Annotated in this window: 35 protein-coding genes and 1 pseudogene (1 of these 36 cut by a window edge); 24 read left to right on the top strand and 12 right to left on the bottom strand. The window is 71.2% G+C overall.

The annotated features are described in order from the left end of the window. Nucleotides 1-664: pseudogene (locus tag AB0A95_RS02400) on the top strand (cell division protein DivIVA); the annotation flags it as partial. 86 nt (nt 665-750) lie between these two features. Here AB0A95_RS02400 and AB0A95_RS02395 read toward each other — a convergent pair. Continuing rightward, nucleotides 751-972: a DUF2631 domain-containing protein gene (locus AB0A95_RS02395; RefSeq protein WP_357553784.1), complete on the bottom strand. Its 222-nt coding sequence runs from the start codon at nt 970-972 to the stop codon at nt 751-753. A 327-nt stretch (nt 973-1,299) separates the two neighbouring features. Between AB0A95_RS02395 and AB0A95_RS02390 the strand changes: the two genes are divergently transcribed. Then, nucleotides 1,300-2,880 carry a Rieske 2Fe-2S domain-containing protein gene (locus tag AB0A95_RS02390; protein WP_357553783.1) on the top strand — a complete coding sequence of 527 codons (1,581 nt, stop codon included), beginning with the start codon at nt 1,300-1,302 and terminating at the stop codon, nt 2,878-2,880. 133 nt (nt 2,881-3,013) lie between these two features. Here AB0A95_RS02390 and AB0A95_RS02385 read toward each other — a convergent pair whose 3' ends face one another. Genes AB0A95_RS02385 through AB0A95_RS02375 form a run of 3 tightly spaced genes read right to left on the bottom strand, consistent with a single transcriptional unit; the run spans nt 3,014 to nt 7,190 of the window. Then, complete coding sequence (locus AB0A95_RS02385; protein WP_357553782.1) at nt 3,014-4,609, bottom strand: NAD(P)/FAD-dependent oxidoreductase; 1,596 nt, start codon at nt 4,607-4,609, stop codon at nt 3,014-3,016. A gap of 33 nt (nt 4,610-4,642) precedes the next feature. Further along, nucleotides 4,643-6,499 (bottom strand): HAMP domain-containing sensor histidine kinase, encoded by a 1,857-nt coding sequence (locus AB0A95_RS02380; RefSeq protein WP_357553781.1) that lies wholly within the window; start codon nt 6,497-6,499, stop codon nt 4,643-4,645. Beyond that, nucleotides 6,489-7,190, bottom strand: a complete 702-nt coding sequence (locus tag AB0A95_RS02375; RefSeq protein WP_357553780.1) for a response regulator transcription factor — start codon at nt 7,188-7,190, stop codon at nt 6,489-6,491. Before AB0A95_RS02375 ends, AB0A95_RS02380 begins: the two co-directional genes overlap by 11 nt. A gap of 112 nt (nt 7,191-7,302) precedes the next feature. Here AB0A95_RS02375 and AB0A95_RS02370 point away from each other — a divergent pair, with 112 nt between their 5' ends. The 4 genes from AB0A95_RS02370 to AB0A95_RS02355 all read left to right on the top strand — a co-directional run bounded on the left by AB0A95_RS02370 (nt 7,303) and on the right by AB0A95_RS02355 (nt 10,919). Next, nucleotides 7,303-7,917, top strand: coding sequence for a hypothetical protein (locus AB0A95_RS02370; RefSeq protein WP_357553779.1), 615 nt, complete (start codon nt 7,303-7,305; stop codon nt 7,915-7,917). After that, nucleotides 7,904-9,037, top strand: a complete 1,134-nt coding sequence (locus AB0A95_RS02365; RefSeq protein ID WP_357553778.1) for a peptidoglycan-binding domain-containing protein — start codon at nt 7,904-7,906, stop codon at nt 9,035-9,037. The genes AB0A95_RS02370 and AB0A95_RS02365 overlap by 14 nt, the downstream gene beginning before the upstream one ends. Nucleotides 9,038-9,042: 5 nt before the next feature. Then, nucleotides 9,043-9,732: an ABC transporter ATP-binding protein gene (locus AB0A95_RS02360; RefSeq protein ID WP_357553912.1), complete on the top strand. Its 690-nt coding sequence runs from the start codon at nt 9,043-9,045 to the stop codon at nt 9,730-9,732. A gap of 65 nt (nt 9,733-9,797) precedes the next feature. Beyond that, on the top strand, nt 9,798-10,919 hold the full coding sequence (locus AB0A95_RS02355; RefSeq protein WP_357553911.1) for an ABC transporter permease: 1,122 nt from the start codon (nt 9,798-9,800) through the stop codon (nt 10,917-10,919). 124 nt (nt 10,920-11,043) lie between these two features. Here the strand turns inward: AB0A95_RS02355 and AB0A95_RS02350 are convergent, their stop codons facing one another. After that, on the bottom strand, nt 11,044-11,868 hold the full coding sequence (locus tag AB0A95_RS02350; RefSeq protein ID WP_357553777.1) for a YhjD/YihY/BrkB family envelope integrity protein: 825 nt from the start codon (nt 11,866-11,868) through the stop codon (nt 11,044-11,046). Between the two features lie 51 nt (nt 11,869-11,919). Here AB0A95_RS02350 and AB0A95_RS02345 point away from each other — a divergent pair, with 51 nt between their 5' ends. Further along, nucleotides 11,920-12,471: a GNAT family N-acetyltransferase gene (locus AB0A95_RS02345; RefSeq protein WP_357553776.1), complete on the top strand. Its 552-nt coding sequence runs from the start codon at nt 11,920-11,922 to the stop codon at nt 12,469-12,471. Nucleotides 12,472-12,844: 373 nt separating this feature from the next. Further along, complete coding sequence (locus tag AB0A95_RS02340) at nt 12,845-16,549, top strand: CARDB domain-containing protein (RefSeq protein ID WP_357553775.1); 3,705 nt, start codon at nt 12,845-12,847, stop codon at nt 16,547-16,549. Here AB0A95_RS02340 and AB0A95_RS02335 read toward each other — a convergent pair. Beyond that, nucleotides 16,539-16,856: a hypothetical protein gene (locus AB0A95_RS02335; protein ID WP_357553774.1), complete on the bottom strand. Its 318-nt coding sequence runs from the start codon at nt 16,854-16,856 to the stop codon at nt 16,539-16,541. The genes AB0A95_RS02340 and AB0A95_RS02335 overlap by 11 nt on opposite strands. Before the next feature lie 40 nt (nt 16,857-16,896). After that, nucleotides 16,897-17,151, bottom strand: coding sequence for a hypothetical protein (locus AB0A95_RS02330; protein ID WP_357553773.1), 255 nt, complete (start codon nt 17,149-17,151; stop codon nt 16,897-16,899). Nucleotides 17,152-17,286: 135 nt separating this feature from the next. Between AB0A95_RS02330 and AB0A95_RS02325 the strand changes: the two genes are divergently transcribed. The 6 genes from AB0A95_RS02325 to ispG all read left to right on the top strand — a co-directional run bounded on the left by AB0A95_RS02325 (nt 17,287) and on the right by ispG (nt 22,911). Then, on the top strand, nt 17,287-18,168 hold the full coding sequence (locus tag AB0A95_RS02325) for a helix-turn-helix transcriptional regulator (RefSeq protein ID WP_357553772.1): 882 nt from the start codon (nt 17,287-17,289) through the stop codon (nt 18,166-18,168). Then, a complete protein-coding gene (locus AB0A95_RS02320; protein ID WP_357553771.1) occupies nt 18,158-18,355 on the top strand; it encodes a DUF397 domain-containing protein in 198 nt (65 codons plus the stop codon). The genes AB0A95_RS02325 and AB0A95_RS02320 overlap by 11 nt, the downstream gene beginning before the upstream one ends. Before the next feature lie 236 nt (nt 18,356-18,591). Next, the gene (locus AB0A95_RS02315; RefSeq protein WP_357553770.1) at nt 18,592-19,224 is read left to right on the top strand and encodes a Uma2 family endonuclease; all 633 of its coding nucleotides are present in this window, start codon (nt 18,592-18,594) and stop codon (nt 19,222-19,224) included. Nucleotides 19,225-19,267: 43 nt separating this feature from the next. Continuing rightward, complete coding sequence (gene dxr / locus AB0A95_RS02310) at nt 19,268-20,479, top strand: 1-deoxy-D-xylulose-5-phosphate reductoisomerase (protein ID WP_357553769.1); 1,212 nt, start codon at nt 19,268-19,270, stop codon at nt 20,477-20,479. Continuing rightward, nucleotides 20,479-21,729, top strand: a complete 1,251-nt coding sequence (locus AB0A95_RS02305) for a site-2 protease family protein (protein ID WP_357553768.1) — start codon at nt 20,479-20,481, stop codon at nt 21,727-21,729. The genes dxr and AB0A95_RS02305 overlap by 1 nt, the downstream gene beginning before the upstream one ends. Before the next feature lie 9 nt (nt 21,730-21,738). Beyond that, nucleotides 21,739-22,911: a flavodoxin-dependent (E)-4-hydroxy-3-methylbut-2-enyl-diphosphate synthase gene (ispG, locus tag AB0A95_RS02300; RefSeq protein WP_357073235.1), complete on the top strand. Its 1,173-nt coding sequence runs from the start codon at nt 21,739-21,741 to the stop codon at nt 22,909-22,911. Between the two features lie 136 nt (nt 22,912-23,047). Here ispG and AB0A95_RS02295 read toward each other — a convergent pair whose 3' ends face one another. Beyond that, nucleotides 23,048-23,629 carry a PadR family transcriptional regulator gene (locus AB0A95_RS02295; RefSeq protein ID WP_357553767.1) on the bottom strand — a complete coding sequence of 194 codons (582 nt, stop codon included), beginning with the start codon at nt 23,627-23,629 and terminating at the stop codon, nt 23,048-23,050. Between the two features lie 246 nt (nt 23,630-23,875). On the opposite strand from AB0A95_RS02295, the gene AB0A95_RS02290 reads away from it, so the two are divergent. From AB0A95_RS02290 to AB0A95_RS02280, 3 genes are all read left to right on the top strand, one after another. Then, nucleotides 23,876-24,715 carry a GNAT family N-acetyltransferase gene (locus AB0A95_RS02290; RefSeq protein WP_357553766.1) on the top strand — a complete coding sequence of 280 codons (840 nt, stop codon included), beginning with the start codon at nt 23,876-23,878 and terminating at the stop codon, nt 24,713-24,715. A 488-nt stretch (nt 24,716-25,203) separates the two neighbouring features. Continuing rightward, nucleotides 25,204-26,403, top strand: a complete 1,200-nt coding sequence (locus AB0A95_RS02285) for an IS110 family transposase (RefSeq protein WP_357553910.1) — start codon at nt 25,204-25,206, stop codon at nt 26,401-26,403. Nucleotides 26,404-26,750: 347 nt separating this feature from the next. After that, nucleotides 26,751-30,332, top strand: coding sequence for an ABC transporter ATP-binding protein (locus AB0A95_RS02280; protein WP_357553765.1), 3,582 nt, complete (start codon nt 26,751-26,753; stop codon nt 30,330-30,332). A gap of 76 nt (nt 30,333-30,408) precedes the next feature. Here the strand turns inward: AB0A95_RS02280 and AB0A95_RS02275 are convergent, their stop codons facing one another. The 4 genes from AB0A95_RS02275 to AB0A95_RS02260 form a co-directional block, all read right to left on the bottom strand. After that, on the bottom strand, nt 30,409-31,473 hold the full coding sequence (locus AB0A95_RS02275; protein WP_357553764.1) for an NADH:flavin oxidoreductase/NADH oxidase: 1,065 nt from the start codon (nt 31,471-31,473) through the stop codon (nt 30,409-30,411). Between the two features lie 70 nt (nt 31,474-31,543). Continuing rightward, entirely contained in the window at nt 31,544-32,836 is a 1,293-nt protein-coding gene (locus AB0A95_RS02270) for a dicarboxylate/amino acid:cation symporter (RefSeq protein WP_357553909.1), read from the bottom strand. A gap of 196 nt (nt 32,837-33,032) precedes the next feature. Then, nucleotides 33,033-33,707, bottom strand: a complete 675-nt coding sequence (locus AB0A95_RS02265) for a DUF998 domain-containing protein (RefSeq protein WP_357553763.1) — start codon at nt 33,705-33,707, stop codon at nt 33,033-33,035. Beyond that, a complete protein-coding gene (locus AB0A95_RS02260) occupies nt 33,700-34,665 on the bottom strand; it encodes a glutathione S-transferase C-terminal domain-containing protein (RefSeq protein WP_357553762.1) in 966 nt (321 codons plus the stop codon). The genes AB0A95_RS02265 and AB0A95_RS02260 overlap by 8 nt, the downstream gene beginning before the upstream one ends. 105 nt (nt 34,666-34,770) lie before the next feature. On the opposite strand from AB0A95_RS02260, the gene pcaF reads away from it, so the two are divergent. The 7 genes from pcaF to AB0A95_RS02225 all read left to right on the top strand — a co-directional run. Beyond that, nucleotides 34,771-35,976, top strand: coding sequence for a 3-oxoadipyl-CoA thiolase (pcaF, locus tag AB0A95_RS02255; protein WP_357553761.1), 1,206 nt, complete (start codon nt 34,771-34,773; stop codon nt 35,974-35,976). 101 nt (nt 35,977-36,077) lie between these two features. Next, the gene (locus AB0A95_RS02250; protein ID WP_357553760.1) at nt 36,078-36,890 is read left to right on the top strand and encodes an SAM-dependent methyltransferase; all 813 of its coding nucleotides are present in this window, start codon (nt 36,078-36,080) and stop codon (nt 36,888-36,890) included. 5 nt (nt 36,891-36,895) lie between these two features. Further along, nucleotides 36,896-39,085: an EAL domain-containing protein gene (locus tag AB0A95_RS02245; protein WP_357553759.1), complete on the top strand. Its 2,190-nt coding sequence runs from the start codon at nt 36,896-36,898 to the stop codon at nt 39,083-39,085. Further along, on the top strand, nt 39,082-39,216 hold the full coding sequence (locus AB0A95_RS02240; protein WP_357553758.1) for a hypothetical protein: 135 nt from the start codon (nt 39,082-39,084) through the stop codon (nt 39,214-39,216). The genes AB0A95_RS02245 and AB0A95_RS02240 overlap by 4 nt, the downstream gene beginning before the upstream one ends. Continuing rightward, nucleotides 39,207-39,707: a DUF456 domain-containing protein gene (locus AB0A95_RS02235; protein WP_357553757.1), complete on the top strand. Its 501-nt coding sequence runs from the start codon at nt 39,207-39,209 to the stop codon at nt 39,705-39,707. Before AB0A95_RS02240 ends, AB0A95_RS02235 begins: the two co-directional genes overlap by 10 nt. Before the next feature lie 357 nt (nt 39,708-40,064). Beyond that, complete coding sequence (locus AB0A95_RS02230) at nt 40,065-41,651, top strand: amino acid permease (RefSeq protein ID WP_357553756.1); 1,587 nt, start codon at nt 40,065-40,067, stop codon at nt 41,649-41,651. A gap of 116 nt (nt 41,652-41,767) precedes the next feature. Beyond that, on the top strand, nt 41,768-42,002 hold the 5' end (the start) of the coding sequence (locus tag AB0A95_RS02225; RefSeq protein WP_357553755.1) for a glutamine synthetase family protein. 1,130 nt of this gene lie beyond the right edge of the window; only the first 235 of its 1,365 coding nucleotides appear in the window; its start codon is at nt 41,768-41,770; its stop codon lies beyond the right edge, outside the window.

Here is a 42,002-nt window from a genome sequence, read left to right as displayed (position 1 = left end):
GGGCGGTTACGGTCCGGACGACCAGCGTGGGCCGGGCGGTTACGGTCCGGACGACCAGCGTGGGCCGGGCGGTTACGGTCCGGACGACCAGCGTGGGCCGGGCGGTTACGGTCCGGACGACCAGCGTGGCCCCGGCGGGTACGGCCCGGACGACAAGCGTTCGCCCGGCGGCTACCCGCCGGAGGAGCCGCGCTTCGACGGCTTCGAGGCGGGGCGGCACGGCCGCACCGACATGACCGCCGAGATCCGGATGCCGGAGCGGGACCTGCGCGACCTGCGCCGAGGCCCGGCCGGTCCGCCTCCAATGCAGCAGCAGGGCATCGGTGGTCCGCCGATGGCCGGCCCGCCCGCCGTGGCCGGCCCTCCGATGGGTGGTCCTCCGATGGGTGGCCCGCCGATGGCTGGCCCGCCCGGCAGCGACCTCTACCGGGTCGACCAGATCCGCCGCAGTTTCCAGGTGCGCCGGTTCGGCAGCGGGTACGACCCCGACCAGGTGGACCGGTTCTTCGACACCCTGCTCGGCGGCATGCAGCGCCGCAACCCGATGCCTGTCGACCCGAAGGACCTGGACACGCTCCGGTTCGGCCTGGTTCCCGGTGGTTACTTCGAGGCTGAGGTCGACGCCGCGCTCAAGGACGTGCAGGACATCCTCTTCGGGCGCTGACGTCCGACACGTACGGACGAGGGCCCGTCCCCGGGTGGGGGCGGGCCCTCGGCGTATGGTGGCCGGTCGTCCGGCGGTGGGTCGGGTCAGGAACGCAGACCGTTGCGCCGCAGCACGACGTCGCCGATCACGATGATCAGCAGCAGCACGGCCAGGCCGACCAGCCAGATGTCCTCGACCTTGCCCTCGTGGTTGCCGCAGATCATCGCCAGCAGCGCCAGCGCGGACAGCACCGCGCCAATTCGCCCGAGCTTCCGGTGCCCGGGCTTGTGCTGGTCTGGCGACGTTACCGGCTCGCTTCCTGCCACTGTCGGTCCTTCCCTCGCGATCGGATCTTTGGTTAGTCTGGCACGCCTCGTGCCGGCCCCGGCGCAGGGTCCGACCAGTTGAGGGGTCGGCATGACGCGCGAGGAGGATCGCGAACTGCCGAAGGCGGCCCACGAGGCGTGCTGTCCGGCCGCGCCGGCACGGCGGAGCCGGACGTCTCCGACCGCCTGCTGACCGGCGGTCGAGCAGGTCGCCCCACCCCGCTGGGGGTGGGTGGAACGGCACTACCGGCGTCGCGGGGCAACGGTCAGACCCGCTCCGGTAGCGTTTGGCGTACACCTGATTGTCTGTTTGAGGGGGACTGTGCGGTGCGAGTGACCGGAACCGGGCACGCCAGCATGCGGATCGACACGGCCGCGGGCAGCATCCTGTGCGACCCGTGGGTCAATCCGGCCTACTTCGCCTCGTGGTTTCCGTTCCCGGACAACTCTCTGCTGGACTGGGAGAGCCTGGGTCAGGTCGACTACCTGTACGTGTCCCACCTGCACCGGGACCACTTCGACGCGAAGCACCTGCGCGACTTCGTCTCGAAGGACGCCACGGTCCTGCTCCCCGAGTTCCCGACCTCGGAGATGGAGGACGAGTTCCGGGCGCTGGGCTTCACGAAGTTCCTGAAGACCCCCAACGAGCAGGTGGTGGAGCTACCTGGCGGCCTGAAGATCATGATTCAGGCGTTGACCAGCCCGACCGACGGGCCGATCGGCGACTCGTCGCTGTGGGTCGAGTACGACGGGGTGCGGCTGCTCAACCAGAACGACGCCCGCCCCACCGACCTGAGCGTGTTCGCCGAGCTGGGGCACGTGCACGCGCACCTGCTCCAGTTCTCCGGCGCGATCTGGTATCCGATGGTCTACGAGCTGCCGCAGGCGGCGAAGACCGCGTTCGGCAAGCAGAAGCGCGACCGGCAGTTCGACCGGACGTGGCGCTACATCGACGACCTGAAGGCGTCGCACGTCTTCCCGATCGCCGGCCCGCCGTGCTTCCTCGACGACGCCCTGTGGCAGTTCAACGACATCCACGGCGACGAGGGCAACATCTTCCCCGACCAGTCCGTCTTCCTGTCGGAGTACGCGAAGGTCGGCGGCACCAACGGCATCGTGCTGCTGCCGGGCAGCGTCACCGAGGTCACCACCGAGGGCGCGAGCACCACGCACCCGGTGCCGGTGGACGAGTTCTTCGCGAACAAGGTCGCCCACCTGGAGGAGATGCGGGAGCGCAAGCGCCCGATCATCGAGGCGGAGAAGGCGTCCTGGCGGCACCCCGAGGTGAACGTCCTCGGCGAGATGAAGCGCCGCATCGAGCCGCTGCTCGACGAGTCGATCTACCTGGCCAAGGGCGTGGGCGGGCCGGTCCGCTTCGACCTGGTCGGCTACGACGGCGAGAGCGTCGAGTCGATCGTTGTGGACTTCCCCGGCAAGGAGGTCCGGCCGTACGCGGACGAGAAGGTGCGTTACCGGTTCCGGACCGAGCGGTCGCTGATCGAGCACCTGCTCTTCATCGACGAGGTTGACTGGGTCAACTCGCTCTTCCTGTCCTGCCGGTTCTCGGCTGCCCGCATCGGCCAGTACAACGAGTTCGTCTACGCGTTCTTCAAGTGCCTCTCCGAGGAGCGACTCCAGTACGCGGAGGGCTGGTACGACGAGCACGAGCGCAGCACCGACGCCGAGGACATCACGCTTGGCGACTGGGTGGTGCAGAGGCGCTGCCCGCACCTGAAGGCGGACCTGACCCGCTTCGGCATCGTCGAGGGCGACCAGTTGACCTGCCAGCTACACGGCTGGAAGTTCGACCTCCCCAGCGGCCGCTGCCTAACAAGCGTAGGCCACAAGGTGCGAGCCCACCGAGTAGACGCAGAAACCCCAGCCCCAGCAGGCAAAGCCGCAATCTAACCCACCCCACCCCACCCCCACCCCTCCGTGTTGATCATGGAGTTATAGTCGGCCGCCGCGGCGTGTCGTGACAATAACCTCATGATCAACCGCCTCGGGCGGGGGTCGGGCGGGGGTGGGGGTGGGGGTGGGGTTAGGGCGTTAGGTCGGACAGGATTCGGCGGGCTGCGTTGTGGCCGGCTGCTCCGATGACGCTGCCGGCTGGGTGGCAGCCGGCGCTGCCGGCGTAGACGCCGTCGATGCCTGTGGCGTAGGGCATCCGGTCGGTGAACGAGACGGTGTTGTCGACATGGTGGATGTGGCCGCCGGTGATGCCGAAGTGCGCCTCGATGCCGGGCGGGGGCAGCGGCACCGCGTCGGCGATCAGGTCACCGGTGCCGGGCGCGTACCGTTCGACGATCTCGACGAGCCGGTCGACGTAGCCGGGCAGCGCCGCGTCCCAGGTGGTGCCGGCCAGCTCGTAGGGGACCGACTGGACGAAGAGCGCCGACGAGTGGTGTCCGGCGTCGTCGGAGAGCGACGGGTCGACTGTGGTGTGCAGGTACCACTCGATTGTCGGCTCGGCCGGCAGCCGCCCGGCCCGCACGTCCGCCCACATGTCGCGCAGCGCGGTCATCGGTGAGGTGGCGTCCCCGCCGACCAGCGAGGCCGAGCCGGGCAGCAGGTGGATCGTCGAGCCGAACGGGCTCGGCGTGCCGGGCGGCAGGCAGGAGAACCGCGGCAGGCCGGCGAGCGCCAGGTTGAGTTTCAGGGTGGTGCCGGGGCGGCGGACCGCCGCCATCCGATCGCCGAGTCGCGCCGGGAGCGCGCCGTCGGGCAACAGGTCCATCAGCCGGTACGGGTCACACGCGCCGAGCACCACCCGCGCGGCGACCTGTCGTCCGTCGGCCAGCACCACGCCGCTGGCCGCGCCGCCGTCCACTGTCACCGCGCTGACCGGCGTACCCGTCCGGATCGTCGCCCCGGCGGCCCGAGCGGCCTCGGCGAACGTCCGCGAGACGGTGCCCATGCCGCCCTCGGCGATCATCCAGGTGCCGCCGGAGCCGGGCAGTCGGCACATGTTGTGTATCAGGAAGTTGTGGCCGGTGCCGGGGTCGTCCGGGCCGGCGTTGAGCCCGGACAGCCCGTCGGTGACCGCGTACATGCTGACCAGCAGCTCGGAGCGGAACTCGAACCGGGCCAGGTAGTCCGCGACCGAGCCCTGCACGAGGTCGACGAAGACCTGCCGCAGCCCCGGGCGGACGTGCCGCTCGGCGGTCTCCTCGACGGTCAGCGGCTCGGCCAGCCAGGCCGGGGCGAGGTCCTCGCGCAGCGCGGCCAACTCGGCCTGCATGGCGTCGTCGGCGGCCACGTCGGCGGGGGAGAAGAACTCGGCGAGCTGGGCCCGGGTGGCGGCGGTGTCGCTGCCGAAGAGCAGGTACGGCGAGCCGAGGCCACCGGGCGTGGGCAGGAAGTAGTGCGGGTCGCGGCGCAGCACCGGGATCCGGACGTCGAGCGTGGCGAGCAGCTCCGGTGGCATGAGCCCGAGCAGGTACGACCCGGTGGAGTGCCGCAGCCCCGGCACCTTCGAAAACGGGGTCTCGGTGCGGGCCGCGCCGCCGATCACGTCGGCGGCCTCCAGCACCAGGACGTCCAGGCCGGCGCGGGCCAGCAGGACGGCGGAGACCAGGCCGTTGTGCCCGGCACCGACGATCACGACGTCAGCGCGAGCCGGAACCCCATCGCTCATGCCGCCCCACCCTAGTCCGCCCCGCCAGACCGGTCACCCCTCCCGCGCGCGGAGGCGGGTGGGTAGGTGGAGGGTGAAGGTGGAGCCCTGGGCTGGCGTGCTGGTGGCGCTGACCGTGCCGCCGTGGGCCTCGGTGAGCTTACGCACGATGGCGAGGCCCAGGCCGCTGCCGCCGGTCTGCCGACTCCGGGACTTCTCGGCCCGCCAGAAGCGGTCGAAGATCCGGGGCAGGTCCTCGGCGCTGATCCCGCTGCCGGTGTCGGCCACGGAGACGATGACCCCGTCGTCGGTCGTGCTGGCGCTGATCGTCACGCGCCCGCCCGACAGGGTGTGTCGTACCGCGTTGGCGACCAGGTTGCCGACGGCCTGGCGGAGCCGCACCGGGTCGGCGTCCACCTGCGGGTCGGCCTCGGTGCGTACCGTGATGCTGACGCCGACCCGGTCGGCCTGGGCCCGGTGCGCCTCCGCGACCTGGGCGAGCAGGTCGGTGAGGTAGACCTGTTCGCGGTGCAGCCGCAGCGCGCCCGCGTCGGCCTCGGCCAGGTCCTGCAAATCGGTGATCACGTGCTGGAGCAGTGTCGCCTCTTCCAGCAGTGAGGAGAGCAGTCTGCGGTCGGGGGCGGCGACGCCGTCCTCGACAGCTTCGAGCCAGCCCCGGATGTTGCTCACCGGCGTCCGCATCTCGTGGGCGATGTCGCTGACCATGGCGCGGCGTAGCTGCTCCAGCCGTTCCCGCCGTTCGGCCATGTCGTTGAAGACCTCGGCCAGCCGGGCGATCTCGTCGCGGCCGGTCACCCGGACCCGGGCGGCGCCGTCGCCGTCGCGCATCCGCTGGGCCGCCCCGGTCAGGGCGTGCAGCGGGCGGGTCAGCCGGATGCCGGCGAGGACGGTGAAGCCGATCGTCACCAGCAGGACGAGGCCGGCGACCGCGACGATCCGGGTCTGGTTGGCCCGGGAGAGGTCGAAGGTGGTGGAGGGGCGACCGCCCGGGTCGGTGACGAAGAGGGTCGCGGCCGGGGCGACGTACGGGAGGAGTTGCTCGCGTCGACTGGTGCCGACGCAGGCGCTTATCGCACGGTTGTGCTCCTGGTCGAGGCCGGCCGCGCTCCGGGAGTCGGGTGCGCTGGCCGCCGGCTGCCTCGTCCAGGTCCAGTTGAGGTCCACCTGCACGGCGGGCAGGCGTCGCCGCGCCAGGCAGGTGTTCACCAGGGCGTTGAGCTGGGCGAGCGCCTTGCCCTCGGTGGGCGTGCGCGTCGCGAGGTCCGCTCTCGGCTGGATGCACAGGCCGGTGTCGGCGAGGTCGGTGCCGGGGGTCTCGATGCGTGGTCGGCCGGTGGGGCCGTCCACGACAGTGGCCTCGATCTGCCCCCGACCCCGCAGGCACTGCACCGCCTGGGCCGCCCGGGACCGCAGCGCCGCGCGCTCCTCGGCCGGGAGCAGGTACGGTCCGGTGGTACGCGGGTCGATGCGGCCGGTGCCGCCGTCACCGCCGCTCGGCGGGGTGGTCCCGGACATCAGGGCGGTGTCGACGGCGAGCGCGTCGACTGTCGCGGACGACGTCGTCGGCAACGGGCCCGCGCCGGGTGCCGAGTCCGCGATCGGCGCACCCGTGTCGGTGGTCAACGCGATCCGCCGGCCGACGTCCTGCGCGAGCGGCCGCACGACCGCGTCGACCCCGTCCCAGGTCGGGTGGGTCGCCGCGTACGCGAGCAGGGTGTCGTAGATGCGCGTGTCGTCGGCGAGCGCCTGGCCCTGCTCCTGCCGGATCGCTCCGGTGGTGGTGCGCACGGCCAGCCACGCGGTCGCCGCGATCGAGCCGACGGCGATGAGGACGGCAAGCGCCAGCAGCCGGAGCAGCAGGCTGCGGCGCAGCGGCACCTCACGCGACATGGGGTGACTCTTCGACCAGCTTGTATCCGACGCCGTACACGGTCACCAGCCGGGCCGGCTTGCGCGGGTTCGGCTCGATCTTCCGGCGGAGGTTCATGACGTGCATGTCGACGGTCCGGCTGGTGATGTACCTGTCGAACCCGTGCAGATAACCCAGGAGCTGATCGCGGGTGAACGCTCGGGCGGGCTGGGCGGCCATCGCCTGGAGCAGTTGGAACTCGCCAGGCGTGCAGTCGACGAGGCGTCCGTCGCTGCGTACCTCGTGGCGCACCGGGTCGACGTGCACGGCGCCGACCCGCAGCACCGGGTCCGCCTGCCGCTGCGTCCGTTGGCCCCGGCGTAACAGGCTGCGGGCCCGGGCAACCAGCTCACGCGGGCTGTACGGCTTCGTCATGTAGTCGTCGGCGCCCAGGTCGAGGCCGAGCAGCAGGTCGTCCTCGGTCGACCGGGCGGTCAGCATGAGCACCGGCAGGTCGGACTCCCGGCGCAGGATGCGACAGACGTCCAGGCCGTCGACCTTCGGCATCATCACGTCGAGGACCAGCAGGGCCGGCGGTCGTTGTCGGATCTGCTCCAGCGCGGCCCGCCCGTCGGGCACCACCAGCACCTCGTGTCCCTCGCGTTCCAGATACCGGCGAGCCAACTCGGCCTGCTTCTGGTCGTCCTCGGCTACCAGCACGTACGCACACACGGCAGCGACTGTACGTGGCCCCGGCCGGGTCCGGCGGTGCCGCTGAGCTGGGACTACCGGATGACAACCGGTTCCTGACAGGTCTCTGACAGGAAGGCGTGAAGCTCACGCCATGACCAACCCAACCCATCGGGTCGCGGCCGGGCTCGCCGCGATCACAGTCCTCGCCGTCGCCCTCACCGGCTGCGGCGGCGGAACGTCAAGCGCGGACAAGGGCACCGCGAGCGGTGACGTCGCCTCGCTCACCACCCCGTCGGCCCCGGCGAGCGCCACTCCCGCCGGGGGTGCCGCCAACGGTCGGCCGCAGCTACGCCTGGACATGACCGACGAGGAGGAGGAGCGGCTCTGGGGGGCGTACAACATCTGCCTGCACGACAACGGCGTGAAGCTGAACGACGGCCGGTCACAACCCGGCCCGGTGGGGGACGGTACGGGCCTGTCCCTCGACCAGAGCGGGGAGCCGAAGGCGGCGTACGTGGCGTGCGCCAACAAGCTGCCGCTCCAGCCGCCGGAGCTGGACCCGGAGAAGAACCCGAACTACGTGAGCCAGTGGAACGACTACGTCCAGTGCCTGCGCGGGCGCGGCCTGAAGATCCACTCACTGCCGGACGGCTCCGGCTGGACCTACGACGACGGGGTCGCCGACCCGACCGGCGGTCTTGACGGTCCCGCGATGGACAAGGCCGAACGGGAATGCACGATGGAGATCTTCGGTGCCAAGAAGTAACCCGAGCGATGATCCCGGTCGGCGCACCACCCGGCGTACCGCGATCGTGGTGGCGACGGTGACCCTGGTGATCGCCGTCGGCGCCGGCATCGGGGTGCTGGCGCTGCGGCGTCCCGCCGACGATGACGTGGCGAGCACCCCGCCCTCGGTGACCACGACCACGGTGATCCGGGCCGACCTGTCGGACACCCGTTCGCTGAACGGCACGCTCGGCTTCGGCCCGGAGCGGGTGGTGAAGGGCGCCGGGGAGGGCGTCGTCACCCGGCTGCCGAAGGTGGGCGACACGGTGGCCCGGGGCAAGCCGCTCTACTGGGTCAACGACCGACCGGTGCCGGTGCTGTTCGGTGGGACTCCGCTCTTTCGCACCCTCGACAAGCCCGGACTGGTGGGCAGCGACGTACGGATCGTGTCGGACAACCTGAAGGCGCTGGGTTACCGCACCGGCTCGCAGCCGTCCCGCAGCGCCGACGGCACGAGGATCGGCACGGGTCACGCCCTGCTCACCGCGAGCCTCGTCGCCGCGATCAAGAAGTGGCAGCAGGCCCTCGGTCTGGAGCCCACCGGGACGATCGCGGTCGGGCAGGTCGCCGTGCTGACCGGGCCAGCCCGGGTCAGCGCGGTACGGGCGCTGCCCGGTGACCCGGTCGCCGGTGAGCTGCTGGCCGTCACCGAGAAGGTCAAGCTGGTCACCGTGCCGGTCGGGGCCACCGAGGTCGCCGCCATCACGGTCGGCGCCGCCGTGGTCGTCGCCCTGCCGGACAGCTCCGAGATCCCGGCCACTGTCGCCTCGATCTCGCAGACGGTGCGCGGCGGTGGGTCGGACGGTGGCACCGGGCAGGGCAGCCCGCCGACGGTGGACGTCCTCGTCGCGCCGGCCCGGGCGGCGGACGTGGCCAAGCTGGACGCGGCAGCGGTGCAGGTCCGGTTCACCACCGCCGTCCACAAGGGGGTGCTCGCGGTGCCGGTCGGCGCGCTGGTGGCGCTCCGCGAGGGTGGGCATGCGCTGCAACTGCCCGACGGTGGGCTGGTGGCCGTGGAGACCGGGATGTTCGCCAGGGGTCTGGTCGAGATCAGCGGTACCGGTGTGACCGAGGGCCTCGCCGTGGTGACGGCATCGTGACCGCCATCGCCGAGCCGGTGCTGACCGTCGAGGGAGTCAGCAGGACCTACCCCGGCGGGGTGACCGCGCTGGACGACGTATCGCTGACCGTGCGCGCTGGCGAGATGCTCGCCATCGTCGGGCCGTCCGGGTCCGGCAAGTCCACGCTGCTGAACATCATGGGCACCCTCGACCTGCCGACCCGTGGCCGCGTACGCGTGGCCGGGCAGGAGGTCACCGCCCTGTCCGACCGTCGGCTCTCCGCGCTGCGGGGTCGCTGGCTCGGTTTCGTCTTCCAGCAGTTCCATCTCACCGACGGGTTGGACGCCGCCGAGAACGTCGCCACCGGTCTGCTCTACGCCGGGGTGCCCCGCCGTCGCCGTCGCCGCACCGCGATCGAGGCGCTGGCCCGGGTCGGCCTGGCGCACCGGGTCGACCACCTGCCGCAGCAACTCTCCGGCGGGGAGCGGCAGCGGGTGGCGATCGCTCGGGCGCTCGTCAACGAGCCCGCGCTGGTGCTTGCCGACGAGCCGACCGGCGCCCTCGACACGGTCAACGGGGAGGCGGTGCTGGCCCTGCTCACGAACCTCAACGCGGAGGGCACCACCATCGCCGTGATCACCCACGACCGCGATCTCGCCGCCCGTACGCCTCGACAGGTGGAGATCCGCGACGGTCGGATCGTCGCCGACACCGTTGCCGGGAGCGGGACGTGAGCGCGACCCGGCTCGCCCCGAGCGACGTACTCCGGCTCGGCCTGCTCGGGATCACCACCCGCCGGATGCGGGCGGTGCTCTCCGCCCTGGGCATCTCCATCGGTATCGCCACGCTCGTCGTCGTGGTGGGCATCCCGGCGTCCAGCCAGCGTGACCTGATGAACCAGCTCGACGCGCTCGGCACCAACCTGCTGCGGGCCGAGCCGGTGCCGGATCAGGATCCGCCGGTCCTCCTGCCCGAGGACGCCGCCGCCATGGTGTCGCGGATCGGTCCGGTCGAGACGGCGAGCGCGGTCGCGAACACCCACACCGCGGTGCGCCGCAACGAGCTGCTGGACAGGTACGACACGTCCGGTCTCAGCGTGCTCGCGTCCCGGCCGGACCTGATGGGGACTGTCAACGGCCGGATCCGCAGCGGTCGGGCCCTCGACGCCGGCACGGCTGGGCTCCCGACGGCCGTCCTGGGCTACGTCGCGGCGAGCCGGCTGGGCTTCGCCACAGTGGACCCCCGGCAACCACCCCAGGTGTTCATCGGCGAACGCTGGTTCACCGTGATCGGCATCCTGGACCCGTTGCCGCTCTCGCCTGATCTCGACCGTTCGGTGCTTGTCGGGTGGGACGCCGCCAAGGCCATGCTCGGCTTCGACGGTCACCCCACTGTCGTCTACCTGCGGGCCAGGGAGGACGCGTTGGAGGACGTCCGGGCCGTGCTGCCGGCCACCCTCAACCCGCAGTTGCCCGGGCTGGTCCAGGTCAGCCGCCCCTCCGACGCGCTCGCCGCGAAACGGGCCACCGAGAACAGCTTCTCCGCGCTGTTCCTCGGGCTGGCGGCGGTCGCCCTGCTGGTCGGCGGGATCGGCGTGGCCAACACCATGGTCATCTCGGTGCTGGAGCGCCGTCGGGAGATCGGTCTGCGCCGGGCGCTCGGCGCGAACCGTGGCCAGATCCGGGTGCAGTTCCTCACCGAGTCGGTGCTGCTCAGCGTGCTCGGCGGTGCCGCCGGGGCCGCCCTGGGGGTGCTCGCCACGGTCGGCTACGCCAGCTACCAGGGCTGGCCGCCGACGATCCCGGTGACATCGGTGGTCGGCGGCGTCGCCGGTGCCCTGCTGGTCGGGATGGCGGCGGGCGTCTACCCGTCCATCCGAGCCGCCCGCCTAACCCCCACCGAAGCCCTCGCCACCCCCTAACCCCACCCCCACCCCGCGCGGTGATCATGGAGTTATTGCCGCGACACGCCGTGGCGAGTGGCAATAACTCCATGATCAACCAGGTGGGGTGGGTGGGGTGGGGGTGGGGGTGGGGTGGGTGGGGTTAGGGGGTGGTGCGCCAGCGGGAGAGGGCCAGGGTGGCGGAGTAGCCGGCCAGGACGATGACGTGGAACAGGTAGAGCCACAGGAGCACGGCCACGCCGGCGCCGATGTCGTCGAAGCCGCCGAAGGGCACGCCCAGGTCCAGTGGGAGCGAGGCGAAGAGCACGAAGCCGTGCAGGAAGCCGGACAGGTTCGCCGCCGTGAACGACCCGATGCCGAGGGTGGAGAGCCAGTCCGGTGAGGCCGGCCCGACGACCCGGAACACCCATACCAGCACCGGCGTGAGCACCAGCCAGACCGCCAGGAACGACAGCACCACACCGAGCACACCGAGCCAACCACCCTGGCGTACGAGGCGGGTGGTCAGCGGCAGCGCCAGCAGGATCGACAGCAGCAGGGCGGGTGCCGGCGCGAGCAGGGGCAGCAGCAGGAGCCGGCCCCGCCAGCCGATCAGGTGCTCGTCGGAGCGGGGTGCGGCAACCGAGACGAACGCCCGACGCAGGCCCTCGCCGTACAGCGAGGCGGGCAGCAGGGAGGCCAGCGCCAGCAACGGGGTCAACCCCACCCCGGCCTCGACAAGCGCCTGCACCGCCAGGGGCGCGCCGATCGCGGTGGGCAGGGCCTCCACGGCGTACGAGGTGAGTCGGCGGACCCGGTCGGCCCCGGCCACCAGTGCGGTGAGCCAGATCGCCAGCAGCGCCACCGGCACCACGGCGATCGCCCCGTAGAAGGTGATCGCGGCGGCGTGCAGCGACAGGTCCCGGCCGCGCACCGGACGGAACGCGGCACTGGTGATCCGTTTCGTACGCTGCCAGCCGTTGCCCATCGGGTCCTCCTTCCCCGTCGTCGAGCCCGTCACTCCTTAAGATCGCCAGCCATGACTGTTCTCACCACCGAACGCCTGATCCTGCGCGATTGGACCGACGATCCGGCCGATCTGGCCCGGATCTACGACATCTACTCTCGTCCGGATATCACCCGCTGGCTGGCCGTGTCGCCAGGTCTGCCGATGACCGATCCGGCCCAGGCCGTCGAGCGGTTGCGGATCTGGCGCGACCGGCACGCCGACGACGGCGGCCGGTACGGCACCTGGGCGATCGAGGTACGCGAGACCGGCCAGGTGGCGGGCACGGCGTTGCTCAAGCCGCTGCCGGGAACGCCCGAGACGCAGCTCACCACGGACATCGAGACGGGCTGGCACCTGCACCCGGATTCGTGGGGTCACGGCTACGCGACCGAGGCGGCCCGCGCGCTCACGGCGCGGGAGCTCGCCACCGGTACCCCGGAGATCTACGCGCTCGTGTCACCGGGCAACGATCCGTCGATGGCGGTCTGCCGGCGACTCGGCATGACGCACGTGGGTCGGCGCACCGACTGGTACGGCGGCGAGGAACTGGAGACCTTCGTCCTGGCGGCACCGACGGTCTGAACACCAGGGCACGCCAGTGCCCGCGCGTCGAGAGGCCGGCGCGTCGAGAAGTCTGATGCCGGTGAGTCATCTTGATGACTCACCGGCATCACTCATGTGCCGAGGACCGCGCCGCCCACGGTGGCCGCGACAGCCCGCGGGGCGCGCACGGCCATCAATACTCACGCCGGTCGAAGTGTTGACGCTCCCATAGCACGTCAGTAATCTTTGGCCAAAGTGACGCAAGATTTCGACAAACGCATGCAGGGTTTTTTGCATGCTCTCGGAAGATTCAACGGGTCTCCTGGAGGGCTCGTTGATGGTCGTCCCCACCGCCGCGCCCCCACCCGTGGTCGAGCCGCCGCGGCAACCGTCCCCGACGACAAGGACAGTGATGAGACGAACGAATCTGTTCAGGATGGTGGCGGCGACGGCCGCGGCCACGCTGATGGCCACGGCGGGGGCGACAGCCCTCGCGAACCCGGCGAGCGCCGGTGCCTCGAACACCACCCGTTTCGCCGCCGCGGCAGCCCCGTCGAGCGGCGGCTTCGCCGCGGCGGCAACCAACCTCGCGCAGGGCCGTCCCACCCAGGAGAGCGGCCACGCCGACGTCTACGACTCGTCGAAGGTCGTCGACGGCAACGCGGGCAGCTACTGGGAGAGCGTCAACAACGCGTTCCCGCAGTGGGTGCAGGTCGACCTCGGCTCGTCGCAGAACGTCAACCAGGTAGTGCTGAAGCTGCCGACCTCCGGTTGGGGCACCCGAACGCAGACGCTGAGCGTACGGGGCAGCACCAACGGCTCGTCCTTCACCGATCTGGTCGGGTCGCAGACCTACACCTTCAACCCGGCGAGCGGTAACACCGTCACGATCAACGTCAGCTCGACCTCCACCCGGTACGTCCGGATCACCATCACCGCCAACAGCGGCTGGCCGGCCGGGCAGCTCTCCGAGCTGGAGGTGTACGGCAGTGGCGGCACCACCCCGGACGCCACCGCGCCGAGCACCCCGGGGACGCTGTCGCAGAGCACGTCGGGCAGCACGATCACGCTCACCTGGGGCGCCTCCACCGACTCCGGTGGCAGCGGGCTGGCCGGCTACAACGTCTACCGGGGCGGCAACCTGATCGCGACGCTGGGCACCGTCCTCACCTACCAGGACAGTCAGCCGGCGACGGCGACAGTGTCGTACTACGTCCGCGCCCGCGACGGTGCCGGCAACCTGTCCGGCACCAGCAACACCGTCACCCGGACCGGCAGCAACCCGCCCGCCTGCACCAACGTGGCGCAGGGCAAGAGCATGACGGCGAGCGGCTCCACCTTCAGCTTCACCCCGGACAAGGCGAACGACGGGCAGCTCGGCACCTACTGGGAGGGCGCGGCGAGCTACCCGCAGAACCTGACAGTGGCGCTGGGTGCCAACCACTCCATCTCCGGTGTCACGGTGCGGCTCAACCCGGACTCGTCGTGGGGTACCCGTACCCAGACCATCCAGGTCCTCGGCCGCGACCAGGCGTCGCCCTCGTACACCAGCCTGGTCGCCGCGGCGGCCTACCAGTTCGTCCAGGGCAGCAACGTGGTGACCATCCCGGTCAGCGCGACCACCGCGGACGTGCAGTTGCGGTTCACCGGCAACACCGGTGCCCCGTCCGGCCAGGTGGCCGAGCTTGAGGTGTGCGGCACGCCGGCGCCCAACCCGGACCTGGTGGTCAGCTCGGTGACCTGGTCGCCGACGTCGCCCAGCGAGGTCAGCGCGGTCACCCTCTCCGCCGTGGTGCAGAACGTGGGCTCGTCCGCCGCCGGTGCCACCACTGTGAACTTCAGCCTGGCCGGCGCGGTCGTCGGCAGCGCCACTGTGGGCGCGCTCGGCGCGGGCGCGTCGACCACCGTGTCGTTCAACGCGGGGACCCGGCCGATGGGCAGCTACGCCGTCGCGGCGGTGGTCGACCCGGCCAACACGATCGTCGAGCAGAACAACGGCAACAACAGCTTCACGGCGGCGTCGCCGCTGGTGGTGGCGCAGGCTCCCGGGCCCGACCTCCAGGTGCTCAGCATCGCCTCGAACCCGCCGAACCCGGCAGTCGGGGCGTCCGTCACCTTCACCGTGGCGGTCCGCAACCGGGGCACCACCGCGACCGGCGCGACGACGGTCACCCGGCTGGTGGCGGGCAGCACCACGCTCAACACCACCACCGCCTCGATCGCGGCCGGCGCGACGGTCACCGTTGCCGTCTCCGGCAGTTGGACCGCCACCAGTGGCGGCGCCACCATCACCGCCACCGCCGACGCCACGAACGTGGTCACCGAGACCAACGAGACGAACAACGCGTTCAGCCAGTCGATAGTTGTCGGGCGCGGGGCGGCCGTCCCGTACGTCTCCTACGAGGCGGAGGCCGGCCGCTACCAGGGCACGCTGCTGGAGCCGGACGCGCTGCGCACCTTCGGGCACACCAACTTCGCCAGCGAGTCGTCCGGCCGCAAGTCGGTGCGGTTGAACAGCACCGGTCAGTTCGTGGAGTTCACCTCCGCCAACCAGGCCAACTCCATAGTGGTGCGCAACTCCATTCCGGACGCGCCGGGTGGCGGGGGCATCGAGGCGACCATCAGCCTCTACGTCAACGACGTCTTTTCCCGCAAGCTGACCCTGTCGTCGAGGCACAGCTGGCTCTACGGCAACACCGACGGGCCGGAGGCGCTGACCAACACCCCGCAGGCCGACGCCCGCCGGCTCTTCGACGAGTCGAACGCGCTGCTGGCCCAGTCGTACCCGGCCGGCACCCGCTTCAAGTTGCAGCGCGACTCGGGTGACACCGCCGCGTTCTACGTCATCGACATGATCGACCTGGAGCAGGTGGCACCGGCGGCGAGCCAGCCGGCGGGCTGCACCTCGATCACCGCGTACGGTGCGGTCCCGAACGACGGGCTCGACGACACCGCCGCCATCCAGCGGGCGGTGACCGACGACCAGAACGGCGTGATCGGCTGCGTCTGGATCCCCGCCGGGCAGTGGCGGCAGGAGCAGAAGATCCTGACCGACGACCCACAGAACCGGGGTACGCACAACCAGGTCGGCATCAGCAACGTCACCATCCGGGGCGCTGGCATGTGGCACTCGCAGCTCTACACGCTCACCGAACCGCAGAACGTGGTGGGCGGCATCAACCACCCGCACGAGGGCAACTTCGGCTTCGACATCGACAAGAACACCCAGATCTCCGACATCGCCATCTTCGGCTCGGGCCGGATCCGGGGCGGAGACGGCAACGCCGAGGGCGGCGTCGGCCTGAACGGTCGCTTCGGCACCGGCACGAAGATCAGCAACGTGTGGATCGAGCACGCCAACGTGGGTGTCTGGGTGGGTCGCGACTACGACAACATCCCCGACCTGTGGGGCCCGGCCGACGGGCTGGAGTTCACCGGGATGCGGATCCGCGACACGTACGCCGACGGCATCAACTTCAGCAACGGCACGCGTAACTCACGGGTGTTCAACTCGTCGTTCCGTACCACCGGTGACGACGCGCTCGCGGTGTGGGCCAACCCGTACGTCAAGGACCGTAGCGTCGACATCGCCCACGACAACCACTTCGTCAACAACACCATCCAGTTGCCCTGGCGGGCCAACGGCATCGCCATCTACGGCGGCTACGACAACTCGATCGAGAACAACCTGATCTACGACACCGCCAACTACCCGGGCATCATGCTGGCGACCGACCACGACCCGCTGCCGTTCTCCGGCACGACGCTGATCGCCAACAACGGCCTCTACCGCACCGGCGGCGCGTTCTGGAACGAGGACCAGGAGTTCGGTGCCATCACCCTCTTCCCCGCCACCCGGGACATCGTCGGCGTCACCATTCGCGACACCGACATCGTCGACTCCACGTTCGACGGCATCCAGTTCAAGAACGGTGGCGGCAACATCCCGAACGTCGCCATCACCAACGTGCGGATCGACAAGTCGAATAATGGTGCCGGCATCCTCGCGATGAGCGGGGCGCGCGGTAACGCCAACCTGACGAACGTGACAATCACCAACTCGGCCGACGGCAACATCGTCGTCCAGCCGGGCTCACAGTTCGTCATCACTCCCTGATCAGCACGGTTTCCATGAGGCCGGGGTGTCCGCAGGCTGCGGACACCCCGACTTCCGTGCTGGGCACTGCGGCGCAGGGTCCGTCGTGGCCGTCGCGCCGCCGGCAGCGGCCGGCACCGTCGAGCGCGACGTCACAGAACACTCGGGTACGCAGAAACTGCGCGTCCTCTTCGCTCAGCGTGATCTCGCCGAAGTCGAGAACGCTGAGGTGGCCGAGCGAGTCCCGTAGCGCCACGGCCAGGGCGGTGGCCTCGTCGGGGCTGGTCAGCGTGGTCGGCAGGTGAATGATCCAGCACGGGGCGGTCATCGCGGTCGCCGGTTGTCGGGCGTCGTCGGCCCACAGCAGCTCATCGCAGCGCCACCGTTCCTCCGGCGATCAGGGTCTGCACCTGTGCGTCGGTCAGGCCGCGCCGTTCCAGGACGCGACGGCCCCAGCGGTGCAGCCGGCACGGATGTGCGGCCTCGTCTTTGCGGCAGCGTTCGCCGTCGGCCCGCTGGTCGGCGGCGTGCACGACGACCGCCCTCAGCGCGAACACGACGTCCTCTTTGGTCACGTAGGGCGGTAGCGGTAGGTCTTCGGTGCTGTCGTCAACCGGGTCCATGACCCTCCTTCGGCTGGGCTCGCTTTGGTTGGTCATCCACGATGGTCATTCCGGTGCTCGCCCAACGCAATCTTTCGCGGCAGAATGCAGACCAAGGGACAGGGTGTCTTACGCGACGACAACCAGGGAGATGACGTGGACGACTCCGGCAGCACGGTCCCACGGAGGCAACTTGGCAGATACCTGAGAGAGCTTCGCGAAAACGCCTATGTGACGGTCACCGCGGCGGCCAAGGAATTGGAATGGTCGGCCCCGCGAATCTGGCGCTACGAAACCGGTCAGGTTCCCATGCACCCGAACGACGTCGAGGCCATGTGCCGGGTCTACGGCGCGTCTCCCGAGACGATCGAGCGGATGCGGGCGCTGGCGCGCGAGACCAAGGCGCACGGCTGGTGGCACAGCTACGGCGAAGCGATCAAGGACTGGTTCAAGCTGTACGTCGGCCTGGAAGCCGCCGCCACCCGCATCCGTCATTACGAAGCGAACCTCGTCCCGGGGCTGTTGCAGACGGTGGAGTACATGACCGAGGTCATCGCCACCGACCACCCGCAGCTCGGCGAGGCGGAGCGCAAGGCTCGGGTGGACATCCGGCTGCGTCGGCAGAGGTTGCTGGCGCGGGCGGTGCCCCGAGCCCCGCATCTCGACGTGATCCTGAACGAATCGGTGCTGCGCCGCCCGCTGCGCGACCGATCAGCGATGATCCGGCAGCTTGACGCCCTGGTGGTGACGAGCGAGCGGCACAACATCAGCCTGAGGGTGCTGCCGCTGGCCGCTGGGCTGTTCCGTTGGGCATCGGCTGGCACCTTCACCATGCTCGACTTCCCGTCCGAGGTGCGGGCGCCGGAACCGACCACCATCTACATGGACGGTCCCTGCGGCGCGGTCTACCTTGACAAGGCTCACGAAATCGAGGTTTACGAGAATGTGTGGCGCTCACTAGGGGAGCGAGCGCTGCCCCCGACCGAGTCCCGCGAGTTGATCGCGGCGATAGCGAAGGAGATGACCGATGGTGCGTGACGGAGTCTGGCGCACGTCGTCCCGGTCCGGTGGCGACGGCAACTGCGTCGAGGTGGCGGGGTTCGCCGAGTCGGTCGGCGTACGCGACAGCAAGGACCGACAGGGGCCAACGCTGACCTTCACCCCCTCGGTCTGGACCGCCTTCATCGCGTCAACCCGCGCACGGCAGTCGAACAACCGCCGCTGAGCGGCTAGCGCCACCTCGTTCGCCGAGATCTTGGAAGAATTCGGCCCCCGGAGGGGCGATTTCCCTCCAAGATCTGTCGCAGGTCCGGGTCGTGCCACCCCGGCCCAGCGATCAGGACCAGTGCGGCTGACCGTGAGCCAGGTGGGTGTCGGACTGGGGTGTGCGATGACGCACAACTGGGGCGGCGGTGGCTAGGCTGACCTGAGGAGAATGTCCCGCTGAGGGGGTGAGCCCGGATGGCCCAGGCCGCGTTCGCGCCGGAGCCGGCGCCGCAGCACACCGAGCCGTCGTTCGACGTGCTGCGGTGGCACGACGAGCCGTGGACCGCACAGCTCGCCCTCGACCTGTTGCCGGAGACCAACGGCCCCAAGGTTGAGGTCCTGAGCGGAAGCGTGATCGTGACACCACATGCGGGAATCGATCATCAATCGGTCGAGCGGGAGCTGCCATACGTGCTGCACCGTGCTGCGCGGAAGGCCGGATTCTGGGTCTATCCAGAGATCAACGTCATCTCCGGGGATGACCTCTTCATCCCGGACATCGCTGTGCTGCGCAAATCCGGTGGTGGCCGCACGACGGTCCCCATCGCCGAGGCGGTGCTGCTGGGTGAGATCGTGTCTCCCGGAAATCGGCGTAAGGACGTGATCGACAGACCCAGGGAGTACGCCGCCGCCGGGGTGCCGTTCTTCCTCCGGGTGGACCTGCGCAACCGGGTGCCGACCATGGCGCTGTTGGAGCTGGTTGACGGGGAGTACCGACCGTTGGCCGCCGCTGCGGCAGGGAGCACCTTCGCGATGCGGGAGCCGTTCGAATTCTCCATCGACCCTGCCGAGTTGCTGGACGAGGAGGAGTCGGGCGGGGAGGGCTGAGGCTCCCAGCGGGCGTTCAGTGACGGTGGGGGAGAATGGCCGCGTGACTTCCCCCCGCGACCTCGTCCTGCTCGGGTCCACCGGTTCGATCGGTACGCAGGCCATCGACATCGTCCGGCGCAATCCGGACCGGTTCCGGGTGGTCGCCGTGGGCGCGGGTGGCGGCAACGTCGAGTTGCTCGCCACGCAGGCCCTGGAGTTGGGTGTCGAGGCGGTCGGGGTGGCCAAGGCGTCCGCCGCGCAGGATCTCCAGCTCGCGTTCTACGCCGAGGCGAGCCGGCGCGGCTGGGCCACCGGCGACTTCAAGCTTCCCAAGATCGTGGCCGGGCCGGACGCCATGACCGAACTGGCCCAGTGGCAGTGCGACATCGTGCTCAACGGGGTGGTCGGCTCGCTGGGCCTCGCTCCTACGCTGGCCGCGCTGCGTGGTGGTCGTACCCTCGCGTTGGCCAACAAGGAGTCGCTGGTGGCTGGCGGCCCCCTGGTCAAGGGCGCGGTGACGCGGCCGGGGCAGATCGTGCCGGTCGACTCGGAGCACTCGGCGCTGGCCCAGTGCCTGCGGTCCGGGTCGCGCGGCGAGGTGCGCCGGTTGGTCGTCACGGCCAGCGGCGGCCCGTTCCGGGGTCGGCGGCGCGACGAGTTGACGCAGGTCACACCGGAGCAGGCGCTCGCGCACCCGACGTGGAACATGGGGCCGGTCGTCACGATCAACTCGGCGACCATGGTCAACAAGGCGCTTGAGGTGATCGAGGCGCACGAGTTGTTCGACGTGCCGTACGCCGACATCACGGTGATGGTGCACCCGCAGTCGGTGATCCACTCGATGGTCGAGTTCGTCGACGGGTCGACGATCGCCCAGGCCAGCCCACCGGACATGCGGCTGCCCATCGCGCTCGGCATCGGCTGGCCGGACCGGGTGCCGGCGGCGGCCACGGCTGTCGACTGGACGGCGGCGCACACCTGGGAGTTCGCGCCGCTCGACGACGAGGCGTTCCCGGCCGTCGCGCTGGCCAAGGCCGCGGGGGAGGCCGGGCGCTGCCGCCCGGCGATCTACAACGCGGCGAACGAGGAGTGCGTGGCGGCGTTCGTGGCGGGCCGACTGCCGTTCCTCGGCATCGTCGACACCCTCGAACGCGTGTTGGAGGAGGCCCCGGACTTCGACGAACCAGGTACCGTCGAGGACGTGCTCGCGGCCGAGTCGTGGGCACGCGCGCACGCGCAGGAGATCATCGCGGGTTCGGTGGAAGGAGCTTGATGTCGTACCTGCTCGGGGTGGTCCTCTTCGCCCTGGCCATCCTCATCTCGGTGAGTCTGCACGAGGCGGGGCACATGGTGACCGCCAAGGCGTTCGGGATGAAGGTCACGAGGTTCTTCGTCGGCTTCGGCCCCACCGTCTGGTCGTTCCGGCGGGGGGAGACCGAGTACGGCCTCAAGGGCATCCCCCTCGGCGGCTTCTGCAAGATCGTCGGGATGACCCCAGATGACGACGACGTCGAGCCGGGCGACGAGTCGCGGGTGATGTGGCGCTACCCGGTGTGGAAGCGGACGATCGTGATGGCCGCCGGGTCGATCACGCACTTCGCGCTCGCCCTGATCACCATCTGGATCCTCGCCGTCTCCGCCGGCCTGCCCAACCCGGACTTCCCGACCACCGACGCGCAGGCCCGTCAGGAGCCCGCCGTCATCCGGCTGAGCGAGTGCGTGGTGCCGGAGAACTCGCTGCGGGCGTGCACCCCCGCCGACGCGGCAAGCCCGGCCGCCCAGGCGCAACTGCGCGACGGTGACCGGATCACCTCGGTCAACGGCAGGCCGATCAACTCCTACGGAGACCTGCTCACCACCCTGCGGACGCTCAAGCCGGGGGAGACCGCGCAGATCCAGTACGTCCGCGACGGGCAGCCGGGCACCGCCAGCACTGTGCTCGCGCAGACCCAGCGTCCGCCGCTGGACGACCCGAACGGCGCCGCCGCGCCGGTGGCCGCGCTCGGCGTCGGGCTCGTCCCCAGCACGCCCACCCGCGTGACGTACGGCCCGGTCGGCGCCTTCGGCGCCACCGCCGACTTCACCGGCCAACTGGCCGTCGGCACGGTGCAGGCGTTGCAACGCCTCCCGCAGAAGGTCCCCGCCCTGTGGACCGCCCTCAGCGGCGGCGAACGGGACGTCGACACCCCGATCAGCGTGGTCGGCGCCAGCCGGCTCGGCGGCGAGGCGGTGGAGAACAACGCCTGGCTGGTCTTCTTCATGCTCTTCGTGTCACTGAACTTCTTCATCGGCGTGTTCAACCTGCTGCCGCTGCTCCCGGTGGACGGCGGCCACATCGCCATCGCCTGGTTCGAACGCGCCCGCTCCTGGCTGTACGCGCGGATCGGCCGGACCGACCCCGGCCGGGTGGACTACCTCAAACTGATGCCCTTCACGTACGCGGTGATCCTGATCGGTGGCGCGTTCACGCTGCTGACCATCGCCGCGGACGTCGTCAACCCCATCACGCTCTTCTCAAGGTGAGTGCCTGAAGTGACAGCTATCAGTCTCGGTATGCCCGCCGTGCCGCCCCCGCCGCTCGCTCCCCGTCGGGCCAGCCGCCAGATCATGGTCGGTTCGGTGCCGGTCGGCGGTGGTGCGCCCGTGTCCGTGCAGTCGATGACCACGACCCTCACCTCCGACATCAACGCCACGCTCCAGCAGATCGCCGAGCTGACCGCGTCCGGCTGCCAGATCGTCCGGGTGGCCGTGCCGTCGCAGGACGACGTCGAGGCGCTGCCCGCGATCGCCAAGAAGTCGCAGATCCCGGTGATCGCCGACATCCACTTCCAGCCCAAGTACGTCTTCGCCGCGATCGACGCCGGCTGCGCGGCCGTCCGGGTCAACCCGGGCAACATTCGCCAGTTCGACGACAAGGTCAAGGAGATCGCCCGGGCGGCGGGGGCGGCGGGGGTGCCGATCCGGATCGGCGTCAACGCCGGCTCACTGGACAAGCGACTGCTCAGCAAGTACGGCAAGGCCACCGCCGAAGCGCTCGTCGAGTCGGCGCTGTGGGAGTGCTCGCTGTTCGAGGAGCACGGCTTCCGCGACATCAAGATCTCGGTCAAGCACAACGACCCGGTCGTGATGATCCGCGCGTACCGGCAGCTCGCCGAGCAGTGCGACTACCCGCTGCACCTGGGCGTCACCGAGGCCGGGCCGGCCTTCCAGGGCACCATCAAGTCGGCAGTCGCCTTCGGCGCGCTGCTTGCCGAGGGCATCGGCGACACCATCCGGGTGTCGCTGTCCGCCCCGCCGGTCGAGGAGATCAAGGTCGGCAACCAGATCCTGGAGTCGCTGGGCCTACGCGAGCGCGGCCTGGAGATCGTCTCCTGCCCGTCCTGCGGACGCGCCCAGGTGGACGTCTACAAGCTCGCCGAGGAGGTCACCGCCGGCCTGGAAGGGCTGCCGGTGCCGCTGCGGGTCGCCGTGATGGGCTGCGTCGTCAACGGTCCGGGCGAGGCCCGCGAGGCCGACCTCGGCGTCGCCTCCGGCAACGGCAAGGGCCAGATCTTCGTCAAGGGCAAGGTCGTCAAGACGGTGCCCGAGGCGCAGATCGTGGAGACGCTCATCGAGGAGGCGCTGCGGATCGCCGACGAGATGGGCGCCGAGCTGCCTGAGGAGCTGCGCGGGCTGATCAGCGGCCCGACGGTCACCGTGCACTGATCTTCCATCGGCAAACAGCGGCCGTTCCCCCTGCGGGGAACGGCCGCTGTGCGTTCCTGGTCCTTTCGCGCGGTGACGCGGTGGCGCTGTCGCGCGGTGACGCGTTGGCGTCTTCGTGCTGGTGGGCGACCGGGCGTCACTCCGATTCGGCGAGGATCGCGTACAGCTTGCGCCGCGTCTCGTCGAGCACCTGGGCGGCCCGCTCACGCTGGTCGTCGGTGCCGTTCATCATCACCTGGCGCAGGGCGTTCATCGCCTGCGCGCCGGAGTCGCGGATGTCGTGCCAACTGGTCACTGTGCCCTCGGCGACGTCCGCCCACGCCGGGGCCTGCGCGGCCTCGGTGGCCTCGGCCTGACCGGCGTCGGTGACAGTGAACCGCTTCCGCCCGCCGCCGGACTCCTCGGTGCTGGCGACGATCACACCCTCGTCCTCCAGAAGCTGAAGGGTGGGGTAGATCGACCCCGGGCTCGGCCGCCACGCGCCACCGGTGCGGGAGTCGATCTCCTGGATCATCTCGTAGCCGTGCATCGGACGCTCGGTGAGCAGGGCCAACACGGCGGCTCGGACGTTGGGGCGTCGTCCGCGGCCCCGGCCACGGCCCCGACCGCCCCAGGGGCCGCCGTGTCCGTGCCCGTGCGGACCGGGCGGGACCGGCGGGAAGCCGAATCCGCGCATCCGGCCCTCGTGCATCGGGTGGTGCTGTCGATGGAACCTCATCGGGTTCTCCTTCTCTTCGTACTGTCGCTGATGCATCAACGATATATCGGCAATGCGTCGGCGACAAGTCATCAGGACGGCCCTCGCGCTCGGCTGGGCGTACCGGGATCGTTTGTGCCTGCCGACCTGTTTCTCCCGGTTGTCCGATGGGTTGGGCGGGCCCGGACGGGCCCGCGTCAGCCGGGCCTACGCTGGCCTTGTCACTCGGCCGGCGCGGGCGGGGGTCGATCTGGCAGGCTGGTAGTCGTGCTGACGGTGCCGGTACGCCAACTGGGGGAATCGGAGCGCCGCGCGGTCGAGCGACTACTCGATCATGACCCGTTCGCGGGCGCGCAGGTCGCTGAACGGATCGCCGCGCGCGGCCTGTCCTGGTGGAGGGCCGAGGGTCGGATCCTGGGGTACGGCGCGCGGCGCAACCTGGAGTCGCTGTGCTGGCTCGGCGGCAACCTCACGCCGGTGCTGGCGACCGACGCCGCGGTGGCCGCCTTCGCCGACCTGCTCGCCGGCGAGGAGCGGCTCTGCTCCTCCATCGTCGGCCGGGCCGATGCCGTGCTCGGGCTGTGGGACCGGCTCTCCGACATCTGGGGGCCAGCACGAGACGTTCGCCCCAACCAGCCACTGCTGGCCACCGACACCCTGCCACCCGTGCCGGCCGATCCGGAGGTGCGTCGGGTCCGCCCCGGCGAGGTCGATCTGCTCTTCCCGGCCGCGGTGGCCATGTACACCGAGGAGGTCGGCGTCTCCCCGCTGGCCGAGGACGCCGGGCGCAGCTACCGCCGGCGGGTCAACGACCTGGTCCGCTCCGGTCGGGCGTACGCCCGCTTCGTCGACGGCACTGTCGTGTTCAAGGCCGAGTTGGCAGTCGTCACCAAACGGACGGCACAGGTCCAGGGCGTCTGGGTGGCACCGGAGTGGCGGGGCCGGGGGATCGCGACGGGCGCTATGGCCGCCGTGGTCCGCGACGCGCTGCTGCGGGTCGCCCCCACGGTCAGCCTGTACGTCAACGACTTCAACCTGCCGGCCCGCCGGGTCTACGAGCGCTGCGGCTTCCAGCCGATCGGCACCCTGGCCACGATCCTCTTCTGACGGGTTGACTGCGGGTCGGTCCGTGGGCGGTGGGCGGTGAAGGGTGGCCGGCGACAGCAGAAGGCCGCTGGCCGGCGCCCCGTTGCGGGTGCCGGCCCAGCGGTCGGTGTCGTGCTGTGGTGGTGCCGTGCGGGTGGTGCGGCCGTGCGGTGGTGGTGCCGTGCGGGTGGTGCGGCCGTGCGGTGGTGGGTAACGACCCCGCCCCGGCCACGCTTCCGGCCCACGAGTGCGACCGGAGCTACCCAACCCGTTACCTTTTTGATCGTCCCCAGCCGGGGACCCTCGGTCGCCCGGCCCGGTATGACTTCCTGCCCCTGTCGTTCGGATGATCCGGGGGGTGTTGTCGCCGGGTCGGGTGGCGTCGGCGGACCGCTGATAGGGACACGGCCACCCGTGTTCGGGGTAGGTCTCTTCGTAACGTGGCTGCCGGCAGTCCGACGCCTGGACCAGCGGCCGAGGCCACGGAACGATGCGTGGAGGCGGGTGCGGTGCACGACGGATATGGCGTCTTCCTCGGCTTGGACGTCGGCAAAGAGGGTCATCACGCGGTCGGGTTGGCCCCGGACGGCAAGCGGCTGCACGACGCGCCGCTGCCGAATACCGAGGCCCGGCTGCGGCAACTGTTCGACAAACTCGCCCGTCACGGCCAGGTTCTGGTGGTGGTCGATCAGCCTGCCTCGATCGGCGCCTTGCCGGTCGCGGTAGCTCGGGCGTGTGGGCATCAGGTGGCCTACCTGCCCGGGCTGGCGATGCGGCGGATCGCTGACCTGCACCCCGGCTCGGCGAAGACCGACGCCCGCGATGCCTACGTCATCGCTGACGCGGCCCGCACTCTGCCGCACACGCTGCGGCGGGTCGACACCGGCGACGACACGTTGGCCGAGCTGGAAGTCCTCGTCGGCTTCGACGACGACCTCGCCGGCGAAGCCACCCGGGTGTCCAACCGCATCCGGGGACTGCTCACCCAGATCCATCCCGCCCTGGAACGCGTCCTCGGCCCGAAAATCGCGCACAAAGCTGTGCTGGAGTTGCTGTCGCGCTGCGGCGGCCCGATCGGTTTGCGCAAGGCCGGCCGCCGCAAACTGCTCTCGATCGCCGCCGTCCACGCGCCCCGCATGGGCGAACGGCTCGTCGAGCAGATCATGACCGCTCTCGACGAGCAAACCGTCACCGTCCCCGGCACCAGCGCGGCGGAAACGATCCTGCCCCGCCTCGCCGACAGCCTGCGCGACGTCCTGCGACAACGCGACCACGTCGCCGGCGAGGTCGAGAGGATGCTTGATGCGCACCCTCTTGCCCCGGTCCTGACCTCGATGCCCGGCATCGGCGTCAGGACCGCCGCCCGGATCCTGCTCGAAGTCGGCGACGGCACCGCCTTCGCCACCCCCGGCCACCTCGCCGCCTACGCCGGCCTCGCCCCCGTCACCCGACGATCCGGCAGCAGCATCCGCGGCGAACACCCACCGAGAGGCGGCAACAAGAACCTCAAACGCGCGCTCTTCCTCGCCGCGTTCGCCGCCCTCACCGACCCCACCAGCAGGGCCTACTACGACCGCAAACGCGCCGAAGGCAAACGCCACAACGCCGCCCTCATCTGCCTCGCCCGCCGCCGCTGCGACGTCCTATACGCCATGCTCCGCGACAAGATCCCCTACCAACCCCGACCCACCACACCAATCCCCGCTTGACGAAACCCATAGGGACACCCCCCACTACGCGACAAACGGCCCGTAGGGGTACGCGGCCTGTGGCGCCGAATCGCTCCACACTCGCATGATCGACTCGGGTTCATGGAAGTCGCGGTGTCCCGGACTCCCGGACACCGCGAGGTCATGAAACCCGAGTCGATCAAGGTGCGAGCGCGGGGCGGGTTGTCGAGATTGGTCGACGGCGGGGCGGGACGGGCCCGAGTCGGTCGGCCGCTGCTTCTGCCTGAGCTGACGGACGCCCTGCTCAGGGCCGGAAATTCGGTTGAATCTGGGCGTCGGCGCGGGCAGGCTGAATTCTCCGCCACCCCACCTCCGGAGGACTTTCCATGCGCCTGCTCCGTGACCTGTGGGGCACCTCGACCCGTCGGATGACGATCGTGACGGTCCTGATCGTGCTCGGCGCCGCCGGTCAGGCGGGCGCGTCGGCGCTGGCCGGCGCCGTGTTGGTGCACCGCTCGGCCGGCTTCTTCGCCGTGCTGGCCGCGGCTCTGGTCGCCGTGGTTCTCAGCGACCTCGCGGTGAGCCTGCTGATGGCCGGGGTGACCGCCGACTGGTCCGCCCACGTGCGCCGCCGACTCTGCCGGGTCGCTCTCGGGCAGGACCTGCCCACCCTGGAGACCACCCCGGTGGGTGAGTTGCTGGACCGGATCGACGGGGACGTGTACCAGGTGGCGTCGGCGATCCGTAACCAGGGCACCCGGCTCGCCCAGGGTCTCTGCGTCGGCCTGCTGTCGATGGTCGTCGCGTTGTTCGTGTGGTGGCCGGCCGGGGTCGCGATGCTGCTGCTCACTGTGGTGCTCGCGGCAGGTCTGCGCGGGCCGACGGCGCGGATCGCCCCGGCCCGGATGGCCGAGGAGGAGGCGTGGTCCGACCTGGCCGCGGTGATGGAGGAGGCGGTGCACGGCCAGGACGACGTCCGGACCAGCCTGGCCCGACCGTACGTGTTGCGGCTGTACGCCCGGCGGGCCGCCGCCGTGCTGTCCCGGGGCGGTCTGGTCTGGGTGTTGTCCGCCCGGGTGGCCGCGGCCGCCACCGCGACGATCCGCTGTGGCATCGGCGTGGTGGTGCTCGGCGGGGCGTGGGCGTTGGCCACCGACCGGATCGACGCCGCCCGGCTCACCGCCATCTGGCTGCTCGCCCTGGCCTTCGGGGCCACCGCCGAACACGTCAGCCGGATGGTGCCGGAGATCCAGGAGGCGCTCGGCGCGTGGGCCCGGGTGCGGTTGCTGCACAAGGCTCGGCAGGAGCCCGTCGGCGGCGCCAGCCCGACCGAGGGTGACCTGCGCATCCGGGACCTGACCTTCGAGTACCAGGTGAGCGGTTCGGAGCACGACCGGGCCGCCGCGCTGCGGGGGCTCAGCCTCACCTTCGCGCGTGGCCGGTCGTACGCGCTGATCGGGCGGACCGGTTCGGGCAAGTCCACGCTGGCGAAGGTGCTGACCAGGGCGGTCGACGTTCCGCCGGGCACTGTCTTCCTCGGCGGCACCGACCTGTGCGACCTCGACGTCGAGCAGTTGCGCCGTTGGGTGGCGTTGGTACCGCAGCGTACGGAGATCCTGGCCGGCACGCTCGCGGAGAACGTCGCGCTCTACGACCCGGAGTTGCTCGACGCCGCGGCCCGGGCACTCGACGAGCTGGGCCTGGCCGGCTGGATCGCCGAGCTGCCGGACGGGTTGGCGACCCGGCTGGGGGAGGGCGGGCACGTGCTCTCCGCCGGCCAGGAGCAGCTCGTGGCGTTCGCCCGGATCCTGGTCCGCGACCCGCACGTGGTGATCCTCGACGAGGCCACCGCCCGTCTGGATCCCGTCACCGAGGCGCGGGTGCAGCGGGCTACCGAACGACTGCTGCGCGACCGGATCGGCATCGTCATCGCCCACCGCCTCTCCTCGGTGCGTCGCTGTGACGAGGTGGTGGTGCTGGCCGACGGCGCGGTGGTCGAGGCCGGCCCGCTGGAGACGTCGACGCGCTTCGCCGAACTGCTGGCGACCAGTCACGCCGCCGCGTACGCCGCTGTGGCACCGAACGGCCGTACCGGCGGCACCGACCTGCTGGACGGCCCCGACCCGGCCGGCGCGTGGCCGGGTGGCTCGACGGCAGCCGCCGGCCCCGACCTGGCCGGCGCGTGGCCGGGCGGTCCGCCGACAGCTACCGACGCCGGCGCCTGGCCGAGTGGAGCGCCGGCCACACCGGTCGGGCTGACGCGGACCGAGCCGCCTCCGCTGCCGCCCGTGCCGCCGGCCCGGACGCTGCGGGAGATCGTCCGGCTCTGCACCAACGATCCCCGGTACGGGCTGGCCGCGATCGGGTTGTTCCTCGGGCTCAGCCTGCTGGGGCTGGACGGCCCGGTGCTGCCCTGGCTCTGGGCCGACCTGGTCGACGGGACGGGCAACCCGTACCTGCCGGCGGTCGGGATCGTGGCCGGGCTGCTTGTCACACTGCCGTTGCCGTATTACACCCACGTCTGGTTCCCGCAGTGGTGGGTGCGGCAGATGCTGCGGATCGGCCTGCGGCTGGTGCACGGCCAGACGGGGCCGCGTCGGGTCAGCTCGCACACCCCGGCCGAGGTGGTGGCGCAGGGCGGCGACACCGAGCGGGTGGTCCAACTCGCCGACAACGTGCTGGACCAGAGCGTCGCGTTGATCCTGGTGGTCGCCATGACGGCGGTCACCGGCAGCATCGTACCGGGGCTGTTCTTCCTCGGCACGATGGTCGTCTCCGGGCTGGCCGCGACGCTGTTCGGGCCGAAACTCGAACGTGCGGCCCAGGCGACGGTGACGGCGCGGGCGGCCTTCGCCACGGCGCTGGTCTCGGCGCTCTCCGCGGCGCGGACGGTGAAGCTCGCCGGCGCGACCACGGCGGTGCTGCGCCACCTGGCCGGCCTGGACGTGCTGCGCAGCGATCGACAGCGGCGGGAGATCTCGGTGCAGGTGTGGGCGCGTTCCACGCCGTCGATGGCAAGCGGGCTGCTGCCGATCGGCGCGTGGGCGCTCTACCTGGGCGGCTCGCTGTCCGCCGGAGCGGTGCTGGTGGCCGTCTCCACGCTGGGGGCGGCACGCTGGTTCGCCTGGACGACGGCGTCGCTGATCTCGCAGTTGCCCTCGGCGCGGGTCTGGACCCGACGCACGACGGCGATGACCGGGGTGAGCGCGTACTCCGCGGGGGTTCCGGCGGTCGACCTGGCCGCCGGGACGGGGCCCGCGCCGACGCCCGCGCCGCGGCATCCGCTGCGCCGGCTGGAGCTGCGTCGCTTCGGGGTGGTGCACTCCGACGGTACGGTGGCCGTCCGCGAGGTGGACCTGACGGTGCGGCGGGGGCAGTTGGTGCTTGTCGTCGGGCCGGTGGGTTCGGGCAAGTCCTCGTTGCTGCGGGCGCTGGCCGGGATCGTGCACCACACCGGCGAGCTGACCTGGAACGGCGACCCGGTCACCGAGCCGGAGCTGTTCCTGCGCCCCAACCAGGTCGGCTACGTCGGCCAGTTGCCCCGGGTGCTCTCCGGCACGGTGGCCGACAACATCGCGCTGGGCCACCAGGTGGACGCGGCCGGCGCGGTCAGCACCGCCCAGCTCGACCACGACCTGGCCGCCGCCGGCGGTGGGCTGGGTCTGCTCATCGGGCACAAGGGCACCCGGCTCTCCGGCGGGCAGTTGCAGCGGTTGGCGTTGGCTCGGGCGTTGGCACCGCGTACCGAACTGTTGGTCGCCGACGACGTCTCGTCGGCACTCGACGTCACCACGGAGTTGGCGTTGTGGCAGGCACTGCGCGAACACGGGGTGACAGTTGTCGGCTCCACCGCGAAGCGTGCCGCGCTGGTCCGCGCCGACCACGTGGTGGTGCTGCTCGGTGGCACGGTTGCCGCCCAGGGCAGCTGGCAGGACCTGGAGGGCGACTGGTCACACCTGGCGGGCTGACGCCTCGGACTGCGGCAGTGCGGGCTGACGCCTCGGACGGCTGCGGGGAACGGCAGCCGTCCGAGGCGGCGGGGGGTCAGGCGCGGGCGTACTGCGCCGGGCCGCTGTACACGACGCCGAGCTTGGCGGCGGCCCGGCGCGGCCAGTACGGGTCGCGCAGCAACTCCCGACCGAGCAGCACCAGGTCGGCCTCGCCGCCGGCCACGATCTGCTCGGCGTGCTCGGGCTCCACGATCAGGCCCACCGCGCCGGTCGGCACGCCGGCCTCGCGGCGGATCTGGGCGGCCAGCGGCACCTGGTAGCCGGGGCCGAGCGTGATGCGCTGGTCCGGGCTCACCCCGCCGGAGGAGGCGTCGACCAGGTCCACGCCGACTCCGGCCAGCTCGCCGGCGAGCACGACGCTGTCCTCGATCGTCCAGCCGCCCTCGACCCAGTCGGTGGCGGAGAGCCGGGTGAGCACCGGCACGTCCTCGCCGACCGCGGCGCGTACCGCGCGGGCCACCTCCAGGGTGAGTCGCATCCGGGCGGACCGGTCGCCGCCGTAGCCGTCGGTGCGGTGGTTGGTCAGCGGGGAGAGGAACTCGTTGAGCAGGTAGCCGTGCGCGGCGTGGATCTCCACGGCGGCGAAGCCGGCGGCGAGCGCGCGTTCGGCTCCGGCGGCGAACGCCTCGACAACGCCGGCGATGCCGGCCTCGTCGAGGGCGGTGGGCGTCCGGTAGCCGGCGGTGAACGGCTCCGCACCGGGCGCTACGGGCGTCCAGCCGCCCTCGGCGTCCGGCACGCCGCCGCGTTCCGCAGCCCACGGGCGGTAGGTGGATGCCTTGAACCCGGCGTGCGCGAGTTGCACGGCCGGCACCGCGCCGTGTGCGGCGACGAACGCGGTCACCGGCCGCCAGGCGTCGACGTGTGCGCCGGACCACAGCCCGGTGTCCTGTGGGCTGATCCGCCCCTCGGGGAGCACGGCGGTCGCCTCGGTCAGCACCAGGCCGGCGCCGCCGACCGCGCGACTGCCGAGATGGACCAGATGCCAGTCGGTGGGCAGACCATCCGGGCCGGCCGAGTACTGGCACATGGGCGCCATGGCGATTCGGTTGGGCACCGTGACGGCGCGCAGGGCCAGGGGAGTGAACAGGGAGCTCATGGGGGACATCCTCTCGAAGACGGCGACCGACCCCTCCGGGGAGGGGCCGGTCGCCGTCGGTGTGCTCTGGTCAGGCGGGAACGGGGGTCAGCTCGGGGCGGGTCTCCGCGACCGGCTCCGGGTCGATCAGGTCGCGTCGGCCGGCGGACTCGTACGCGGCCCGGTCCAGGGTGCCCTCGCGGGCGGCGACAACTGTCGGCACCAGGGCCTGCCCGGCCACGTTGGTCGCGGTGCGGATCATGTCCAGGATCGGGTCGATGGCCAGCAGCAGGCCGGCGCCCGCCAGCGGCAGCCCCAGCGTGCTGAGGGTCAGGGTGAGCATCACGATCGCGCCGGTCAGGCCGGCGGTGGCCGCCGAGCCGACCACCGACACGAACGCGATCAGCAGGTAGTCACCGATGCCGAGGTGCACGCCGAAGACCTGCGCCACGAAGATCGCGGCGAGTGCCGGGTAGATGGCGGCGCAGCCGTCCATCTTCGTGGTCGCGCCGAAGGGCACCGCGAACGAGGCGTACTCGCGGGGGACACCGAGGCGCTCGACGGAGCGCTGGGTCACCGGCATGGTGCCGACCGAGGAGCGGGACACGAAGGCCAGCTCGATCGCCGGCCAGGCGCCGGCGAAGAAGCGCAGCGGGTTGAGGCGACCGACGAGGACCAGCACCAGCGGGTAGACCACGAACAGCACGATGGCGCAGCCGACGTACATGGCGGTGGTGAACTTCGCGAGGGGGGCCAGCAGGTCCCAGCCGTACGAGGCGACGGCGTTGCCGATCAGGCCGAGAGTGCCGATCGGGGCGAGCCGGATGACCCACCAGAGCGCCTTCTGGACGATCTCCAGCAGGGAGCGGTTCAGCGCCACGAACGGTTCGGCGGCCTCGCCGACCAGCAGGGCCGCGGCACCGATGACCACGGCGAGGAAGACGATCTGAAGGACGTTGCCCTCGACGAACGCGCCGACCGGGTTGGTGGGCACGATGCCGGTGAGGAAGTCGGTCCAGGAGCCGGTCTTCTTCGGCGCCGCGGCGCCACCCAGGTCGAGGGTCACGCCCTTGCCGGGGTTGGTGAGCAGGCCGATGCCGATGCCGATGCTCACCGCGATCAGCGCGGTGATGCCGAACCACATCAGGGTCTTCAGCGCGAGCCGTGCGGCGTTTGCCACGCCGCGCAGGCTGACCACGCTGACCACGATGGCGGTGAAGACCAGCGGCGGTACGGCGAGCTTGAGTAGTTGGACGAAGAGGCTGCCGACGGTGTGCAGGGTGCTGGTCAGCCAACTCACGTCGTTGCTGCGGGCAACGAAACCGAGTGCGACGCCGAGCACGAGGCCGAGCAGGATCTGCACGGAGAAGGGAATTTTGCGCAGGCTGAAGGGCATTAGCTATCCAGTTGTCCGGTCTGATGAGGGCAGGCGGGAAGACGCGGCTAACCCGGACAGATGCCACTGGCCTGTAGTCGGAGATCGACATACAGGCGGACAGTGAGGCCCCAGACATTGCTCATCGCCAATCGAAGATACCCCGCCGATGGGGTATCGCAAGGAGCGGCCGGCGTGAGGATCCTTACAACGGGGTTGCCGGCCGGCGGTCCAGGGCCAGGGCGGTGGCGGTGGCCAGCCCCCAGGCGACCACCAGCGCGAGGACCAGCCGTTCCAGCACACCCACCACCGCACCCCGGCCGACGACGAGCATGGCCAGCCCGACAGTCGCGCACAGCGGCAGGGCCAGCGCGGCGGTCACGCCGGCCAGCCGACGCACCACCGGCCCGGCCGGCGCGGACACGGCGAGCGTGAGCATGGCGAAGACCACCGACGCGGTTGCCGCGATGCTCGCGCCGCCGTGCACCAGATCCGCGGTGGTGGCCCGCTCGAACGGCGGCAGCGGGCAGCCGGCGGAGCAGGTCACCGCTCCGGACACGGCGGCGAACACGGCCCCGGCGGCGAGCAGCGCCGGGGCCGCCGCCCACACCCCGGGGGGCAGCGCCGCGCCGAGCAGCAGCAACGCGCCGGCAAGGGCCAGGACCCCGATCCGGTACGTCGCGGCGTGTCCACTGCCGGCGATGCCCGCCTCGCTGACGTACCCGGTGAGGCCCGGACCGGGACCGGCGACCACGGCGAACGTCACCGCGACGGCACCGGCCAGCGCGCAGCCCGCCGCGGCGGAGCCGGCGACCCGACGGGCGACGTCCGAGCCGGCCCTCGGCGCGGTCGTGGTGCCGGAGCGACCCGGCTCAGCCACGCCCGTGTGGCGTGCGCCAGCCCGACTCGTCCGGCCCGAGTGGCACGATGCCGCTGGGGTTGATCTCCCGGTGCGTGCCGTAGTAGTGCCGCTTGATGTGGTCGAAGTCCACCGTCTCGCCGAAGCCCGGGGTCTGGAACAGGTCCCTGGCGTACGCCCAGAGCACCGGCATCTCGGTCAACTTGTCGCGGTTGCACTTGAAGTGCCCGTGGTACGCGGTGTCGAAGCGCACAAGCGTGGTGAACAGCCGCACGTCGGCCTCGGTGATCGCGTCGCCCAGCAGGTAGCGCTGCCCGGCCAGGCGTTCGGAGAGCGCGTCCAACCGGGCGAAGAGCGCCCGGAACGCCTCGTCGTACGCCTCCTGGGAGGTGGCGAACCCGCACCGGTAGACACCGTTGTTGACGTCGGCGTGGATCTCGGCCATCAGCGCGTCCATCTCCGGGCGCAGCGCGACCGGGTACAGGTCCGGCGCGTCGGGTGCGTGCAACGACCGCCACTCGGTGGAGAGGTCGAGGGTGAGCTGCGGGTAGTCGTTGGTGACCACCCGGCCGGTCAGGGTGTCGACGAGCGCCGGCACCGTCACCCGGCCGGTGTAGTCCGGGTCGGTGGCCAGGTACGCCTCGGAGAGGAAACCGACACCGAGGACCGGGTCGAAGCCGTCCGGGTCGAGGGCGAACGCCCAGCCCCGCTCGTCGCGGATCGGGTCCACGGTGCCCAGCGAGATCGCGTCGTCCAGCCCGAGCAGGCCGCGCACGATCCTCGCCCGGTGCGCCCACGGGCACGCCCGGCACCAGATCAGCCGGTACCGGCCGGCCTCCAGCGGCCAGCGGTCGTGCTCGTCCGGCCCGCCACCGGGCGGGGAGGTCGAGTCGGCGGTGACCCGACCGGTGAACCGGTTGGGCTGGCGGACGAACGCGCCGCCGCCGCTGGTCTCTGCGCTGAACTGGGCCCGGGCCATGCCGTCAACCTATCCGCTGCCGGCGCGGATATCCTGGCGGCCGGCAGCCCCCGCGACCCGATGGGCGTGCCCCACCCCCGCCGTCTGCACCCCTAAGGACTCGCGATGACCGTGGCATACCTGGTGGCCGGTGTCCGCACCCCGATCGGTCGGTACGCCGGCGCGCTGGCCGGCGTCCGCCCCGACGACCTGGCCGCGCACGTGATCCGCGAGTTGGTCGCCCGCCACCCGTCGGTGGACTGGGCGCGGGTGGACGACGTGGTGCTCGGCTGCGCCAACCAGGCCGGCGAGGACAACCGCAACGTGGCCCGGATGGCGGCGCTGCTGGCCGGCCTGCCCGAGGAGGTGCCGGGCAGCACCGTCAACCGGCTCTGCGGCTCCGGCCTGGACGCGCTGGCCACCGCTGCCCGCGCCATCGTGGCCGGGGACGCCGAGCTGATGATCGCCGGCGGGGTGGAGAGCATGAGCCGGGCGCCGTTCGTCCTGCCGAAGGCGACGTCGGCGTACTCCCGCTCGGCCGAGGTGTACGACACCACACTGGGCTGGCGGTTGGTCAACCCGTTGATGCGCGACGGGTGGGGGGTCGACTCGATGCCGGAGACGGCGGAGAACGTGGCCGCCGAGTACGGCGTCAGCCGGGCCGAGCAGGACGCCTTCGCGTACCGCTCGCAGCAGCGTGCGGCCAGGGCGCAGGTCGACGGCCGGTTCGCCGAGGAGATCGTGGCGGTGTCGGTGCCGGCCGGTCGACGCGAGACCCGGCTGGTCGAGGTCGACGAGCACCCCCGGGAGACCACGCTGGAAAAGCTGGCCGCGCTGCCCACCCCGTTCCGCGACGGCGGCACCGTCACCGCGGGCAACTCCTCGGGTGTCAACGACGGCGCGGTCGCGCTGCTTGTCGCCAGCGAGGCGGCGGTTGCCCGGTACGGCCTCACCCCGCTGGCCCGGATCGGCGGTGCGGCGGTGGCCGGCGTACCGCCCCGGGTCATGGGGATCGGTCCGGTGCCGGCGACCCGCAAGCTGCTCGACCGGGTCGGGGTCGAGGTGGGTGCGGTGGACGTGGTGGAGCTGAACGAGGCGTTCGCCGCGCAGTCCGTGGCGGTGTTGCGTGAACTGGGGTTGCCCGTGGACGCCGAGCACGTCAACCCGAACGGCGGCGCGATCGCGCTGGGGCACCCGCTCGGTGCCAGCGGTGCGCGGCTGGCGTTGACCGCCGCCCTGGAGCTGCGCCGACGCGGCGGGCGGCGGGCGTTGGCCACCATGTGCATCGGCGTCGGTCAAGGCATTGCACTGATGCTGGAGTCAGCCGCCTAGAGTGGTGCACACCACACGACCCGCGGGTCGGCCGGTGCTCGCGCACGCCCGTCGACGCCGGTGCCGTCCCGCGCCGCGGCGATGAACTGGGGAGCACGCTGATGCCGGACGGACTGCCGACCGAGATCGATCTGACCAGGCCGAGCGCGGCCCGGGTGTACGACTATTTCCTGGGTGGGGCACACAACTTCGAGATCGACAGGCGGCTGGCCGAGCAGATCGCGAGCATGACCCCGAATCTCGCCGCCACCATGCGCTCCGGCCGGGAGTTCCTGCGTCGGGCCGTCCGGGTGTTGCTCGACGCCGGCATCGACCAGTTCCTCGACATCGGCTCCGGAATTCCCACCGTGGGCAATGTGCACGAGGTGGCCCAGGGAGTGAACCCGAAGGCCCGCGTGGTGTACGTCGACATCGACCCGGTGGCCGTCGCGCACAGCCGCGAGCTGCTCGCGGGCAACGAGCTGACCGGCGTCATCCACGCCGACCTGCGCGAGCCGGAGCGGATCCTCGCCGAGACCCGGCAGCTCGGGCTCGTCGACTTCAGCCGGCCGATGGGCATCCTGCTGGCCGGGGTGGTGCACTTCATCCCGGACGCCGACCGTCCGGAGGAGATCCTGGCCACCCTGCGTGCCGCCGCCGCGCCGGGCAGCTACCTGGTCGTCTCGCACTCCACCTTCGAGGACCAGCCGCAGGAGATGCTGGACGCCCAGCGGCTCTCCGCCCGGACGGCCACCGAGATCACCCTGCGCTCCCGTGCCCAGGTCACCGGCTTCTTCGGCGACTGGACGGTCCTCGACCCGGGTGTGGTGCACATGCCACTCTGGCGTCCCGACTCACCGTCCGACGTGGACGATCACCCGGAGCGGTTCGGCGCCTTCGGCGGCGTCGCCCGGTACGACCAGCCAGCCGGCTGATCGACATGGCCGCCGTCCCGGACCCCCTCGGGGTCGACGCCGGCCCGGACCCCCTCGGGGTCGACGCCGGCCGGGCCGACATCCAGGGGTTCGCCGCGGACTGGGCCCGCGCGGTCCGTCGCCTCGGGTTCGTGCCGTTCAGCGCGGCCGAGACCGAACGGCTGCTGCTGACACACACGATCCGGCTGGCGGAGGCGGTGTGGGCAGAGCCGTTCCGCTCCGACCCCGCCGAGGAGGTCGGGCGCGCGCTGGTCGAGGCGCACCTCAGCGAGCCGCGAGCCCTGGAGTGGACGCTGCGCGCACTCGGTTCGGACTTTTCGCGGCGCGTACTCGGCGCTGCCGACCGGCCGGCGGACCTGGCCGAGCGGATCGCGACGTTGCAGGGCCGGCTGGCCGCCGGGTTCGCCCGCGCGCTGCGCGACCGCACCTTCAGCCAGCAGGAGCGGATCGCCCAGTCTGCCTGGCAGGCGCGTGACCAGGTCGAGCAGGCGCTGCGCGACAGCGAGGCCCGGTTCCGGGCGGTCTTCACCGGCGCCGCGATCGGGATCGGCATCGCCGGCGTGGACGGCCAGATCATCGACGTCAACCAGGCGTTCGCCGACATGCTCGGCTACTCGATCGAGGAGTTGCGCGAGATCAACGTGGCGGCGCTTTTCCACGCCGACGACGCCGCCGGGATGTGGGAGCTCTACCAGGAGCTGATCGAGGGCAAACACGACGCCGCCCGGGTGGAGAAGCGTTACCACCGCAAGGACGGCAGCGTGGTCTGGACGGATCTGGCCGTCTCGCTGATCCGGCACGGCGACGGCCGACCCCGGTTCACCGTCGCGATGATCGAGGACATCACCGAGCGGTACGAACTCCAGCAGCGGCTGCGCTTCCAGGCGCTGCACGACCCGCTGACCGGGCTGCCCAACCGGACGCTGTTCTTCGAGACTCTGGGCCGGATCCTCGACGCCGCGGGCGCCGGACGGCAGGTCGGGGTGTGCTTCCTCGACCTGGACGGCTTCAAGGCGATAAACGACAGCCTCGGCCACGACCTCGGCGACCAGCTGCTGGTGACGATCGGCCGCAGGCTCGCCGCGTGCGTGGCCGACCGCGGCCACCTGGTCGCCCGGATGGGTGGCGACGAGTTCGTGATCCTCGTCGACGGAGCGGACGGCATCGACGACGCGGTGGCCGTCGCGGAGTCCGCGTTGGCCGCCGTCGCGGCCCCGGTGCACGTCGGAGACCACCAGCTGGCCGTCTCGGCAAGTGTGGGCATCGTGCAGTGCCCGGCGACGGAGACCACCGCGTCGGAGCTGATGAAGGCGGCGGACACCACGCTCTACTGGGCCAAGGGGGCAGGCCGGGGCCGCTGGGCGGTGTACGACCCGGAGCGCAGCGCCCGGGACATCGCCCGGTCGGCCCTTGTCGCCGGGCTGCCGGCCGCCCTGGACCGGGGCGAGTTCGTGCTGCACTACCAGCCGATCGTGTCGCTGCTGGAGGGCACGATGCTCGCGGTGGAGGCACTGGTGAGGTGGGAGCACCCGGAGTTGGGCCTGATCGGGCCGGACCGGTTCATCGGTCTGGCCGAGGAGACCGGCCTGATCGTCCGGCTCGGCGAGTGGGTGCTGCGGCAGGCCTGTCAGGACGCCGAGCGGTGGCGGCGGGAGTTTCCCAACGCCCGGCTGGTGGTCAGCGTCAACCTGGCCGCGCGACAGGCCGACGACCCGGCGATCGTGGACACGGTGGCCGACGTGCTGCACACCAGTGGGCTACCCGCCGAGCTGCTCCAGTTGGAGCTGACCGAGAGCGCCGTGATGGGCAGCGCCGGTGAGCCACTGCGCAGTCTGTACCGGCTCGCCGCGCTCGGCGTCCGGCTGGCCGTGGACGACTTCGGCACCGGATACTCCAACCTGGCGTACCTGCGGCGGCTGCCGATCCACTGCCTGAAGCTCGCCGGCCCGTTCGTCGAGGGCATCCGCGCCGACGGGACCGACGTCGCCGCCGACCACCGCGACGAACGGATCGTCGACGCGTTGGTCCGGTTGGCGCACGCCCTGGAGCTGTGGGTCACCGCCGAGGCGGTGGAGACCGGGGTCCAGGCGGAACGGCTGCGGGCGTTGCGCTGCGACACCGGGCAGGGCCGGTACTTCGGCGCGCCTGCCCCGGCCGACGAGATCACCGCCCGGCTGCGGGGTGGGGCGACATGAGCGGGGATGGGGTGGCCGGCGGTCGGCGCGGCAGCACCACCGGGGACCGCCCGCCGGGCGGCGTGCACTCGCGGTCCGGTCGGCTCGGTCCGGTCGGCTGGCGGCGATGGAAGGTGGCGGCGTGGACCTGACGGATTCGCAGACGGCGGTGACGGTGGTGGCCGGGCTGGCGATCCTGGCCGGGTTGGCCGGCGTGGTGGTGCCCGGTCTGCCGGCGTTGCCGCTGTGCTGGGGCGGCGTGCTGGTCTGGGCGATCTTCGGCGGTGCCGGGCTGGGCGGGTGGGCGGTGTTCGCCGCCGCCACTGTCGTCGCGGCGGGCGGCACCGTGATCAAGTACGCGTGGCCGGGCCGCAACCTGAAGCGCACCGGTGTGCCGACGTCCACGCTGCTCGCCGGTGGGGTGCTCGGCATCGTCGGGTTCTTCGTGGTGCCGGTCGTCGGGGTGGTGCTCGGCTTCGTCGCCGGGGTGTGGGCGGCGGAGCGACTGCGGCTGGGCAGCAACCAGCTGGCGTGGCCATCCACAGTGCAGGCCCTGAAGGCCGCCGGCCTGTCGATGCTCGTGGAGTTCCTGGCCGCCCTGGCAGTAGCGGCTATCTGGGCAACCGGTCTCCTCCTAACCTGACCCCCGCTCCCCGAGCCCGCCCCCCGCCGCTGAGACAGGCGACAGAAAGCGCAAGATCGGCGCGGGCTTGGGTGGGGGCGCGGGGGTCCGGGGGCGCGGGGCACTTCTGGGTACGGCGGGATGCCGTGCGTGAGAGAGAGGCGTGCCCCGCGCCGTGGGCCGGGCGGTCCGAGTGCCCGGGAGTGGCCCGTGGATCGGGCCTGGTCACGGGGTTAAGGATGCGGGTCGGGGTGGCCGGACGGCAACGTAATTAGCCCGCCGGCGGTGAGATTCCCACCGAGTACGTATTGACCGTCTTGATCGGCCGGGTCGACACTTTGCGCACTCGCACGCGGAACCACCTCAGGGAGGTGCGCAGTGGCAACGACCCCGATGCCGACCGCCGAGCAACCGATGGACGACGACGCCCGACGGCTCGCCGAACTCGGCTACAAACAGGAGTTGCGCCGCAAGTGGAGTGGCTTCTCCAACTTCGCCATCTCGTTCTCGATCATCTCGATCCTGGCCGGCTGCTTCACGACCTTCGGCCAGGCCTGGAACAACGGCGGGCCGGTCGCCATCTCCTGGGGATGGCCGCTGATCTCGCTGTTCATCCTGATCATCGGCTTCTGCATGGCCGAGTTGGTGTCGGCGTACCCGACCGCGGGCGGGATCTACTGGTGGGCGGCCACCATGGGACGCCCGGTGCACGGCTGGTTCACCGGCTGGCTGAACCTGATCGGCCTGGTCGCGGTCACCGCCTCGGTCGACTACGGCTGCGCGACGTTTCTCAACCTCACCCTGTCGGCGCTCTTCGACGGCTGGGCCGGCACGCTACGCCAGGCCTTCCTGCTCTTCGTGGTCATCCTGGTGCTGCACGGCCTGATCAACATCCTCGGGCACCGGATCATCGACGTACTCCAGAACGTCTCGGTCTGGTGGCACGTGGCCGGCGCGGCCGTCGTGGTGGCCATCCTGGTCCTCGTGCCGGACGACCACCAGAGTTTCCAGTTCGTGTTCACCGAGCGGTTCAACAACTCCGGCTTCGGTGACGGCGACATCGGTGGGCTGACGTTCTGGTTCTACGTGCTGCCGCTGGGTTTCCTGCTGACCCAGTACACGATCACCGGCTTCGACGCCTGCGCGCACGTCTCCGAGGAGACCCGGGGCGCCTCGCAGGCCGCCGCCCGGGGGCTGTGGCAGTCGATCTTCTATTCGGCCGTCGGCGGCTGGATCCTGCTGCTGGCGTTCCTCTTCGCGGCCACCGACGTCGAGGCGGTCAACGCCGCGGGCGGCTTCTCCGGCGCCATCTTCGAGTCCGCGTTGACCCCGGTCTTCTTCAAGATCGTCATCATCATCTCCACCATCGGCCAGTTCTTCTGCGGGATGAGTTGCGTGACCTCGATGAGCCGGATGGCGTACGCGTTCAGCCGGGACCGGGCGGTGCCCGGGTGGCGGCTCTGGTCGACTGTCGACCGCAACGGCACCCCGGTCAAGGCGATCATCGGCGCGACCCTGGCCGGCCTGGTGCTGACCCTGCCGGCGCTCTACGAGAGCTCGGCCGGCATCCCGATCGCCTTCTACGCGGTGGTCTCCGTCGCGGTGCTCGGGCTCTACCTCTCGTTTCTCATCCCGATCGCGCTGCGACTGCGGATGGGCGACCGGTTCGTGCCCGGCCCGTGGACGCTCGGGCGGAAGTACAGGCCGCTCGGCTGGATCGCGGTGATCGAGATCGCCATCATCGCCGTCTACTTCGTGTTGCCGATCGTGCCCGCCGGGGTGCCCGGCAACGACGACTTCACCTGGTCGGCGGTGAACTACGCGCCGCTGGCCGTGGGCGGGGTGCTGCTGGTGGTCGCCGTCTGGTGGTACGCCTCGGCCCGCAGGTGGTTCACCGGCCCCGTGCGTACCGTCGAGGAGCCGGCGGGGGTGACCGACCCGGCGCCGGCCGACGACCCGGCCTGAGCCGGCGCCTGGCGGGACGGGCGGCACGCCTGTCCCGCCGGGTTTGCCGCGGGTGCCGCCGGGGGCATTGACGGTGATCCGGATTGCCAGTAGACCTTGGTGATGGAGGCCCGCGCATGACGAAAGCTCCGTTGACGCTGGAACAACTGCGGGTCGCGGTCGCCGACGGTGAGATCGACACGGTGGTGCTGGCCCTTGTCGACATGCAGGGCCGTCTCCAGGGCAAGCGGTTCCACGCGCCCTTCTTCCTCGACCAGGTGGTCGCGCACGGCAGCGAGGGCTGCAACTACCTGCTCGCCGTCGACGTCGACATGAACACCGTCGACGGGTATGCGATGTCGAGCTGGGACC

This window comes from Micromonospora sp. NPDC049230 (assembly GCF_040647875.1).
Taxonomy (GTDB): Bacteria; Actinomycetota; Actinomycetes; order Mycobacteriales; family Micromonosporaceae; genus Micromonospora.
This window is presented reverse-complemented; position numbering and strand designations above follow the sequence as displayed.

Coding starts and splice junctions, on each gene's coding strand:
- AB0A95_RS02295 (WP_357553767.1), bottom strand. CDS start 23,629: ATGAGGTTCCATCGACAGCACCACCCGATGCACGAGGGCCGGATGCGC.
- AB0A95_RS02305 (WP_357553768.1), top strand. CDS start 20,479: ATGTCGTACCTGCTCGGGGTGGTCCTCTTCGCCCTGGCCATCCTCATC.
- AB0A95_RS02355 (WP_357553911.1), top strand. CDS start 9,798: ATGCGGGCGGTGCTCTCCGCCCTGGGCATCTCCATCGGTATCGCCACG.
- AB0A95_RS02330 (WP_357553773.1), bottom strand. CDS start 17,151: ATGGACCCGGTTGACGACAGCACCGAAGACCTACCGCTACCGCCCTAC.
- AB0A95_RS02345 (WP_357553776.1), top strand. CDS start 11,920: ATGACTGTTCTCACCACCGAACGCCTGATCCTGCGCGATTGGACCGAC.
- AB0A95_RS02240 (WP_357553758.1), top strand. CDS start 39,082: ATGAGCGGGGATGGGGTGGCCGGCGGTCGGCGCGGCAGCACCACCGGG.
- AB0A95_RS02380 (WP_357553781.1), bottom strand. CDS start 6,499: ATGTCGCGTGAGGTGCCGCTGCGCCGCAGCCTGCTGCTCCGGCTGCTG.
- AB0A95_RS02385 (WP_357553782.1), bottom strand. CDS start 4,609: ATGAGCGATGGGGTTCCGGCTCGCGCTGACGTCGTGATCGTCGGTGCC.
- AB0A95_RS02320 (WP_357553771.1), top strand. CDS start 18,158: ATGGTGCGTGACGGAGTCTGGCGCACGTCGTCCCGGTCCGGTGGCGAC.
- AB0A95_RS02340 (WP_357553775.1), top strand. CDS start 12,845: ATGAGACGAACGAATCTGTTCAGGATGGTGGCGGCGACGGCCGCGGCC.
- AB0A95_RS02335 (WP_357553774.1), bottom strand. CDS start 16,856: ATGACCGCCCCGTGCTGGATCATTCACCTGCCGACCACGCTGACCAGC.
- AB0A95_RS02315 (WP_357553770.1), top strand. CDS start 18,592: ATGGCCCAGGCCGCGTTCGCGCCGGAGCCGGCGCCGCAGCACACCGAG.
- AB0A95_RS02275 (WP_357553764.1), bottom strand. CDS start 31,473: ATGAGCTCCCTGTTCACTCCCCTGGCCCTGCGCGCCGTCACGGTGCCC.
- AB0A95_RS02370 (WP_357553779.1), top strand. CDS start 7,303: ATGACCAACCCAACCCATCGGGTCGCGGCCGGGCTCGCCGCGATCACA.
- AB0A95_RS02280 (WP_357553765.1), top strand. CDS start 26,751: ATGCGCCTGCTCCGTGACCTGTGGGGCACCTCGACCCGTCGGATGACG.
- pcaF (WP_357553761.1), top strand. CDS start 34,771: ATGACCGTGGCATACCTGGTGGCCGGTGTCCGCACCCCGATCGGTCGG.
- AB0A95_RS02260 (WP_357553762.1), bottom strand. CDS start 34,665: ATGGCCCGGGCCCAGTTCAGCGCAGAGACCAGCGGCGGCGGCGCGTTC.
- AB0A95_RS02250 (WP_357553760.1), top strand. CDS start 36,078: ATGCCGGACGGACTGCCGACCGAGATCGATCTGACCAGGCCGAGCGCG.
- AB0A95_RS02245 (WP_357553759.1), top strand. CDS start 36,896: ATGGCCGCCGTCCCGGACCCCCTCGGGGTCGACGCCGGCCCGGACCCC.
- AB0A95_RS02350 (WP_357553777.1), bottom strand. CDS start 11,868: ATGGGCAACGGCTGGCAGCGTACGAAACGGATCACCAGTGCCGCGTTC.